Annotated in this window: 53 protein-coding genes, 1 tRNA gene, 1 pseudogene and 1 riboswitch (1 of these 56 running past the window's edge); of the genes and pseudogenes, 28 read left to right on the top strand and 27 right to left on the bottom strand. The window is 37.1% G+C overall.

Going from position 1 to position 57,671, the window contains the following annotated elements; genetic code table 11:
- The 6 genes from DWA31_RS01815 to ilvG form a co-directional block, all read right to left on the bottom strand.
- Window positions 1-838, bottom strand: the start of a protein-coding gene (locus tag DWA31_RS01815; RefSeq protein ID WP_245942435.1) for an adenosylcobalamin-dependent ribonucleoside-diphosphate reductase. 1,373 nt of this gene lie to the left of the window's left edge; only the first 838 of its 2,211 coding nucleotides appear in the window; it begins with the start codon at window positions 836-838; the stop codon falls past the left edge of the window.
- A gap of 602 nt (window positions 839-1,440) precedes the next feature.
- Window positions 1,441-3,009 carry a threonine ammonia-lyase, biosynthetic gene (gene ilvA / locus DWA31_RS01805; RefSeq protein ID WP_114324965.1) on the bottom strand — a complete coding sequence of 523 codons (1,569 nt, stop codon included), beginning with the start codon at window positions 3,007-3,009 and terminating at the stop codon, window positions 1,441-1,443.
- 105 nt (window positions 3,010-3,114) lie between these two features.
- Window positions 3,115-4,977, bottom strand: coding sequence for a dihydroxy-acid dehydratase (gene ilvD / locus DWA31_RS01800; RefSeq protein ID WP_114325023.1), 1,863 nt, complete (start codon window positions 4,975-4,977; stop codon window positions 3,115-3,117).
- A gap of 168 nt (window positions 4,978-5,145) precedes the next feature.
- On the bottom strand, window positions 5,146-6,072 hold the full coding sequence (locus DWA31_RS01795) for a branched-chain amino acid transaminase (RefSeq protein ID WP_114324964.1): 927 nt from the start codon (window positions 6,070-6,072) through the stop codon (window positions 5,146-5,148).
- A 104-nt stretch (window positions 6,073-6,176) separates the two neighbouring features.
- Complete coding sequence (gene ilvM / locus DWA31_RS01790; protein WP_114324963.1) at window positions 6,177-6,449, bottom strand: acetolactate synthase 2 small subunit; 273 nt, start codon at window positions 6,447-6,449, stop codon at window positions 6,177-6,179.
- A gap of 1 nt (window position 6,450) precedes the next feature.
- Window positions 6,451-8,115 carry an acetolactate synthase 2 catalytic subunit gene (ilvG, locus tag DWA31_RS01785; RefSeq protein WP_114324962.1) on the bottom strand — a complete coding sequence of 555 codons (1,665 nt, stop codon included), beginning with the start codon at window positions 8,113-8,115 and terminating at the stop codon, window positions 6,451-6,453.
- A gap of 451 nt (window positions 8,116-8,566) precedes the next feature.
- On the opposite strand from ilvG, the gene DWA31_RS01780 reads away from it, so the two are divergent.
- Window positions 8,567-10,090, top strand: a complete 1,524-nt coding sequence (locus tag DWA31_RS01780; RefSeq protein ID WP_114324961.1) for a YifB family Mg chelatase-like AAA ATPase — start codon at window positions 8,567-8,569, stop codon at window positions 10,088-10,090.
- An 89-nt stretch (window positions 10,091-10,179) separates the two neighbouring features.
- Here the strand turns inward: DWA31_RS01780 and ilvY are convergent, their stop codons facing one another.
- Window positions 10,180-11,058, bottom strand: coding sequence for an HTH-type transcriptional activator IlvY (gene ilvY / locus DWA31_RS01775; protein ID WP_114324960.1), 879 nt, complete (start codon window positions 11,056-11,058; stop codon window positions 10,180-10,182).
- Window positions 11,059-11,198: 140 nt separating this feature from the next.
- Here ilvY and ilvC point away from each other — a divergent pair, with 140 nt between their 5' ends.
- The 4 genes from ilvC to DWA31_RS01750 all read left to right on the top strand — a co-directional run bounded on the left by ilvC (window position 11,199) and on the right by DWA31_RS01750 (window position 15,021).
- The gene (ilvC, locus tag DWA31_RS01770) at window positions 11,199-12,677 is read left to right on the top strand and encodes a ketol-acid reductoisomerase (protein WP_114325022.1); all 1,479 of its coding nucleotides are present in this window, start codon (window positions 11,199-11,201) and stop codon (window positions 12,675-12,677) included.
- Window positions 12,678-12,807: 130 nt separating this feature from the next.
- Window positions 12,808-13,125, top strand: coding sequence for a pyrimidine/purine nucleoside phosphorylase (gene ppnP, locus DWA31_RS01765; protein WP_114324959.1), 318 nt, complete (start codon window positions 12,808-12,810; stop codon window positions 13,123-13,125).
- A gap of 413 nt (window positions 13,126-13,538) precedes the next feature.
- Window positions 13,539-14,516: an SPFH domain-containing protein gene (locus DWA31_RS01755; protein ID WP_114324958.1), complete on the top strand. Its 978-nt coding sequence runs from the start codon at window positions 13,539-13,541 to the stop codon at window positions 14,514-14,516.
- Window positions 14,517-14,562: 46 nt separating this feature from the next.
- Complete coding sequence (locus DWA31_RS01750; RefSeq protein ID WP_114324957.1) at window positions 14,563-15,021, top strand: NfeD family protein; 459 nt, start codon at window positions 14,563-14,565, stop codon at window positions 15,019-15,021.
- Between the two features lie 72 nt (window positions 15,022-15,093).
- Here DWA31_RS01750 and yegD read toward each other — a convergent pair whose 3' ends face one another.
- From yegD to proB, 3 genes are all read right to left on the bottom strand, one after another.
- The gene (yegD, locus tag DWA31_RS01745; RefSeq protein ID WP_114324956.1) at window positions 15,094-16,452 is read right to left on the bottom strand and encodes a molecular chaperone; all 1,359 of its coding nucleotides are present in this window, start codon (window positions 16,450-16,452) and stop codon (window positions 15,094-15,096) included.
- 205 nt (window positions 16,453-16,657) lie between these two features.
- Window positions 16,658-17,914 carry a glutamate-5-semialdehyde dehydrogenase gene (locus DWA31_RS01740; RefSeq protein WP_114324955.1) on the bottom strand — a complete coding sequence of 419 codons (1,257 nt, stop codon included), beginning with the start codon at window positions 17,912-17,914 and terminating at the stop codon, window positions 16,658-16,660.
- A gap of 42 nt (window positions 17,915-17,956) precedes the next feature.
- Window positions 17,957-19,054, bottom strand: a complete 1,098-nt coding sequence (proB, locus tag DWA31_RS01735; RefSeq protein WP_114324954.1) for a glutamate 5-kinase — start codon at window positions 19,052-19,054, stop codon at window positions 17,957-17,959.
- Window positions 19,055-19,279: 225 nt separating this feature from the next.
- Here proB and DWA31_RS01730 point away from each other — a divergent pair, with 225 nt between their 5' ends.
- Window positions 19,280-20,182: an acyltransferase gene (locus DWA31_RS01730; protein ID WP_114324953.1), complete on the top strand. Its 903-nt coding sequence runs from the start codon at window positions 19,280-19,282 to the stop codon at window positions 20,180-20,182.
- Window positions 20,183-20,199: 17 nt separating this feature from the next.
- The gene (locus DWA31_RS01725; protein ID WP_114324952.1) at window positions 20,200-21,459 is read left to right on the top strand and encodes a mechanosensitive ion channel family protein; all 1,260 of its coding nucleotides are present in this window, start codon (window positions 20,200-20,202) and stop codon (window positions 21,457-21,459) included.
- A gap of 76 nt (window positions 21,460-21,535) precedes the next feature.
- Here DWA31_RS01725 and tesB read toward each other — a convergent pair whose 3' ends face one another.
- Entirely contained in the window at window positions 21,536-22,393 is an 858-nt protein-coding gene (tesB, locus tag DWA31_RS01720) for an acyl-CoA thioesterase II (protein ID WP_114324951.1), read from the bottom strand.
- A gap of 230 nt (window positions 22,394-22,623) precedes the next feature.
- On the opposite strand from tesB, the gene DWA31_RS01715 reads away from it, so the two are divergent.
- Window positions 22,624-22,878, top strand: a complete 255-nt coding sequence (locus tag DWA31_RS01715) for a hypothetical protein (protein WP_114324950.1) — start codon at window positions 22,624-22,626, stop codon at window positions 22,876-22,878.
- Between the two features lie 346 nt (window positions 22,879-23,224).
- Here the strand turns inward: DWA31_RS01715 and DWA31_RS01710 are convergent, their stop codons facing one another.
- Window positions 23,225-25,060 carry a tetratricopeptide repeat protein gene (locus DWA31_RS01710; protein WP_114324949.1) on the bottom strand — a complete coding sequence of 612 codons (1,836 nt, stop codon included), beginning with the start codon at window positions 25,058-25,060 and terminating at the stop codon, window positions 23,225-23,227.
- A 182-nt stretch (window positions 25,061-25,242) separates the two neighbouring features.
- A riboswitch (cyclic di-GMP riboswitch) is annotated at window positions 25,243-25,325 on the top strand.
- Window positions 25,326-25,832: 507 nt separating this feature from the next.
- Here DWA31_RS01710 and DWA31_RS01705 point away from each other — a divergent pair.
- Window positions 25,833-26,843: a GGDEF domain-containing protein gene (locus DWA31_RS01705; protein WP_136037972.1), complete on the top strand. Its 1,011-nt coding sequence runs from the start codon at window positions 25,833-25,835 to the stop codon at window positions 26,841-26,843.
- On the opposite strand, the gene DWA31_RS01700 is transcribed toward DWA31_RS01705, so the two are convergent.
- Both DWA31_RS01700 and DWA31_RS01695 read right to left on the bottom strand, forming a co-directional pair.
- The gene (locus DWA31_RS01700; RefSeq protein ID WP_114324947.1) at window positions 26,833-27,303 is read right to left on the bottom strand and encodes a 2-thiouracil desulfurase family protein; all 471 of its coding nucleotides are present in this window, start codon (window positions 27,301-27,303) and stop codon (window positions 26,833-26,835) included. The genes DWA31_RS01705 and DWA31_RS01700 overlap by 11 nt on opposite strands.
- Window positions 27,296-27,613: a DUF3630 family protein gene (locus DWA31_RS01695; protein ID WP_114324946.1), complete on the bottom strand. Its 318-nt coding sequence runs from the start codon at window positions 27,611-27,613 to the stop codon at window positions 27,296-27,298. Before DWA31_RS01695 ends, DWA31_RS01700 begins: the two co-directional genes overlap by 8 nt.
- Window positions 27,614-27,818: 205 nt before the next feature.
- On the opposite strand from DWA31_RS01695, the gene DWA31_RS01690 reads away from it, so the two are divergent.
- Entirely contained in the window at window positions 27,819-28,118 is a 300-nt protein-coding gene (locus tag DWA31_RS01690) for a c-type cytochrome (protein WP_114324945.1), read from the top strand.
- Between the two features lie 61 nt (window positions 28,119-28,179).
- On the opposite strand, the gene recQ is transcribed toward DWA31_RS01690, so the two are convergent.
- Window positions 28,180-30,009 (bottom strand): DNA helicase RecQ, encoded by a 1,830-nt coding sequence (recQ, locus tag DWA31_RS01685; protein WP_245942434.1) that lies wholly within the window; start codon window positions 30,007-30,009, stop codon window positions 28,180-28,182.
- Between the two features lie 134 nt (window positions 30,010-30,143).
- Between recQ and DWA31_RS01680 the strand changes: the two genes are divergently transcribed.
- Window positions 30,144-30,599, top strand: a complete 456-nt coding sequence (locus tag DWA31_RS01680) for a thioesterase family protein (protein ID WP_114324943.1) — start codon at window positions 30,144-30,146, stop codon at window positions 30,597-30,599.
- Between the two features lie 166 nt (window positions 30,600-30,765).
- Here DWA31_RS01680 and DWA31_RS01675 read toward each other — a convergent pair whose 3' ends face one another.
- Window positions 30,766-31,950 carry an acetyl-CoA C-acyltransferase family protein gene (locus tag DWA31_RS01675; RefSeq protein ID WP_210725524.1) on the bottom strand — a complete coding sequence of 395 codons (1,185 nt, stop codon included), beginning with the start codon at window positions 31,948-31,950 and terminating at the stop codon, window positions 30,766-30,768.
- A gap of 659 nt (window positions 31,951-32,609) precedes the next feature.
- Window positions 32,610-33,788 (bottom strand): acetyl-CoA C-acetyltransferase, encoded by a 1,179-nt coding sequence (locus DWA31_RS01670; RefSeq protein WP_114324941.1) that lies wholly within the window; start codon window positions 33,786-33,788, stop codon window positions 32,610-32,612.
- Window positions 33,789-34,398: 610 nt separating this feature from the next.
- Here DWA31_RS01670 and DWA31_RS01665 point away from each other — a divergent pair.
- Entirely contained in the window at window positions 34,399-35,076 is a 678-nt protein-coding gene (locus tag DWA31_RS01665; RefSeq protein WP_114324940.1) for a single-stranded DNA-binding protein, read from the top strand.
- 197 nt (window positions 35,077-35,273) lie between these two features.
- Entirely contained in the window at window positions 35,274-37,472 is a 2,199-nt protein-coding gene (locus DWA31_RS01660) for an SHOCT domain-containing protein (RefSeq protein ID WP_114324939.1), read from the top strand.
- Between the two features lie 59 nt (window positions 37,473-37,531).
- On the opposite strand, the gene DWA31_RS01655 is transcribed toward DWA31_RS01660, so the two are convergent.
- The 3 genes from DWA31_RS01655 to ccoG form a co-directional block, all read right to left on the bottom strand.
- Entirely contained in the window at window positions 37,532-38,179 is a 648-nt protein-coding gene (locus DWA31_RS01655) for a thiol:disulfide interchange protein DsbA/DsbL (RefSeq protein WP_245942433.1), read from the bottom strand.
- 134 nt (window positions 38,180-38,313) lie between these two features.
- The gene (locus tag DWA31_RS01650; protein WP_114324938.1) at window positions 38,314-39,297 is read right to left on the bottom strand and encodes a serine/threonine protein kinase; all 984 of its coding nucleotides are present in this window, start codon (window positions 39,295-39,297) and stop codon (window positions 38,314-38,316) included.
- 10 nt (window positions 39,298-39,307) lie between these two features.
- A complete protein-coding gene (gene ccoG / locus DWA31_RS01645; protein ID WP_245942432.1) occupies window positions 39,308-40,747 on the bottom strand; it encodes a cytochrome c oxidase accessory protein CcoG in 1,440 nt (479 codons plus the stop codon).
- Window positions 40,748-40,853: 106 nt separating this feature from the next.
- Between ccoG and DWA31_RS01640 the strand changes: the two genes are divergently transcribed.
- Window positions 40,854-41,210 carry a hypothetical protein gene (locus DWA31_RS01640; RefSeq protein WP_114324936.1) on the top strand — a complete coding sequence of 119 codons (357 nt, stop codon included), beginning with the start codon at window positions 40,854-40,856 and terminating at the stop codon, window positions 41,208-41,210.
- Window positions 41,211-41,236: 26 nt separating this feature from the next.
- Here the strand turns inward: DWA31_RS01640 and DWA31_RS01635 are convergent, their stop codons facing one another.
- The 4 genes from DWA31_RS01635 to DWA31_RS01620 form a co-directional block, all read right to left on the bottom strand.
- Window positions 41,237-41,437, bottom strand: coding sequence for a hypothetical protein (locus DWA31_RS01635; protein WP_114324935.1), 201 nt, complete (start codon window positions 41,435-41,437; stop codon window positions 41,237-41,239).
- A gap of 20 nt (window positions 41,438-41,457) precedes the next feature.
- The gene (locus DWA31_RS01630; RefSeq protein ID WP_245942431.1) at window positions 41,458-41,628 is read right to left on the bottom strand and encodes a hypothetical protein; all 171 of its coding nucleotides are present in this window, start codon (window positions 41,626-41,628) and stop codon (window positions 41,458-41,460) included.
- 73 nt (window positions 41,629-41,701) lie between these two features.
- Window positions 41,702-41,968, bottom strand: coding sequence for a peroxiredoxin family protein (locus DWA31_RS01625; RefSeq protein WP_281268611.1), 267 nt, complete (start codon window positions 41,966-41,968; stop codon window positions 41,702-41,704).
- Between the two features lie 51 nt (window positions 41,969-42,019).
- Window positions 42,020-42,289, bottom strand: coding sequence for a hypothetical protein (locus tag DWA31_RS01620; protein ID WP_114324932.1), 270 nt, complete (start codon window positions 42,287-42,289; stop codon window positions 42,020-42,022).
- Window positions 42,290-42,410: 121 nt separating this feature from the next.
- On the opposite strand from DWA31_RS01620, the gene DWA31_RS01615 reads away from it, so the two are divergent.
- The 7 genes from DWA31_RS01615 to hemN all read left to right on the top strand — a co-directional run bounded on the left by DWA31_RS01615 (window position 42,411) and on the right by hemN (window position 48,279).
- The gene (locus tag DWA31_RS01615) at window positions 42,411-43,157 is read left to right on the top strand and encodes a glutathione peroxidase (protein ID WP_114324931.1); all 747 of its coding nucleotides are present in this window, start codon (window positions 42,411-42,413) and stop codon (window positions 43,155-43,157) included.
- Window positions 43,158-43,343: 186 nt separating this feature from the next.
- Window positions 43,344-43,595: a VF530 family protein gene (locus tag DWA31_RS01610; protein WP_114324930.1), complete on the top strand. Its 252-nt coding sequence runs from the start codon at window positions 43,344-43,346 to the stop codon at window positions 43,593-43,595.
- Window positions 43,596-43,764: 169 nt separating this feature from the next.
- On the top strand, window positions 43,765-44,625 hold the full coding sequence (gene purU / locus DWA31_RS01605) for a formyltetrahydrofolate deformylase (RefSeq protein ID WP_114324929.1): 861 nt from the start codon (window positions 43,765-43,767) through the stop codon (window positions 44,623-44,625).
- A gap of 326 nt (window positions 44,626-44,951) precedes the next feature.
- Window positions 44,952-45,560: a Der GTPase-activating protein YihI gene (gene yihI, locus DWA31_RS01595; RefSeq protein ID WP_114324928.1), complete on the top strand. Its 609-nt coding sequence runs from the start codon at window positions 44,952-44,954 to the stop codon at window positions 45,558-45,560.
- Window positions 45,561-45,571: 11 nt separating this feature from the next.
- A complete protein-coding gene (locus DWA31_RS01590) occupies window positions 45,572-46,060 on the top strand; it encodes a DUF2489 domain-containing protein (protein ID WP_114324927.1) in 489 nt (162 codons plus the stop codon).
- A gap of 374 nt (window positions 46,061-46,434) precedes the next feature.
- Complete coding sequence (locus DWA31_RS01585; protein WP_114324926.1) at window positions 46,435-46,746, top strand: TraR/DksA family transcriptional regulator; 312 nt, start codon at window positions 46,435-46,437, stop codon at window positions 46,744-46,746.
- A gap of 162 nt (window positions 46,747-46,908) precedes the next feature.
- The gene (hemN, locus tag DWA31_RS01580; protein WP_114324925.1) at window positions 46,909-48,279 is read left to right on the top strand and encodes an oxygen-independent coproporphyrinogen III oxidase; all 1,371 of its coding nucleotides are present in this window, start codon (window positions 46,909-46,911) and stop codon (window positions 48,277-48,279) included.
- Between the two features lie 28 nt (window positions 48,280-48,307).
- Here the strand turns inward: hemN and DWA31_RS01575 are convergent, their stop codons facing one another.
- Entirely contained in the window at window positions 48,308-48,850 is a 543-nt protein-coding gene (locus DWA31_RS01575) for a DUF1285 domain-containing protein (RefSeq protein ID WP_114324924.1), read from the bottom strand.
- Window positions 48,851-49,309: 459 nt separating this feature from the next.
- Window positions 49,310-50,596: an acetyl-CoA hydrolase/transferase family protein gene (locus tag DWA31_RS01565; protein WP_114324922.1), complete on the bottom strand. Its 1,287-nt coding sequence runs from the start codon at window positions 50,594-50,596 to the stop codon at window positions 49,310-49,312.
- A 663-nt stretch (window positions 50,597-51,259) separates the two neighbouring features.
- Between DWA31_RS01565 and DWA31_RS01555 the strand changes: the two genes are divergently transcribed.
- The 7 genes from DWA31_RS01555 (at window position 51,260) to DWA31_RS01525 (ending at window position 57,489) form a co-directional block, all read left to right on the top strand.
- The gene (locus tag DWA31_RS01555; protein WP_114324920.1) at window positions 51,260-52,375 is read left to right on the top strand and encodes a phosphoserine transaminase; all 1,116 of its coding nucleotides are present in this window, start codon (window positions 51,260-51,262) and stop codon (window positions 52,373-52,375) included.
- Between the two features lie 156 nt (window positions 52,376-52,531).
- Entirely contained in the window at window positions 52,532-53,701 is a 1,170-nt protein-coding gene (locus DWA31_RS01550) for a 3-phosphoglycerate dehydrogenase family protein (protein WP_114324919.1), read from the top strand.
- 213 nt (window positions 53,702-53,914) lie between these two features.
- Window positions 53,915-53,990, top strand: a tRNA-His gene (locus tag DWA31_RS01545).
- 391 nt (window positions 53,991-54,381) lie between these two features.
- On the top strand, window positions 54,382-55,215 hold the full coding sequence (locus DWA31_RS01540) for a DUF2971 domain-containing protein (RefSeq protein WP_114324918.1): 834 nt from the start codon (window positions 54,382-54,384) through the stop codon (window positions 55,213-55,215).
- The gene (locus DWA31_RS01535; protein WP_114324917.1) at window positions 55,212-56,132 is read left to right on the top strand and encodes a hypothetical protein; all 921 of its coding nucleotides are present in this window, start codon (window positions 55,212-55,214) and stop codon (window positions 56,130-56,132) included. The genes DWA31_RS01540 and DWA31_RS01535 overlap by 4 nt, the downstream gene beginning before the upstream one ends.
- Before the next feature lie 122 nt (window positions 56,133-56,254).
- On the top strand, window positions 56,255-56,809 hold the full coding sequence (locus DWA31_RS01530; protein ID WP_114324916.1) for a hypothetical protein: 555 nt from the start codon (window positions 56,255-56,257) through the stop codon (window positions 56,807-56,809).
- Window positions 56,810-56,916: 107 nt separating this feature from the next.
- Window positions 56,917-57,489 carry a hypothetical protein gene (locus DWA31_RS01525; protein ID WP_245942430.1) on the top strand — a complete coding sequence of 191 codons (573 nt, stop codon included), beginning with the start codon at window positions 56,917-56,919 and terminating at the stop codon, window positions 57,487-57,489.
- On the opposite strand, the pseudogene DWA31_RS01520 reads toward DWA31_RS01525, so the two are convergent.
- A pseudogene (locus DWA31_RS01520) lies at window positions 57,457-57,671 on the bottom strand (IS3 family transposase); the annotation flags it as partial. The gene DWA31_RS01525 and the pseudogene DWA31_RS01520 overlap by 33 nt on opposite strands.

Here is a 57,671-nt window from a genome sequence, read left to right as displayed (position 1 = left end):
TTTCACCAGCATCGTTTCCTAAGTATCCTTCCATAGATAACGGCCATTCTCGCCAGATCACATCTTCTGAATTATTTATCGGATCGTACTTCAATCCTTCGAGAGCAATTTCGTTTTGATTGGTAGGGAAAACCAACTGCCAATCGGTATCCGCTTTAACTGCTTCCATAAAAGGGTCGGTGATTAATATTGAGAGGTTAAATTGACGTAAGCGACCATCTTCACGTTTCGCTTTAATGAACGCCATGATATCTGGATGTTGACAATCAATTGTTCCCATCTGCGCCCCACGACGTCCACCAGAAGATGAAACGGTTTTACACATGGTGTCGAAAATATCCATGAAAGGTAAAGGGCCTGACGTCGTTGCGCCGGCACCCGCAACAAAACCACCATCAGGGCGGATCGTTGAAAAATCATAACCAATACCACAACCCGCTTTTAGGGTTAAACTCGCTTTACTTACCGCTTCACCGACGATGCCTTGCATAGAATCTTTAATCGTATCAGATACGGTACAATTAATTGTTGAGGCCGTAGGCTTCTGCTCACCAGCTCCTGCATTTGAAACAATACGGCCCGCAGGCACCGCACCATTCATCAGTGCCCACAAAAACTCTTCACTGTATTTTTTCTGTTTCACGGGGCTAGTTTCAACACTGGCAATAGCCTTTGCAATACGTTCAAAGGTATTGATGACAGTATGGTCGACAGCCTCTCCTGATGGTGTTTTTAATTGATACTTTGACCCCCAAATATCTTGTGAGGCTAACTGTAAATGATTTGGGTCAAAAACAGCGGCAGTTTCGGTAGTCTCTGCCATTATTTGTTCTTTCATTATTTTCCTTTGGATAAATTATTTTCTTTAATGTATTTTTTACAAATAAGTGATTAAGCTTTTCATCTGTCGCTAAATTGCGAAAGGTTTGGTTGGTAATTAGGCTTTCTAGGCCGACGCACTATGCACTCGGTTTTACAACCCGTTATGCTAAAATAAAGACTAATTTCATCGGGGACTTCTTGAAATACAATGCTAGGAGATAGGTAGTTAAATTTCATGATAAACCTATATGTTGTGTTGTTTTTATAATAGAACACAATATATAGTAACTTGCTTGGTTCGATAGTTGATCGAGATCAACTATTTATGTTATTGCCACAATATACTGTGTTGGATGTTATTAATTTGTCTATATATAGTGTTTTGATGGGGTACGGTTTATTGGTTTCTAACTGGTATAAGTTTTGTGTCGAAAGAAGGATGTGGGTATAAGGCAGAGCTGAAGCAAGCAGGAATACTTGAAATAAAGAGCAGCAAAAAGTCATTTCAATTACGTATGACTTCATAGTATTTTAGATCAGGGGGATTTCTTCAATGAGCTCAGGATGAACGGATACGGTCATCCTGAGCAATATCTAGCGCAATAACATAGGAACTAATTAGTTAAGGAATGCTTGATAAGCTTGATTATCAGTTGTTTCTTCAAATTGATAACCTAAAGCATTTAAGTGTTCAAAAAATTCATTTTCTTTATCTTTGTTTACATCAAATCCTGCGAGCACTTGCCCAAATGCCGCACCATGATTTCGGTAATGGAACAAGGTGATATTGAACAGTTCACCCATCGCATCAAGAAACTTCTCTAATGCGCCGGGATGTTCTGGAAATTCAAAACTGAATAGACGCTCATTTTGAGCGGTAGCACCACTTTTACCGCCAATCATATAACGAACATGTAATTTTGCTAGTTCATTGTCTGTAAAGTCGCTAACTTGATAGTTTGCGCTTGCTAACTCATCAAGCACTTGTTGACGCTCTTCTATGCCGCCACCTAAACGAACACCGACAAAAACATTTGCACTTGCTTCGCCAGTATAACGATAGTTAAACTCGGTGATCACTCTGTTGTCTAACGTTTGACAAAAACGTTTGAAACTGCCTTTTTCTTCGGGAATGGTAACCGCTAAAATTGCTTCTTTCTTTTCGCCTAACTCACAGCGCTCTGACACATAACGTAAACTATGAAAGTTCATGTTCGCACCTGATAATATAGCGACTAAAGATTGATTATTCAGTTCATTTTGAATGCAGTACTTTTGTAAGCCTGCTAATGATAAAGCGCCTGCTGGCTCAGCAATAACACGAGTTTGCTCAAAAATATCTTTAATCGAGGTACATATTTCATCGGTAGTTACGGTGATAACCTCATCACAGTAACGTTCAATAAGGCTAAACGTATGCTCGCCAATGCGCTTTACTGCAACACCATCAGCAAATAAACCTACTTGATCGAGATCAACTGGCTTACCTGCGGCTAGGGCTGCTTTCAAGCAAGCTGAGTCTTCAGCTTCAACACCAATTATTGTAGTCTTGGGGCTAAGCTGCTTTAAATAAACGGCCATACCTGCTAATAAACCACCACCACCAACGGGGATAAAAACGATATCAGCATTAGGTAGTTGTTGTAGTAACTCTTTAGCAACAGTGCCTTGCCCAGCAATAACATCGGTATCATCAAAGGGATGAATGATAGTTTTATTTTCAGCTTTTGCGTAGTTAATTGAGGCTGCTTGGGCTTCATTAAAACTATTACCCACTAAACGTACTTCACCGCCAAAACGCCTAACATTATCCACTTTAATATCAGGTGTGGTTTTAGGCATAACAATTGTTGCTTTAATGCCTAATTTATTTGCTGCTAACGCCAAGCCTTGCGCATGATTACCAGCTGAAGCGGCAATAACACCATGAATACATTCCGCTTCACTTAAACCTGATAACTTGTTGTAAGCACCACGCAGTTTGAACGAATGTACTGGTTGTTGATCTTCACGTTTTAAATAAATTTGATTATTTAAGCGCGCCGATAATTTAGTTAAATGCGTAAGCTCAGTTTCTACAGCAACATCATAAACAGGCGCAAGCAATATGCGCCTTAAATAATCAAGTTGCTCAGCTTGTTCTGTTAGCTCTTTGTTTAGTGATGCTTGGCTTTGTTTTTCGGTCATCTTATTTATACATCGATTGTTATAATAATCTTTAAATCAATAAAAAAGCGTCACAACAATCGTGTTGGACGCCCTTTAACATAAATGCTTAGCTTAAATTAGTTTTTATTTATCAACTAAACCATCTAAAAGAGCGCGATTACGTACCGCACCTTTGTCAGCACTGGTTGCTAACATAGCGTAATTTTTTAGTGCATAACTGATTGGGCGTACACGATCAGTAGGTTTCCAAGCATCTTTCCCTTTAGCTTCCATCGCAGCACGACGCGCATCAAGTTCAGCTTCAGGTACTTGTAATGTAATCTCTCGAGTAGGGATATCAATATGAATGATATCGCCTTGTTCAACTAAGGCAATTGTACCGCCGTCAGCTGCTTCAGGAGAAACATGACCAATGGATAAACCAGAAGTACCACCAGAAAAACGACCATCAGTTAATAAAGCACAGGCTTTACCTAAACCCATAGATTTTAGGTAAGTGGTTGGATAAAGCATTTCTTGCATACCTGGTCCACCTTTAGGACCTTCGTAACGAATAACAACGACTTCGCCAGCCACTACTTTTCCGTCTAAAACACCGGCTACTGCATCATCTTGGCTTTCAAAAATGTGTGCAGGACCAGTAAATACTAAGTTGTCGTCAGTTACACCGGCTGTTTTTACAACACAACCATCTACAGCAATATTACCTGAAAGTACGGCTAAGCCACCTTCTGTAGAAAAAGCATGTTCAAGGCTACGAATACAACCATTAGCTCTATCATCATCTAAGGTATCCCAACGACAGTCTTGGCTAAATGCTTTAGTGGTACGGATACCAGCAGGGCCTGCACGATAGAATTTTTTAACGTCTTCATCGTCAGTAACTTTAATGTCATATTTGGCAATTACATCAGCCAACGTAGTACCTAAAACATTTGGCACATCAGTTTTTAATAAGTTAGCGCGTGATAACTCACCTAAAATTGCAATTACACCGCCGGCGCGATGTACATCTTCCATATGATACTCAGGCGTTGATGGCGCAACTTTACATAACTGCGGCACAATGCGTGATAATTTATCCATATCTTCCATGGTGTAATCTATTTCAGCTTCTTGTGCTGTTGCGAGTAAATGCAATATGGTATTGGTTGAGCCGCCCATGGCAATATCTAAACACATGGCATTTGAAAAAGAGTCTTTGTTGGCAATATTGCGTGGTAGTGCAGATTCATCATTATCTTGGTAATAACGTTTTGTTAATTCAACAATTTGTTTACCAGCATCTAAAAACAACTTCTCTCTATCAGCATGAGTTGCCAACATTGAGCCGTTACCTGGTAAGGCTAAACCAAGTGCTTCAGCTAAACAGTTCATTGAGTTAGCTGTGAACATGCCAGAACATGAGCCACAGGTAGGACAGGCAGAACGTTCTACTTGGTCACTTTGCTCCTCACTTACATTAGGATCAACAGCTTGGAGCATGGCATCAACTAAATCTAATTTGATAATTTGGTCTGAAAGCTTAGTTTTACCCGCTTCCATTGGCCCGCCAGAAACAAAAATTACTGGAATGTTTAAGCGCATTGCTGCCATCAACATACCCGGAGTAATTTTGTCACAGTTTGATATACATACCATAGCATCAGCACAATGAGCGTTAACCATGTATTCAACAGAGTCAGCAATTAAATCACGTGATGGCAAGCTGTAAAGCATGCCAGCGTGACCCATGGCAATGCCATCATCAACAGCAATAGTATTAAATTCTTTGGCAACACCGCCCGCTTCTTCAATAGCACCGGCAACTAATTGTCCCATGTCTTTTAAATGCACATGACCGGGTACAAATTGAGTGAAAGAGTTCACCACCGCGATAATAGGTTTACCAAAATCGCCATCTGTCATGCCTGTTGCACGCCAAAGGGCACGAGCACCGGCCATATTACGGCCTTGGGTAGAAGTTGCAGATCTTAATTTAGGCATGACTTTGATATCCATGTGAAGTAGGGGAATTTTATTTTTAAAAGCATTTATAGTAAACTGTTTCGAAATGTTTTTAAAAATGAAATTTATTTCATTTAGTGTCTGCAACCCCATGTACCAACACAGAGATACCCATGAGGAAGCAGAAAATCATGTTAAAAAATTGCTTTATGCAACAGGATCCAACCAACCATCAGGTGTTGCTGTAGTGCCGTCAAAAATACCGAAGAAAGCGTCTTGTAACGCTTTAGTAATCGGGCCGCGAGAGCCTGATCCTACTTTCATACCATCAACAGTACTTACTGGCACAAGTTCAGTGGCAGTACCACACATGAAAAACTCGTCTGCAAGGTAAAGTGCTTCACGCGCGATTAACTCTTCACGTACTTCATAACCTAAGCTGTTGGCTAAAGTAATAACCGTATCACGCGTTAAACCAGGCAAAATAGAACAAGAACCTGGAGGTGTATAAATAATGCCTTTACGAATTAAGAATAAATTTTGTCCTGCACCTTCACTGACATAATTATGCACATCAAGGGCAATACCTTCGGTATAACCATGGCGATATGCTTCAGCTGAAATCAGTTGTGAAGATAAGTAATTACCACCCGCTTTTGCGGCAGTTGGAATAGTATTCGGAGCAATACGGTTCCAGCTTGATACACCAACATCAACGCCTTTTTCCATAGCATCAGCACCTAAGTATGCTTCCCAGCTAAAGGCGGCAATCATTAAATCGGCCTTAACATCGGCAGGTGCACGAAGCCCCATGCCAATATCACCTAAGAAAGCTAGCGGTCGTAAGTAAGCAGATTTTAAGTTATTGTTGGCAACCGAATCTTTACACGCTTGGACTACTTCGGCTTGTGTATAAGGGATATCCATACGATAAATTTTTGCAGAATTGAATAAACGTTCAATATGTTCCTCTAAACGAAAAATACATGTTCCTTTATGTGTTTCGTATGCACGTATACCTTCAAATACAGACGAACCGTAATGTAGAGCATGGCTCATTACATGAACGGTTGCATCTTTCCACGGCATAAGTTTACCGTTAAACCAAATTAAGTCTGCATTTACTTTTGCCATTTTATTTTCCTAAATTTATTACTGTTATTGGCTGGTATATTTATCATTTTTTGATGTAGCCAGCCTAGGTACGATATAATTTATTAAGCTACAGCACGTACGTTTTATGCGCTGCAACGCTGTGACGAGCTATTGTCTACTGCAACACTCTTGATGTCGACCAGTTTGTTGATTTGGTCAATTAAAAGTGAAATAGGACGATCGCTACTGACCAGTAGTTCAATTGTCGCAATATTATTTCCTGTGTTGACTTGCGCAGTCATGCCATTAATTAGAAAACCACGGTAACGAGTTACTTGTAAAATTCGTTCAAGTACTACTTGTTTATCATCCGTCATGATGATTAATTTATACTTATTCATAGTTATAGGGTTCATGCTACGCGCTCTCCATCATTTCATTGTTAGCACTATTAGGTGGCACTAATGGCCAAACGTTGTCTTTTGCATCTATTTTAACTTGTAATAGATAAGCACCATCATGATCTAACATTTCTTTGATCGCTGCTGTCACTTCACTTTTTTGAGTGATTTGCTTAGCTTTTATATCAAAAGAGGTTGCTAGCATAACAAAATCAGGGTTATCAGATAAGTCAGTTTCACTTAAGCGACCATCGAAAAACAAATCTTGCCATTGGCGAACCATACCCAGTTTAGCGTTATCTATTAGAATAATTTTAACGGGGATTTGATAGCGTTTAATCGTGGCTAATTCTTGCACATTCATCATGATAGAACCATCACCTGAGACCACAATAACGGTATCGTGAGGGCGGCTAATTTGTGCGCCTATGGCGGCAGGTAAACCGAAGCCCATCGTGCCCATACTACCACTGGTTAAGAAATTACTTGGGTCGTCAAAATTCATGTGTTGCGCAGCCCACATTTGATGTTGACCTACATCGGTGGTAACACAGGTGTTTTCAGGCATTAAATCGCTAACTTCTTTTAATACTGCTGGAGCAAAAATCCTTTCGCCTGGATGATCATATCGCCAAGCACAATTTTCTTTCATTTGTCGTACTTGTGTTTGCCAGTCTTGAATGTCTAATGACATAGTCAATAAAGGAAGATTTTCTTTTAAGTCACCTAAAATAGGCGCGTCAGCAATTCTACGTTTATTTATTTCAGCGGTATCAATATCAAAGTGAATTACTTTAGCATCGGGAGCAAATTGATCTAACTTACCCGTTACACGGTCATCAAAACGGGCACCAACGGCAATTAATAAGTCACAGTCATGTACAGCTAAATTAGCCACTTTAGTTCCATGCATGCCAAGCATACCTAGATAATTTTCGTCATCAGGGTTTAATGCCCCTAAACCTTTTAAGGTGGAAACAGATGGCAACCCTGTTGTTTCTGCAAAGCTTCTTACTTCATCAATGGCATTAGCCATACCTACACCACCACCAACATATAAAATAGGTTTTTTGGCATGCGTTAGTAAATCAAGCGCTTTAGTGATATCAGCTAGCGGCAATTTCACTTTATTTTTTAATGAGGCAACTTTTGTAAATGTTTGTTCAACAGCTGCAATTTGAATATCTTTTGGAATATCGACCAATACGGGTCCTTGACGTCCTTCAAGTGCAATGGCAAATGCTTTGTGTAACACTTTTTCTAAGTCAGCAATATCAGTTACTTGAAAAGAATGCTTGGTACAGGCTAAAGATAAACCAAAAATATCAGTTTCTTGAAAGGCATCACTACCCATGGCAGCCGTGGGTACTTGACCAGTAATCGCTACTACGGGAATGGAATCAGCAAGAGCATCAGCTAAGCCAGTGATTAAATTTGTTGCACCAGGACCTGACGTAGCCATGCAAACACCCACTTTTCCAGAAGCACGGGCATAACCGACAGCTGAAAATGAGGCGCCTTGTTCATGACGACATAAAAAATGTTGAACATTGCTGTCAACGAGAGCGTCGTAAATAGGCATGATGGCACCACCAGGGTAACCAAAAATGTGCTCTACACCATGCTGTTCTAGTATTTTAAATAGTAATCCACCGCCTGTTAAAGGCTTGCTATCGTTCATGATAATTCCAAAATCTGTTGTCTAAAAGTAATGTCAGTTTACTTCTGCTTTTTTACGCAATATTTGTTGCTAAAAAAACAGAAAACCCTCGGTTCTTTCGAAGCGAGGGTTGGTATTTCAGTTTTGCTTTTCTTTAGCCCAATGAAAACCCTCGAGGTAGTTTTATAACCACCACGACGAGAACTTTTCTAATAATCAAGTTAATAATTGAGTTAATGTTTAGCATTTTGTCTCATACGTTGTTTCTTTTGGCTGACTATTTATAATATCTAATATTAGTAGTACTTACGCCTTTTTTGAATTTATACCATAGCTCTAAGGTTTTGAACAAGCTTTTTTTTCCAATTTTTAGCTCTATCCAAATATGAAAAGTTATAAGAGGCAGTTATATTCGAAAAATAAGTAATATTTGGCTACACTCAAAACATGGAATTAAATAAATGGAATTATTATGTCTCTTGCCTGTGTTTATAGCCGCGCCCGTGTCGGTTTAGAATCCCCTTTGGTTACCGTTGAAGTCCATTTAGCTAATGGCTTGCCTGCTTTTCATATTGTTGGCTTGCCTGAAGCGTCGGTGAAAGAGTCTAAAGACAGAGTGCGCAGCGCCATCATTAATTGCGGCTATGAGTTTCCCGCTAAACGCATAACTATTAATTTAGCACCGGCAGATTTACCAAAAGAAGGTGGTCGCTTTGATTTACCAATCGCCGTTGGCATTCTGGCTGCTTCGCAACAGTTGCCGCAAGTTGATTTAGCTAAGTATGAATTTGCCGGCGAGTTAGCATTGTCAGGGGAGTTGAGAGCAATAGTTGGTGAAATCCCTATGGCGATGGCTTGTTGTGAAAGTAGTCGGACGCTGATATTACCAGCACAAAATAGTGAACAAGCGAGTTGGGTAAAACAAGCTAAAATTCATGCTATTGAACATTTAACACAGCTTTACCCTCACTTTGCGCGGCAAACATTATTGCCACTTGTGCTCGAAAAGCCCATTGAGAATTTCGAGACAAAAAATCATCTTGATATCAGTGATGTTATTGGGCAGCCTCTTGCCAAACGTGCTTTGGAGATTGCTGCTAGCGGAAATCATAATCTGCTTTTTATTGGCCCTCCAGGGACCGGGAAAACTATGCTAGCAAGCCGCTTAGCAGGGATACTACCTAAAATGACTGAAGCTGAGGCGTTGGAGGTTGCCGCTATTCAATCAATTAGCAATCAAAATACTAATGCTAAATCATGGCTGACACGGCCGTTTCGAGCTCCACACCATACTGCATCATCAGCTGCATTAGTTGGTGGTGGCAGTCAGCCTAAACCGGGAGAAATATCACTGGCACATCATGGTGTGTTGTTTTTAGATGAGCTGCCTGAATTTGAGCGTAAAGTTTTAGATGTTTTACGTGAGCCGATGGAGTCTGGGGAAGTTACCATTTCACGTGCTATGCACAAACAATCTTTTCCTGCGCGTTTTCAATTAATTGCCGCGATGAATCCAAGCCCTACGGGTTTTTTCAATGATAATCGTAGCACTCCTGAGCAAGTTCTTCGGTACCTGAATCGTTTATCCGGACCCTTCCTCGATAGAATTGATATTCAAATTGAAGTCGCTCGATTACCGCGGGGAACTTGGGCGAGTGATACCCAACTAAATGAAACCAGTGAAGCTGTACAGCAGCGAGTACAAGCTTGTAGGCTGCGCCAAATTAGTCGTCAAGGCGAAGCAAATGCCCACCTAGGGACAAGTGATTTGAAAAACTATTGTCATTTAACTCCCGATGATAATGAGTTTTTGGAACTGGCGGTGGAGAAATTAGGGCTATCTACTCGCGCTCATCATAAAATTTTAAAAATTGCGCGTACCTTAGCTGATATGGTGAACAGTGAACATATTTTACATGAACATCTCATCGAAGCACTTTCATATCGGGCGATGGATCGGTTACTAAGACACTTAACCAGTTCGGTAATTGCTTAACTCGAAGCAAGTTGCGAGCAATAAAAGTAGCGAGTTGCGAAGTACCTCACTCGCTGTCATTTTTGTTCGATACTCGATACTCGTAACTCTTAAGCAATAGCATTAAAAAATGCTTTGATTAGTGGTTGGCTTTTACTCTGGTTCAAACAACATACGCCTAGATCAAACGGCGCTATCTCGCCGACATTAGCCAAATATTGCACGCGATCTTTTACTGGGCTATTTTCTACTACCACTTGGGGCACTATGCCAACGCCACATCCTAAGGCTACCATACTCACTAGCGCTTCATGGCCTGAAACTGTCGCGTAAATATTGGCTTTACCCTGTTGTTTTTTGCGATACCAAAGTTCAAAACGTTTTCGCGCTGGACCATGCTCAGGCAAAATGAACGGGATCTCTGACCATGCTAGTATTCTTTCATTAAGTTGCTGCTGCACTATGCAATTCATTGTGGGTGCTATAACAGCTAATGGAATGGTAGCAAGGTGTTGAAAGTAAACACTGCGAGGTAAGTTTTCAGGGTTGGCAGCAATAGCAAAATCGACTGATTTACTTTGTACTTGTTCAAGGGCATCTGAAGCATCGCCAGTGGTTAGCATAATCTCTACTAGGGGATGTTGTTGACGAAAGCGTTCTAGTAAGGGCGGTAAGTGACTGTAGGCGGCAGTTACTGAGCAATAGATACTGAGTTTACCGGTTAGTACTTGTTGTGTTTCATCTAATGATTGTTTAAATAACTGCCATTGCTCAGCCTGCTGTTGTGCGTAATGTTGAAATTTTTTACCTGCTTCAGTCAGTACTACCGACCGATTGTCACGCAATAGTAATTCAATACTTACTTCTTGCTCAAGACGCTGAATAGCTCTACTTAACGTGGAGGGGCTCATATGAAAAGCTTGTGCGGTTTTGCCAAAGTGTAATGTCTGACTCAAGTGTACAAACATGGCTAATGATTTTTGATCCATAAGTTCCAACCCATCAGTGTTGCAAAAAACGCAACGTGAAAATGCAAATATATCACTTTTTGCAATGGGATTGCTAGCGTATGATGTTTTTATGGTCAGAAAAGCTGACTAAATTAATTACAGAAATTAGAGGGAATACCATGAGCAATTATTTTAATACTTTAAGCTTACGCGAAAAACTTGGCCAATTAGGCAAATGTCGTTTTATGAAACGTGAAGAATTCAGCGATGGCTGTAACTTCATTAAAGATTGGAACATTGTTATTGTTGGTTGTGGTGCTCAAGGTTTAAACCAAGGTTTAAACATGCGTGACTCAGGTTTAAATATTTCTTATACATTGCGTGATGCAGCGATTAGCGAAAAGCGTCAATCATGGCAGTGGGCTACTGAAAATGGCTTTACTGTAGGTAGCTACGAAGAGTTAATTCCTCAAGCAGATTTAGTTTTAAACTTAACGCCTGATAAACAACATACTTCAGCTGTAACAGCGGTAATGCCATTAATGAAGCAAGGCGCAACGCTAGCTTATTCACATGGTTTTAATATCGTAGAAGAAGGCATGCAAATTCGTTCTGATATCACGGTAGTTATGGTTGCTCCTAAGTGCCCAGGTACTGAAGTACGTGAAGAATACAAACGTGGTTTTGGTGTTCCAACTCTTATCGCTGTTCACCCAGAAAATGATCCCCAAGGTAACGGTTTAGCGATTGCTAAAGCTTACGCAAGTGCAACGGGTGGTGATAGAGCGGGTGTTCTTGAATCTTCTTTCATCGCAGAAGTTAAGTCTGACTTAATGGGCGAGCAAACTATTCTTTGTGGTATGTTGCAAACGGCTGCTGTTTTAGGCCATAAGCAATTAATCGCTCAAGGTATGGACGCAGCTTACGCGCGTAAATTATTACAATACGGTTTAGAGACTACAACTGAAGGACTTAAGCACGGCGGCATCACTAATATGATGGATCGCTTATCAAACCCAGCTAAAATTAAAGCGTTTGATATGTCTGAAGAGTTAAAAGTTATTTTACGTCCTTTATTCCAAAAGCACATGGATGACATCATTGAAGGTCGCTTCTCTGAAACAATGATGGCTGATTGGGCAAACGATGATGTTAACTTATTAACATGGCGCGCAGAAACAGCTGAAACCTCTTTTGAGAAAGCCGCTGATTGTGAAACTGAAATTACTGAGCAAGAATACTACGATAAAGGTATCTTTGTTGTTGCTATGATTAAAGCCGGTGTTGAGCTTGCTTTTGACGCAATGGTCGATTCAGGTATCATTGAAGCGTCTGCTTACTATGAGTCACTTCATGAAACACCATTAATTGCTAACTGTATCGCACGTAACAAGCTTTACGAAATGAACGTTGTTATTTCTGATACAGCAGAATATGGTAACTACTTATTTACTCATGCCGCAGTACCATTACTTGAAGAATACGCATCAAACTTAACATTAGAACAATTAGGTGAAGGCATTAAAGATAGCTCAAACAATGTTGATAATGCCCGTTTGATTGAAGTAAATGAAGCTATTCGCAGCCATGGTGTTGAAGTTATCGGTAAAGAACTTCGCGGTTACATGACAGACATGAAGCGTATTGCATCACAATAGTTTGTTTTGCTCCCTAGCAAACAAAGGTGCCTGCTGACTAGCTAGGTACCTTTTTTTATGCGCGAATATGTTCATCCTATATGGGCATAGTGTGAAAACAAGCAACTTTGTATATCTATGAGAAATAATAATGACTGAATATAGTAATGTAACAATTAACGCAGAAGCTAATATTTATTTTGACGGTAAAGTTACCAGTCGTAAAATAACTTTTAGCGATGGTAGTTTTAAAACGTTAGGTATTATGATGCCGGGCGATTATAAATTTGCCACAGACGAAAAAGAGTTAATGGAGATAACTGCGGGCGATTGTGAAATTCTTTTGCCTGAAGCTACGCAATGGCAAACGATTAAAGGTGGAGAATCTTTTTACGTGCCTGCCAACAGTGAGTTTGAGATTAAAGCTAAAACGCTTATCGACTATTGTTGTACTTATATTAGTGAATAATGTTACTTGCCTATACCCGTTCCACTTGAAGATGCATGATTCAGCTGGAATTAGAAACGACTTTGGGGAAGGCTGATCAAATCATACTCTGCGTTACATTTCTTTTTAAGGAGAATAACCCTTAATAAAAAAATGTGCCTTGATTATGAATCGCTCAGACTTCCTGAAACGAGTATCTTCAAGTGGAGCGGGTATAAATAAGGCTTGAATAACACGCTTATTAAACCCCAATGTTAAGTATTTAGCATTGGGGTTTTTTTGATACATAATTTGTATTGCTTTCAACTAAAGAGTCAATTACCTTAATCGATTGTAAGTAATTATGGTTAAGTAATTATGGTTAAGTAATTATGGTTAAGTAATTATGGTTAAGTAATTATGGTTAAGTAATTCTCATTAAGGAATATCACTATATGGAAAATATCGCAGAAAGCATACTCACTAGCCCAGTATTATGGCTAACCATCGTTATTTTGTACACCTTGAAAAAAGGTATCTATTTTGTCCCGCAAAACCGTGGGTATGTCATTTATACGTTAGGTAAATATAGTAAAACATTATCAGCGGGTTTAAATTTTATTATCCCTTACGTGCAGTCAGTGGCTGCTGATCGTAATTTGAAAGAACAATCACTAGAAATCATCTCGCAACCAGCCATTACCAAAGATAATATCACCTTAGATATTGATGGTATTTTATTTATGAAGGTGACTGATGCAGCAGCGGCAACTAACAATATAACTGATTATAAACTATCGGTAACACAGCTTGCTATGACGACTATGCGTAATGCCATCGGCTCAATGGAGTTAGATGAGTGTTTTCAAAATCGTGATGCCATTAATGCACAAATTTTAAATTCGATGACTGAAGCGACAGCGCCTTGGGGCGTGATGGTGACTCGTTACGAAATTAAAGATATTACGCCACCGCAAACTATTCGTGAAGACATGGAAAAGCAAATGACAGCCGAGCGTGAAAAACGCTCTGTTATCTTAACGGCAGAAGGCGTTAAAAGTGCTGCAATTACTGAAGCTGAAGGTCAAAAACGTGCACGTGTACTCGACGCAGAAGCGGCAAAGGCTGAACAAGTATTAGCAGCTGAGGCGTCAAAAGAATCACAAATTCTTGAAGCAACGGGTAAAGCAGAAGCTATTCGTTTAGTTGCTGAGGCAGATGCTAGCGCACTAGAGGTAGTGGGTAATGTCGCTAATACTGAAAGTGGTCAATCAGCGGTAATGTTAACGCTAGCTCAAAATGCAATTACAGCGCATCAAGCTATTGCTAATGATAGTACTGTGGTACTTACTGATGGTAAAACCGGTGATAATATTGCGAACACTGTCGCGCAAGCCATTGCAGTATCGAGTAGCTTAAAATTATCGAGCTAAAATTTAGGATTTACATTTTACTCTTTTATTTTATCAATGAGGCTTTATGGATTATTTTTTAGAGAACCCAGATCACTTATGGTACTTAATTGCGGGTATTAGTTTTGTGATTGAATTGAGCATAATGGGGTTGAGTGGCCCGTTATTGTTTTTTGCTATTGCCAGTTTGATTACCGGTGCTTTAGTCAGTATTGGTGCTATTGATGGTTGGCAAAGTGAAATATTGACGGTTGGTTTATTAACCGCTTTAGTTGCTACTATTTTATGGAAGCCATTGAAGTCACTGCAAAACTCAAAAGAAAAAACCGACAATTCCAGTGATATGATTGGTTTGCAAGTACTGGTAAGTACAAAAGTTACAACGACAACGGGCAGTATTCGTTATTCAGGGATAAATTGGCAAGCACGTTTAGCTGATGATGCTAATGTGACATCAATAAATGAGCAAAGTCAGTGCCAAATTGTGGCGATAACGGGCAATATTATGTTGGTTAAACAGGTATAGTTTCTGTGAAATTTAAGAGCGGTATTTCCATATAATGGTAATACCGTTTTTATTACTTCTATCGATATGTTCTTATTGATATATTTTTTGCGCCCAACGGGCTAAACCAGCAGTAACACTACCAAAGTGATCACCTACTACAACAGGAATGTTAGGCATTTGTTGCTGTAAAAATTCACTTAATACTGGGGATTTTGCCGTTCCGCCAGTAACAAAAATCACTTCAGGTTGGCACTGAGCTTGTGCAACAGCTGATGGCATCAATTCACCAATACTTGCTAGTGTGCGTTTATTGGCTATGCGCAATGTTTCTCTATTCACTTCAACATTAAGTTGTTTGTAGACATCATGTAAATCAATCGTTTGTTGGTTGTGTTCAGACAAGCCAATTTTTGCTTGCTCTGCAGCATTCACTAATTGATAGCTTAATTTATGATCATGTACGGTTACTAAACGCTCTACTATATTACCTTCTTTAGCATCTCGTGATAATTGTATTAAGTCCCGTCTATTTTTGGCGCTGTAGAATTCGGTTTGCTCATTGATATTATTAATGGCTAAAGCTTGAAAGAAACTGCTCATAGGCAGTGGCTTACCTGTTTTCGATAAGCCATTCATACCTAGGCTTGGCATTATGCCTTGTAAAGCTAATTGAATATCGAAGTCATTGCCAGCGATACGAACACCGCTATGCCCTAATAGATGTGCTAGTCGGCAGTCATTGTCTTTAAGGTTTGGCCCCATCAGTAACATTGAACAATCACTGGTGCCGCCACCAATATCAACCACTAAAACTTTCGTTTCTTTCGTTAAACTAGCTTCAAACTCAAAGCCTGCCGCTACGGGTTCAAATTGAAACTCAACGTCTTTAAAGCCAACTCGTTTGGCAGCATTGGTTAACACTTCAATGGCTTGACGATTACTTTCTTCACCGTGTAATCCTTGAAAGTTAATAGGTCGTCCGATGACAGTCTGCTCGACTTGGTGGCCTAATTTAGCTTCCGTTAGCGTTTTTACATTGCACATCATGGCGGCAACCATGTCTTCAAAGAGTTGAATTTGCATTGGTGCTAAACCACTGGCACCTAGAAACGATTTTGGCGACTTTATGTAGTAGCCTTCTTCAGGATCTTCTAAATACTTATCAAGCGCGGCTTTACCAAACACTAATTCACTGTCAATGCCGTCAAAGGCTAATTCACGTAATGCTCTTTGGCTTTTTTGTAATTGTGGAGCACGTACACTTTTGAATGCTTTTTGTTGGTCGCTGGCAAGCTGTTGGCATAACCAATGACAGATAACGTCACGATCAGGCGCATATAAATTAGATGCTATGGTTTTACTTCCATTAACGAGGGGTAGTATTTCGGGTTGACCATTATGCATTTTGGCCACACTACAGTTTGATGTGCCGTAATCAAAACCTATCATTGACTCTTTTATTACTCGTACATTGAAAATGGTCGCGTAGCATAAAAGAAAAAACTCATCAAAGCGATAACAAAGATGAGTTTTTTAGTATTTAGTCTTTAAAGGTTAGTGCTACTCTCTAATTTGCCCATCACCATAAACGACAAATTTCTCTGTTGTCAGTGCTTCTAATCCCTATGTGAGTTCCATAAGCATACTGCTTATATTAGTTTCGCACTTGCCCATCACCATAAACGACAAATTTTTCTGTTGTCAGTGCTTCTAATCCCATTGGGCCATAGGCATGTAATTTACTGGTAGAAATACCAATTTCAGAGCCTAGCCCTAATTGATTGCCATCAGAAAAACGAGAAGAGGCGTTCACCATGACAACCGATGAGTTTATTTGACGGATAAATGTTTGGCTACGTGAGATATCTTGGGTAACGATAACCTCTGTGTGATCTGACGTATATTCATTAATATGGCTAACCGCATCATCAAAACTGTTTACCACTCTAACGGCTATTTCTTGCGCTAGATATTCTGCATGATAATCTTCTGTTGTGGCTAGTTGTCCACCGTCAAAGTAATTAATACTGTTTTCACAAGCATGTACTTTTACTTGTGCTGCCTCGGCAAGTGCTTTCGCGGCTAATGGTAAGAATTGTGAACTGATATCTTGATGTACCAATAGTGTTTCAAAAGCATTACAAGCACTTGGTTTTTGGGTTTTACCATTAACTAAAATGTTAACGGCTTTTGTTAAATCGGCTGATTTATCAATAAACAAGTGACACACACCTTTAAAGTGTTGAATAACTGGAATTTGGCTATTTTCAGTCACATAGCGAATTAAACCTTCGCCGCCACGAGGAATAACTAAATCAATAGTCTCTTTTTGTTTTAATAACTCTTCGATAACGCCACGACTTGTATCAGGAATAACACTAACAACATTTTTATCAAACCCTTGCTGTTCAATCACTTGATGTAAGCAGTTTGCTAACGCTAAGTTAGAATGAATAGCCTCAGAGCCGCCACGTAAAATAACTGCGTTGCCTGATTTAATACATAACGCTGCTGATTCAGCCGTTACGTTTGGGCGAGCTTCGTAAATCATCGCAATCACGCCTAAAGGAATACGCATCTTTCCAACTTGCATGCCGTTAGGGCGTAATGACAAGTTGGCTATATTGCCGACAGGGTCGGCGAGTGCAATTATTTCTCTAATGGCAGCGCTGATATCTTTTACGCGCTGCGTGGTAAGTAATAACCTATCAAGCATGGCGTCACTTAATCCCTTGGCGCGACCAGCATCAATATCTTTACTATTTTCACTGATGATTAACGCACTGTTTTCTTCAATAGAATTAGCGATAGCGTGCAGTAAAGTGTTTTTTTCACTCGTTGTTAATTGAGCGGCAACTCGGCTCGCTATTTTTGCTTGAGCAGCCATTGCTGCCATATTAAATACGGACATTTTATTTACTCTTCAAGTGGAGCGGTTATAGGTAAGGGCACTTTATAAAATAACCATTTCATCACGATGCACTACGACATCGCCTTCGTCATGGCCCAAAATACTAGCAATTTCATCACTATGCTTACCCATGATACGTTTTAAATCATTGTGGTTATATAAACTGATACCTTTAGCGATTAGTTTCTTGCTTTTAACGTCGATTAAATCAACCGAATCGCCAGCTTCAAATTTATTATTAACAGATGTAATACCCGAAGGTAATAATGATGCACCCTTATTTATCAAAGCATTTACAGCACCGGCATCTAAGTAAATTTTACCGTGGCTTCTCAGGCTATGTTTAAGCCAGTGTTTTTTCGCCGTAATTATATCTTTATCAGCAGAAAAACGGGTGCCGGGATTTATTTCTTGTAATAAAGAGGCAAAGACTTCACTACGAGTACCATTGATAATATAAGTATTTATACCATTTTCAACGGCTTTTTCTGCCGCTTGAATTTTGGTTTTCATACCGCCAGTGGCAAGATGATTTCTACTCACGCCGGCCATAGCATAAATTTCGTCAGTAATTTTATCAATTTCAGGGATCAGAACAGCGTCGTCATGAACGTTAGGATCTTTGGTGAAAACACCATCAATATCACTTAAAATAAAGAAGCAGTCAGCCTCACACACTTGTGCGACTAAAGCGGCAAGATTGTCGTTATCACCTACGGATGAACTTGCGCTAGCTATGGTGTCATTTTCATTTACTATGGGTAAAATGCCATTGTCTAACTGAATTCTTATGGTGTGTTTAATACTAATAAAACGCCGTCTGTCGGCTAAATCTTCTTGGGTGATTAAAATTTGACTACAAGGAATATCAAAAAAACGCTGCCAGTTAGCCATCATTTGCATTTGTCCAACAGAAGACATGGCTTTTTTAGTAGAGAGTGATAAATTGGGAGAACCATGTTGTATCAAACTACGACCAGCGGCAACTCCCCCCGAAGAAACTAAAATTATTTCTTTACCTTGCTGTTGGCACTTAGTAATAAACTGCGCTATCGCTAAGGTATACTTTCCGCTACAACCTTCTTGAGTTGGCGCAACTAAGGCACTACCCACTTTGATTACAGCTCGATTAAAATTCATTATTACTCCTATTACAAGACTTAGTTAGCATGCGGTATTGGAGGCATAATTACAACCAAACTGCCAATTTAACAGGCTAAAACGGTAGATAAAATTGTGCTTTTTAATAGCTTTATTGCATAGTTATCTTAAAAACAGTGAAATCACTCAATTGAAGTAGTTTGAGTCTCAACTTAAAGCATGATTAAATAAGGTCATTATCGCAATTGCAGTTAAAAGTTATCCATGCTTTATTTTCTCCCAGCAAAAATTATTGGCTTTTTGTCGCTGATACTATATACCCTGAATACTATTTTCTGGTTGATGCCTATTGTGATTTTTTCTTTACTTAAAGCACTAATACCAATAAATTTTTCTCAGAAAACTTTTAGCCATCTGTTAGATTTAATGGCAAGTAGCTGGGTTGCAGTGAATACCCTCAACCAGAAGTTATTTACTAAAGTTCAAATTCAGATAACAGGATTAGAAGAATTAAATAGAAAAGATTGGTATTTAGTATTAGCAAATCATCAGAGTTGGGTTGATATTGTGGTATTACAGCGTGCTTTGCATGGTGAAATTCCATTTTTAAAATTCTTTTTAAAAAAAGAGCTAATTTACGTTCCTTTTTTAGGCTTGGCTTGGTGGGCGCTAGATTTTCCTTTTATGAAGCGTTATAGCCAATCATTCTTAAGGAAAAATCCTCATTTAAAAGGTAAAGATTTAGAAACTACTCGCAAAGCCTGTGCTAAGTTTAAACATAAGCCAGTAAGTGTGATGAGTTTCATTGAAGGTACACGTTACACTCAAGAAAAGCATGATAAGCAAAACTCACCTTTTAATCATTTACTTAAGCCTAAAGCGGGCGGTATCGCTTTTGTTCTCGATGCCATGGGAGAACATTTAAATACTATTGTGGATGTCACCATATATTATCCGGATGGTATCCCAACGTTTGTTGATTTTTTATGTGGACGTGTTAAAAACGTGCAGGTGGAAGTACATACCATTGAAATTACAAAAGAATTAACGGGTGATTATTTTAACGATCGAAGTTTTAAAATTTATTTTCAAAAATGGTTAACACAATTTTGGCATGATAAAGATGTTAGGCTTAATAACATGAAACAAAAATCATCGGGTAAATAAGGTTAAAAGGACTGTAAATGAATGAGCTAATAAAAACATGGTTGATAGAGCAGGGCGTAAATTCTAACTATATTGAAATAAGCGCTATTAGTATTGGTTTATTTCTCATCTTGTTTATTTCTTTCATTAGTTATTATATAGCAAAAAATTATCTGCTTAATATGGTAACTAAGATTATTTTAAAAACGAAGAATACATGGGATAATGCCTTAATTGAACATAAAGTATTAAGCCGCATAACCTTACTGTTACCTTTTATTTTAGTGTTGTTTTTAACGCCATTAATTTTACCTGATGGTATTTTACTCGCTCGTTTACTAGTACTTATTGCGAAAGTTCTGTTAGTTTTTCAAATAGCGCAATCGATTAGTGCTGTGCTTAATGTAAGTAAGAGTTTGTACCGTGAAAGTGCTAAGCAGCGTTACCTCCCACTTAACTCTATTATTCAGGTTATTAAATTAGTCGTCTATTTAGTAACTGCTATTATTGTCGTTGCGCTTATTCTTGACCGTTCCCCAATCTATTTACTAAGTGGTTTAGGGGCATTGACTGCTGTTTTACTTTTAATCTTTCAAGATACGATTAAAGGTTTAGTTGCTAGCATTCAAATTTCAGCTAATAAAATGGTTGTTGCTGGAGATTGGATTGAATTACCAAAGTATGGTGCTGATGGTGATGTAATTGAAATTGGCTTAAGTACCGTAAAGGTCCAAAACTTTGATAAAACCATTACCACAATTCCTACTTATGCATTGATCAGCGATTCTTTTAAAAACTGGCGTAATATGTATCATACTGGGGCAAGACGTATTAAACGCACGTTAATTGTTGATATTGCTAGTATCGATTTTTATAGCTTGGAGAAAATAGATTTTTTAGTAAATACTAATTTATTAAAAAGCTATTTAACAGATAAAAAGCAGCAACTTGCAGTTGATCATGAATCTGTTGATTCGAGTGTCGTTCAGGATGATTCATTAACCAAAATTAATATGCGTCAATTGACAAATATTGGTACTTTTCGTGCTTATATTGAAATGTATTTAAATCAAAATAATAATATACGTAATGATTTAACTTGTATGGTGAGACAATTACCAGCTACCGCGAGTGGATTACCTTTAGAAATATATTGCTTTGCTAACACGACTGATTGGATTGCGTATGAAGCGATACAAGCAGATCTATTCGATCATCTTTTTGCTATAGCACCACATTTTGACATTCGCGTATTTCAACACCCGAGCGGTTTTGACTGGAAGCATTCAGTGTCTTGATAATAGTTACTAGTGATTAAGATATGAAGTGACGAGCCATGAAGTGTTATATTGCTAGTTTAGCATTAGACACAGATTATCTTTGTCTTATTACACCTTCTTGCATGGTTGATGCAACTAATTCACCCTGGCGGTTGAATATTTGTCCTCGAACTAGACCTCGCCCATTACTCGCAGATGGACTATCCATACAATATAATAACCAATCATCAAAGCGAAATGGGCGATGAAACCACATGGCATGGTCAACGGTCGCAATTTGAAAATTTGGCAGTAAATGACTAGCTCCGTGTGGCAATAATGCTGTAGGCAAAAATTGAAAGTCTGATGCATAAGCAAGCATACAGCTATGAATGCGCAAGTCATCAGGTAAATTGCCATTAGTATTTAACCAAATTTGGTATTTAGAATTGGTTTTTTCTGGCTTAAGCCAATTATATTGTTGAACGGGGCGAATTTGGATGGGTTTTTCAGCTAAAAATTTTTCACGCATACTTTTTGGTAACGCATTTTTATTCTCTAAAATAAAATCACAGTATGAAGGAACATCATCAGGGTTAGGTACAGTTGGCATGACATCTTGATGATTATAACCCTCTTCAGGGCACTGAAATGAGACTGTCATGTAAAATATGGTTTGACCATTTTGTATCGCTTTTATTCTACGAGTACTAAAACTAGTACCGTTGCGAATGTCTTCTACTTCATAAACTACAGGCTTTGATGCATCACCAGCACGTAAAAAATAAGAATGCAGTGAATGTACAAAACGATCAGAACCAACAGTTTCTTGGGCTGCGGATAATGCTTGTCCCATTACTTGACCACCGAATAAGGCCTTAAACCCTAAATCTTGACTTTGTCCCCTATAAATACCTTTTTCAATAACTTCTAATTTTAATAAAGCCAATAATTCATCTAACACAATACTCATAGTTCACTTCTCAGTTTTACTGTTGGTTTTGATATTATACCAATATGATTTACAATTTTTATACAAATACCTAGTAATCAGGTATTACCAGTAATAATAATAGAATTATTCGCTATATAATTATTGATGCATAGGGCAAAGTAAGATATTTTATGAAAAACCCGCTTAAATTTTCTAAGCTTAGTGATAGTTTGAATGCATCTTAAGTATTTAAACTCTAGAGGTTCGGCATGCAGGCAACAGCCAGAAGAGACGTTTTATTAGAAAGACGACAGCAGAATGTCATCGTAGACACTTTGTGGGGAAAGCTTTCATTAGCGCAAAAATTTGCCGCCAGCAGCTTGAGTCAGTTTGGTTATGACCTTACCTATATTCGAAATAGCAACGCTGGTAATATAGCCATACTATTATGTAATGGTATGGCTGCAACTATTTCTAGTGAAGGTGATATAGATACTTCTCCAGATATTATAATTCGAAATTAAATGATAATGCTTTTTAATTTTTCAGTACTCTAAGATCTTCTTTTAAGTTGATGCTTTTTGACTTGAAGCACTACTTGCTTCGACTGCATCATATTCCATTTAAAGTACTTCCATTAACACTAAATTCTTCAAACAGCTGATAATAAGTAATGGCTCTGTTTCAGACTATTGTTGTTACTTTACGAAAGCCTTAAATATAAAGGGATAGAAAGAAATTTAACATTTAAGTCTAAATCCTTTGTATGCCAATACCAGTAAGGGGTAATACCAACTTGAATTGAGACGACAACAGCTTTCTACAACAGAGCCTAAGTAATATAGATAACATTAATTTACCTGAATTTTTTTAGGCTAGTTTTATGGAGTTACTTAATTGTGATAGAAAAATATAGGGGTCAATATCTTGAAAATCTGGACTTTCTATTGAATAGGCTATTAGAACGGAAAATTCTCCTAAATTGGCAAAATACCGTAATTTTAATGTGGAAACTAGTTTTTCTATCGTTTTTGTCACATCTTCCTTATTTTGGTGAGGAAAAAACAGTAAATATTCACCATTATTAATTATCCCTGAATTTTCAAATTCATTCAGTTGCTCATTTATTAAACGGGCTATACCTCTGCTAACTTCTAAGACCGTTTTTTTATTAAATTGAAATGTTAGCTCTTGCCAGTTGGTAATTGAAATGTAACCTAGTGTTAATGGGTAGTTATATTTCCTAGCCATATTAAAATTTGCTTGGTATGACTGTTTAGTTTGTACGGGGTTAGCTAATATATAACTTGGTTTCTCTAGGGCATCATATTCTGATAGTAACCTTTGTCTACGCTGTTTAACCCGTAAAATAACAATAAAAATCAATAATAGAGCGGTGATGATAGTTGATATTAAAATAAATAGTTGCTGCTTACGAAATTTATCAGAAAAAGTGGAAGTTAACTCGCTTTGTTCAGCTAACTTTATTGCTAATTCTCGTGCTTTTTTGCTAGCGGGTATGTTTTTATTTTTGTGAGGTTTACCTATTTCGCTACTTACAGGGTAGTTATTAAATTCGATTGTTTTTTTGATAAATAAGATGTTTTCTAATAAAGCATCACTATATTTTTTTTTCCATAAATAAGCTTTATTTAGATCTTGTTTAACTAAGTACATATCTGCGAGATATTTATAAAAAATAATATAGTCAGCTGATAATTTGATATTTATTACTAATTTTTCCGCTTTTAATAATAAACTAAAACTCTGTTCCTCTTGTTTTATTGCATGGTATATTTGAATTAAAATAATCATACTTTCTAAATACGGAGTTGGTAAATTATGTTGATAAAACAATTTGTTAGCTTTTAAAGCTTCAGTTTTTGCTGCATCATATTGTTTTTGTCGCAACAATGTCAGTGAAAGACCTTGACTAGCATAACCCACATAGATTGGTGCCTCTTTCTTTATTGCATAATTTTTAGATTCCCAGTAAGTAGTGTATGCATCGTTAAATCTATTTAAACGGTAGTATGTATTAGCTAAATGGAAATATGTTTGGTCAATATTATTTAATATATTTAAATTAAATCGTAGTTTTAATATTCTCAACTGTACCGTAAGAGCTGTTCGATAATCACCTAAATGATAATAAGCATTTGCTAAAATAGCTAATAAGGATATATATTCAGAAAAAGCAGGGTTTTGTGAGATAACGATCTCAACTTGTTGAAGGTCAACTAGTGCTTTCGCATGCTGGCCCAACATTGCAAAAGCAACACTTCTATAACCTAAAGCAATTAAAAAAGAGGCGGTATATTTTTTATTTTGTGGAGTATTTATTGCTTTTTGCACAGTAGTTAATAATTGTTGATATTGCTTTTTAGCTGAAAATATTTTGGCTAAATTTATTTGTAAACGTAATCTAGTCGCTTGATTTTGAGTAGCGATTGCTAAACCATCATTGGTAAATTGTATGGCTGTTTCTAATTCACCTTTATTGCTAGCAACATTGGCGAGTAATAGGTATGTTTTAGCGACAATTTCACTGGGATAATTAATGCGCTGATTGATGATTTTTTTACTGATCTCAATAACTTTGTGATAATTCAATGTTTCAGCATTTTGTTTAAATAAATGTTCAACCTGAATAATAAGTTTTTCTTGAGGGAGTAAATTATTGTTAGCTAAGGTACTAAAGCTCACGCTAAGTAATGAAAGTACAAGTAAAGTGTAGAAATAACACAATGTCTTTTTTATTATTAACATGAGAAAAAACACAGTGTTAGATAAAATAGTTGTCTCATTTTAACGTGATATAGCATCATAGTGTTAGTTTTTTGTTTACAAATATAAAGCATGGCTTATAATGGCTTTGAGCTTCTAAAGCTCGACAAGGGCAAATCTAGTGAAAGCTAGATACGCAAAGTTACCGGTCTAACGGGAAACCTATGACAGCGGGACTGCCAAATTTAGATGTAGTGGGGGCTCTTCTATTTTAAACAGTTTTCTGTCTGTTTCTCCGGTGTACTTTGCGTGGCTTCCTTTGCCTGTTCCAATCTTATCAATCTTACCTACTTTGAAACTTTATATTTGAACGTAAAATTCACGATTAAATTGTGGACTAATGCTTTTCTGCATCTATAGTGTAGTTGCTTAAGAGCGAACTCTTCTATTCTATACGTTAAGGCTTAATCTAGACATGACGTGTAGCTATCTGTTTTTTGAATATTATGAAATGACAACACTGTACTATTTCAGGGTAACTAATTGATTGTTGCAACTGTTGATGATTTGTACTTACGGTTAATTATTCTATAAATATAATTAATGTGGCTACAGATTCGTAAAATAATCTAACGTATAGCCTTTGAAAATAACAGTAAATTTAGTAGATCTTTCTCTATATATACTAGAGAATAAAGTTTATAAGTGCCAAAGAGCACTATTATAGTGAAATTATTATAGGGGTGAATCGGTGAAGTATCACGATTCCATAAAACAAGCAAACAAAACAATGACATTGGCAGTTGCCCAACTGAATCAGTGGCGCTTGCCAGTGAATCCAATAAACTATGCTGTGAGTTATGAATATTGTAAAAATAAAAAGCCAATTTTAACGGCAAGTATTAAACGTTTATTATTGTCAGGTAAAAATATAGACGGTTTCTTTATGGAGCAATTATATAAAGATCACCTACTTGAACAAAGTCAATTTCGAGATGATATTATTACTGATCTGTCACAGTTATTTGCTCAAATTCAAGATAACTGCCAACAATCAACTTTTGGTGCTCAAAACTTTATCGATCAATTAGATGATAATATCCCCGCATTAATGTCTCATGAAAAAACTGAAGTAAAAAAAGCAATTGCTAAGCTTCATCGTGCTTCTACAGCCTTTAAAAAGCAGCAGCAACAACTAGTAGAACAATTACAACAGTCTCAAATACAAACAAAAGCACTGGAAGAGGAATTAGAAGAAGTCCGCCAAGAAATTTATTTAGACCCAGTAACTGGCTTATATAATCGCAAAGCCATGTCGAAGCATGTGGACACTTGGCTTAGTGAAGATGCTGAAAGAGGTATTGCTGCCATTGTGATAAATGTTGACCATTTTGCCCAATTCAACGAGCGTTTTGGTGTCTTGATTGGCGATGTTATTTTGTCAAAAATAGCAAAAAAAGTAGCCAGTTATGTTGATGATAGTGGCTTGCCAGTTCGCTCAGCTAACGATGAGTTTATTGTTTTGTTCCCGGATGTTGATAATGATATAGCGAGTGAAATTGCTGAAAAAATAAAACAAGGAGTTGATAAAATTCGTTTTGTTAGTGTTAAATCAGGCGTTCGATTACCTAAAATGAGCATTTCATGTGGTACGAGTGAAATACAACGTAAAGAATCGCTAAATCAACTTATTAACAGAACACGAAAAATAATGCAGGATAAAGAAAACTTAAAAGAGAAAGGGTTTAGCTTTAACAAATAGCTTTATCAAGTAGTTTTTCTAGCCTCTCTATTGTGTTTTCAGAAAAAACTTTAATCTTGTGTTGTGTTAGCAGTTGACTTGTTATGCCTTCTCCTAAAACTTTATTATTGCTAAATGAACCATCATAAATAAGCGTGCTGCCGCACGAAGGGCTTGATTCTTTTAATAAAGCGAAACGAATATTGTGTTGCTGACATAAAGTTAACGCCTGCTGCGCTCCAAATTTGAATTGAGCACTGACATTAATACCTGATTTAGTTCTTACTTCTTTGGTTTTTTGTTGTATCTCTGCAGGCTCTCTTGGTACAGATAATCCGCCTGATATTTCTGGACAAATAGTTATAAAACGCTTTTGTTGCTGCCATAATTCTATCAACGGATGTACATATGTTAATACGATATTATTATATCGAACATTATCACCAAGAAAGCACCGACTAATAAGTATCTTATCAAACATAATGCTCGTTATTTTGAGTTAGTAAAGTAAATAAAGTGAGGGTTTCCGCCAAGCTATGAGGATCTTGCGCTTCAAACCAACAGGATTGACTGTAGTAATCAAAATTTAGAATAAACTCTGTATCTAGCCACTGAAAACGAACACTTTCTAAGTCAGCACCGATAACAACTTCTTTAATGTTAAGACTTGATATATCACTGAGTAACAATGTACGCAATGTTGTTATATTTTCTTGGAACCAAATTTTATCAAAAAGCACGGTAATTTGATTTTCAATAAGATCAATTGACTGTATTGCTATAGATGACATTTATATTCCAATGATAAAAAAGAGATGTTTAAATAATGGCAAGTTATTAAAAAATAAACAATATTTAAAAGCGAAATGATCAATATTTAATGTTAATCATATATTAAATCAAAAAAGCCACGACAGCAGAAATTATTTTACTTATACTGGATTTAGTCAATTTAACAATAAATAGTTCTGATAAATAAAGAGAGAGATAATTACTATGAAAAAACTTACTCTTGCAGTTGCTGCAACCGTATTAATGGCATCTCCTGTTTTCGCTGGTGATGCTGCTGCTGGTAAAGGAAAATCAATGATGTGTGCTGCATGTCACGGTATGGCGGGAATTTCTGCAGTTCCAACTTACCCTAACCTTGCTGGTCAAAAAGAAGCTTACCTTGTAAAGCAACTTAAAGACTTTAAATCAGGCAAACGTAATGATCCAACAATGAAAGGTATGGTTGCTTCATTACAAGATGCTGATATGGCTGATTTAGCGGCTTATTACGCTAGCTTAAAGTAAGATCTACAGTAATTAGCTACGAGTTATGAGTAGCAAGAAAAAAGCGCCTTTGGGCGCTTTTTTAGTTTTTAATATGTTGTTTAATTAGTTGCAAAAAAGGTTGCCCATAACGCGCTAGTTTCACATCCCCAATACCACTAACCGCTAACATTTGTCGTGAAGTTTGTGGTAATACTCGCGCTAGCTCTGAGAGGGTGGCATCATTAAAAACGATAAATGGCGCAATATCCTCACCATCGGCGATACTTTTTCGCAGCTCTCGTAACTTGGCAAATAAAGCTCTATCGTAGTTTTTTTGTTGTTTTTTATTTTGCCAATAACTGGCTTTTTGTAAGCGTGGGCTTGCCAACATAAGTGGCTCTGTTGCTTTAAGTACACTTCTTGAAGCGGTAGTTAAGCAAAGAGTGGATTGCTGTTCAATATCTTGTTGTAAGTAGCCTAAATGAATTAGTTGCCCGATAATAGCAAACCAATAGCCAGGCGTTTTGCCAGAGCCAATACCAAAGGTAGATACCTTATCATGATCTTGTTGTAATACCTTGGTCGTTTTCTCACCACGCAGTACATCAATAATATGGTTAATATCGCCTTGTTGTTTAATACGAAAAACGCAAGACAATACTTTTTGTGCTGCTTCAGTTGCATCAAATTGGCTAGGGGGATCTAAGCAAATATCGCAGTTACCACAGCGTTGCTCGGTATACTCGGCAAAATAGTTCAGTACCACTTGTCGTCGACAAGTTTGGGCATCTATAAAGGCACTCATCGCAGCAAAGCGCTGCATTTCAACATTGACTCGTTGTGGATTATCACCTTCACTGATACGTTTTTTAATACGTGCCGTATCTTTATCAGCGACTAAAAACAATGCTTCAGCAGGTAAACCATCACGACCCGCTCTTCCTATTTCTTGATAATAAGATTCTAACGTTCTAGGTGGTTCAAAGTGAATGACATAGCGAACATTCGGCTTGTTAATTCCTAAGCCAAAAGCCACTGTCGCAATGACAACTTGAACATTATCTTTGGTAAAACCTTCTTGCACTATAGCGCGAATATCATTTTCTAAACCAGCATGATAAGCCGCGCAGTTAATGCCGCAAGCCGCTAGATATTTGGTTAACTTTTCTACTTGCCAGCGACTATTACAATAAATAATGCCAGAATCATCACCTTGTTTTCGCACATAACCTAGCACTTGCTTTTCACCGTTGTATTTTGGTGCCAAAGTAAAGCGTATGTTAGCTCTGTCAAAGCTATCTAATTGAATGTAAGGGTTATTGAGAGCTAATTGCGTAAGGATATCTTTGCGTGTTGTTACATCCGCTGTGGCGGTTAATGCCATGACGGGTACTTGTGGAAAATACTGTTTTAAATAGTGTAATTGTGTATAAGCAGGGCGGAAATCATGACCCCACTGAGAGATACAATGGGCCTCGTCTATAGCAAATAAACTTAAAGACAGTTCGCTTAAGCTTTGTAAAAAGTAACGATTGGTTAAACGCTCAGGCGCGACATATAAGAGTTTAATTTCCCCCTGCGATAGTTTAACAAAAATATCCTTAATAGTTTGGGCGTCTAAAGAAGAATTAATAAATGCGGCGGCAATACCTTGGCGAGTTAAGCTATCAACTTGATCTTTCATTAACGCAATGAGTGGAGACACGACAATTGTGATGCCGGGCAGTAATATTGCAGGCAATTGATAACATAAAGATTTTCCACCGCCAGTGGGCATTAATACCAAAGAATCTCTACCTTGCATTAAGCTTGCTACGATCTCAATTTGACCGGAGCGGAAACTGTCGTAACCAAAGTAATGCTTTAAAGTATCAAGCAATAAGGTTTTGTCATCATCTGAGAGGGCTAAAGTGCTTGTAGCTGAATTCAACAGGTTATCTTCAATAAGGTTTTAAAGGGGTATTTTACCTTAGACTTGTCATTAGTGTGATGATTTTTTAATTCTATTTACCGTAAAAAGTGCTAATGTAGTCTGTTTTTCAGATCAGACTAGAAGGCGGTTAAATGAATAAAGAAGCAATGTTTCAGCAGGTGATTGATCATTGGAATAATAATATGCCATTTAATCAGTTGCTTGGGTTGGAAATAACCCGGTTTAATGCTCAGCAATCAGAGGTTCGATTTGATTGGCAAGATAAACTTATAGGTAACCCAACGCAGAAAATTTTACATGGGGGTGTAACAGCCTCGGCACTTGATTTAGCTGGGGGAGTGGTTGCCGCTGCAAATATTATTGAACAGTTAACGGATATGACTCCTGAGACACTGCAACGTAGTTTGAGCAAAATTGGCACTATTGATTTACGTACTGACTTTTTGCGCCCCGGTAGAGGTGAAGAATTTATTGTAACCGCACACATTATTCGTAGTGGTAGTAAAGTCGCAGTGGCTCGGATGGAAATGCATAATGAACGTGGTGAGCATATTGCTTTTGGTACAGGCACTTATATGGTTGGTTAGCTTTAAGTAATTTTAAATAGCAGTTATCACAACTTTATAAATATAACCCCACTAAATATAAGTTAGATTATAAAAAAGTAAAATAAAAAAGCGATCTAAGAAGATCGCTTTTTTGGTTTTATTTAAAATTACAAACAGCGTAATTTCAATATATATTTTTTACAATTTATACACGTTCAATTAAAGCAGCAATGCCTTGACCACCACCAATACACATAGTGATAACCGCATATTTACCTTGAACACGTTGTAGCTCATGAATTGCTTTAACTGAAATTAAAGCACCTGTTGCGCCAATTGGGTGACCTAAAGAGATACCAGAGCCATTAGGGTTCACTTTTTCCATGTCTAATTCTAGATCGCGACATACGGCTAAAGCTTGAGAAGCAAAGGCTTCATTGACTTCCCAAACATCAATATCATCTTTATTAATGCCGGTTTTTTCAAGTAATTTTTTAACAGCAGGTGTGGGTCCAATGCCCATAATTTCTGGTGCTACACCAGCAAAAGCATAACCTACTAACTTAGCAAGAGGCTTTAAACCATTAGCTTTGGCATATTCACTATCAGCCATAACAACAACAGCTGCAGCATCATTAATACCAGAAGCGTTACCTGCAGTTACAGAGCCATCTTTTTTAAATGCAGGGCGAAGTTTTGCCATATCAGCTATAGTACAATCAAAACGAACATGCTCATCGGTAGTGTATTGAACTACGCCTTTACGAGATTTTAATTCAACCGGTACGATTTGATCAGTGAAACGGCCTTCTTCAGTAGCACGCTGTGCTCTATTGTGTGACTCTACTGCTGCTGCATCTTGTTCTTCGCGAGTTATTCCCCACTTTTCTGCAACATTTTCTGCAGTAATACCCATATGAGTATCTGTAATTGGGCATGTTAATGCGCCAACCATAGGATCAACCATTTGTGTATCACCCATTTTGCTACCAAAACGTGCTGATGGACTCCAATAAGGTGCGCGTGTCATAGACTCAGCACCACCAGCGACTACCAGGTCACAATCGTCAAGTAAGACTAATTGCGCAGCAGAAATGATGGCTTGTAAGCCTGAACCACATAAGCGATTTACCGTTAAAGCAGGAGTAGACTCTGGTAATCCACCTTTTAAAGCAGCAGCTCTACTCATATACATATCGCGACGGTCTGTATGAACTACATTACCAATAACACAATGCCCAACGTCTTCACTGTTTGCTCCTGAACGTTTAACCGCCTCTGCAACCATTTGACCAGCAAGATCTGTTGGTGCTATTCCTTTTAATGAACCACCAAAGTCTGCAATTGCAGAACGAACACCACTTAAAAATACAACTTCACGTTTTGACATATTTATCTTCCATTTTATTTTGTCTAAGTTAACTTAGACGAAGGATTATTATAATTTAAATCAGATTTTTCAGGTACGGCAACTATAGTAAAATAGTATTTAGATATCAGATTCAAGTACATAAATTCAGCAAATTTTGCAAAAATAAATTCCGACAATAATATTTATCGAAACGCTGATTTTATGGAGAATACAGTTAAATTCATATGCCGCTTTAGTCTATATTTTCATCAAATATCACTTATATTCTGCGTTATTAATACAGTAAACTTAAATGTGGTTATAAAAAAGGCCAACCTAGTGAAAGGTTGGCCTTTAAAAATCTAATGTTATATATACCCAAACCACCTCAAGATGCAGGGTTCAGCGAGAATTAAAAGGCTTATAGGCACAGGTTCATAGTTCCAGACTGAACCTAAGTACCTACATCCATGTACGCAAGGCATTGATTGAAGAGAATAGTTATTCTATTGTCAAAATCAATAATGCGGCATATACGCCTTTTAAACTCGCCCTGCGGGGCTACATAGTAAATCATGCTCATCGTTGCATCTATTATTAAGGGAACAACCATTAATAAAAGATGCGCCTTGATCAAGAATTCCTCTGTAGTCCTGAAACTCGCATCTTGAGGAGGTATGGGTATAAAAATATTACGCTTAACGTTCTACCGCTAAAGCAACACCCATACCACCACCAATACACAAAGTGGCGACACCTTTTTTAGCATCGCGTTTAATCATCTCGTGAACCAAAGTCACAAGAACACGTGCGCCTGATGCACCAATTGGATGACCAAGTGCAATTGCACCACCATTAACATTTACTTTGTTGGTATCCCAAGCTAAATCACGATTCACTGAAATAGCTTGCGCTGCGAAGGCTTCATTAGCTTCAATCAAGTCAAGATCGTCAACTGTCCAACCTGCTTTTTTAAGGCAACGTTTAACCGCTGGAATCGGACCTGTGCCCATAATGGCAGGATCTACACCAGAATTAGCATAAGCTTTAATTTTAACGAGAACTTCAAGACCAAGCTCAGCTGCTTTTGTTGCACTCATCATGATTACACCAGCTGCTCCATCATTAATACCTGATGAAGTACCTGCGGTTACAGTACCGTCTCTTTTAAATGCAGGGCGAAGTTTTGCTAGACCTTCAGCTGTAACACCGTGCTTAGGGAACTCATCTGTGTCGAAAACAACTGGGTCGCCACGACGCTGCGGAATGACAACAGGGATAATCTCATCTTCAAAACGTCCAGACTTTTGCGCTGCCTCGGCTTTATTTTGTGAAGCAGCAGCAAAAGCATCTTGCTCTTCACGAGAAATATCATATTTAGCGGCTATATTTTCAGTGGTAATACCCATATGATAGCCTTCGAATGCATCGGTAAGACCATCGCTAAGCATAGTGTCTACTGCTTTCCAGTCACCCATTTTTACGCCATTACGACTGCCTGGTAAAACGTGAGCTGATTGGCTCATGCTTTCTTGACCACCGGCAATAACAATATCGGCATCACCACATGCTATTGATTGGGCTGCTAAATGCAAGGCTTTAAGACCAGAGCCACAAACTTTGCTAATACCCATTGCTGGCGTTGTATGAGGTAAACCAGCATTAACTGAAGCTTTACGTGCTGGGTTTTGTCCCATACCCGCCGTTAATACTTGGCCTAAAATAACTTCATCAACTAGCTCCGGAGCAATACCAGTTTGTTCTAACAAGCCTTTAATAACGGTTGTACCAAGAACATCTGCAGGTACTTTCGCCAAAGAGCCGCTAAAATTGCCAATTGCCGTTCTTCCGGCTGCGACGATTACTACATCTTCCATATCTCTACCTCAATCGATTTGAGCGCAAAATTGCACCGTTTTATAATTTGTAGATAACTTAAAATACTTCAAAGAAATCTACGAGTTTTGTGAAAATTCAATAATAAAAAAGCTATCAGACCAAACTTATGTGACAGGGCTCTTGTGTAACGAGGTCGCTTTGTATATTTAAAAATTACGGGGACTAGACTAAGCAATATTTTCAACAATACAATAACCTACAAAACCAACAACTTCGCCGTTTGTCACTTTAAACTTTTCGTATTTCGTCTTCTTAACTCAAGTTAGAGTTATAATAAATTGAATTTGTAACTCTAATGCAGATACTATAGTACGTAGCGAGTTTTTTTAAAACTGCATTTATGGAACTAATTTAGAAATTTCAAGTTCACCAGCGGTTAATTTCTTTAAAAGCAAGGTCTGTTAATATTTTCCAACGCTTATTCGGGATTAATTCCTTGCTAAGGGGGTATTCAAAACCAGTACATATTTTTATATAAATACTCAGATAAATCCTGTTATTGAACTCGCTTGAGTATAAGTGTAAAAAGCAATAAAATATTATCTCAGTAATAAACTTACCCGAAAATCCTCATCAGAGCTATTTTTTATGCACCAAGCAAACACTTCTGTTCAACATCCGCAATTATGTACGGTAACTTTATTAGGTAATTTGGTCGCTAAGCCGGATATTCGCTACCGAACTAACCCTGTCTCAGCAGTCACTGAAATTATTCTAGCAACAAGTACTAAATGGTTAGATAAAAAAAGTAATCAGTATAAAGAATGGACAAGTTATCACCCTATTAAAGTAGAGGGCGATTTAGTTGAGCAAGCACTGTTGACGGCAGATAAAGGGGATATTATTTTGGTTCATGGTTACCTGAGCAATATAAAGCCAAGTAATACTGAACTACAAAGTCATTCTGCTATTGTACATGCCAATTATATTCAAAAATTTAAGAAAGGTTATACCCAAACCGTTAATCAAATTTATTGTAGTGGTCAAATAGCATCAACTCCGCAGTTAATTAAAACACAAAATAATAAAAGTTTGGCTCAGGTAAATATTACAATTAATCAGCGAGTTTATTCTATTGATAAACAATGTTGGCAAAATATTTTAATTGAGCGGGAAATGCATGTTTGGGGTAAACAGGCTGAATATATGGTAGACCATGCTTTAGTTGGCGATAGTGTTATGGTTGAAGGTAAATTGAGTTATTTGACTTCGGCGAATAAGGTGCAATTTATTGACGCTAAAACATTGCATTGGCTTAAAAGTTAGAGCTTTTTACTTGTTTGAAAATAACCCCTTGATGTTGCAAAATTATCAAGTATTATTTATTTTATACGATTATGTCGTTTACTCAGGTGATTACTAATATTTGTCATGGTTGATGCTTCAGCTCAACGCTCCTGTTTAGTCGGCATAGTCATATTATTACCTACTTCTGATAATGAACACGGCGCTAAGGGATGAGAATGAGCTCTAAACGGTATTTATGTAATTTAAATCACTTTATCACTCGCGCTTTTGTGCTCGTTGTTAGTCTTTTTACTATGATGCAGCCTTTTGATGCTTATAGTAATGAGGATGGTTACCAGTTAACTAAAGTAGCACAACTAGAACATCAATTAATTTCCCAACCTAACTGGCAACAATTGATTGCTAATCCGAGTAATAAACAACAGCACTTTATTATTAGAGAGTCAGGGCAAGTTTACCTCATTGATGGTGATGAGGTTAATCCTAAAGCCATTTTAGATATGAGTGTTTTTCAGCAAAAAGATTCATCATTATTTAAACTGACGGCTATTGAATTACACCCCAACTTTTCTTTACGAGATCAAGCCGGTTATGGCACTTTTTATACTGCTCATATAGAAACGGTTAATAAAAATAGTAAAACTAAACGCTTACAAGAGCGGGCTGATGATCTACAACTTAGTTTTGATACCGTGATTACTGAATGGCAATTTAGCGCTGTTAATCATCAAAAGGTTGATGTTAATACCAAACGAGAAGTGTTGCGAATTGGCGTGCCTGATAATTTAATGGTTATTAAACAGATGTCATTTAACCCTTATATTAAATCATGGAATGATGATTTTGGTTTACTTTATGTGGCGCTAACTGGAAATGAAAAATGGCAACAACCGCTTTACTCTGGAGTGATTTTACGAATAAATCCTGCAAAATTTGGTTTGAGAAGCTTTAGGGTACCCGCTAACAATCCTTATATGAAAAACAGTAAAGTTAATGATGCGATTTATCTTTTGGGAGGGCAGCAAATTGAGCAATTTATTTGGCCGGGGAAAAATAGTGATCATATTTTAGTTTCACATCAGTATGAAAATAAATATCTACTGTCATTAACTGATGGTCGAAATGATTGGCGAAGCTCAGCGGTGAAACATATACTTTATCAAAGTGATGATGCTATTCATCATGTGTTGATGTATCAAGGTCGACAGCTGCCTTTATTACGTTCTAAATTATTATTGTTGAGCCAAAAAGAGCAACACTGGTTTGTTGATTCTTTAGCTTTTAATCTTTCGGATAATAAAAAAAGTCGTGATGAGAAAAAGCCACAACTAGTATGGCCAATCACTTCACAGCAATTACCAACTAAGAGTCAAATAATATTAAGTAGTAATCACGATGGCGAAATATTTTTATTGGAAAAAACTATAAATGTTTTATTTCGTTTAACTCAACAAGCGTTGGCTAATGATAATGTTGTTGTAGACAGTGATATTAATAGCACCATAGAAACCAATTCATCCGATAATAGTCTTTTTATACTGCTCCTTATACTCGTATTACTTGGTACTGTTTATTATTGGTTTAAGCGTAAAGGCAATTCAGTTAAGGCGATAGTGAGGGAACAGTTTGCTTCTCTTGAGTTAAGTGAGTCATGCCAGCAAATAGGCTTGTATCACAGGCATCAAAGCAATGCTGAGACTATTATTGATATTGTTAATATCGTCAGTAGTGAAATTAAACTTAATGAACAGTGCGTAAGTGTTGTTAACGGCGAGATTGATCATGGTTTTAATAATGAGAAGGAACAAGACTTACGGGCTATTTTTGGTCATGAAAAAACCGATAAGATGGTTGATGGTAAGGTCAGACAAATAAGTTTGTTATTGACCGATAATCGAAAGAACACTTATACCGTGTGTTTATATATGCGTAAGGGTAGTAACCGTATAACCAAAAAACCTTATGTTAAGGTGATTAATGAGTTAATTGACTGGTGTTGGCTTATTGGGGAGAAAATTAATGCTGATAACACTGATAAAAGAAAAGTGAAATCAATAGTATTACCGAAAGAAAAAGCAGGCATTAAGTCGGATAAGAAGAGCACAACCCCATTACATCATCAGGCTGCAGATATTAGATCAGAAACTCCTAAAATGGATAATACCAGCGAGGCTCTAGTAACGGATGAGATTTCCTCAACGTTGAAAATTGTAAATGAGAATAAGCACTCTGCTGAGCAATCAGGTGAAGAAAGCAGCGAAGCGCATAGCAAGGTTTATCAAAATAAGGTTATAAATACAGAATTAGTTAATGCTTTGGAAAAGTTGGTGAATTTGAAACAACAAGGTTTTTTAACAACGGATGAATTCTCAAAAGCAAAAGAGAAGTTGCTAAAGGATTTATTTGAAAAATAATATATAAGTTACGAGTTACGAAAATTCCTTCGCCACTCGTAACCTTTCTTGCTATATCACTACTTCAGTGTTAATAAATGCGTAATTAAATTTTGGTAATCTTGCTCAAAATTATTTTTATCTAGCGCTTGTGTATTAATACGATATTTGCCATTAATAATAATAGTTGGCACACCTTTTAAAGCACCTTTTTTGGCCATAATATCTTGATTCTTTTTCATTGATTTAGCTTTACTGTTAACGCTAAAACTTTTCATTAATTTATCAAATTTATCTCCGTCAACACCATTTAACACAAATATATTACGGATATCTTTTTCTGAGGTGATAACCGCTTTTTGTATTTGAATATAGTTAAATATTGCGCCGACTAATTTATCATCCAACCCTAACTGCTCAGCAACAACGACTGATTTAGTTAGCATGGCTTGTATTTTAGGTGATGCGGCACGTAGAAAATCAACGTGATTACGCTCAAATTTTACGCCTTCAGGTAAGCCCTTCTTAACGGTTTCCATAAAAGGTTCAAAGCGTAGGCAGTGCGGACAGTAAAATGAAAAATACTCTCGTACTTCAACTTTAGCCGAAACGGTTTCATTTACTTTAGTGTATTGTTTACCTTCTGTATATTTTTCCGCACAAGCGGAGATTGATAAGGCAAAAAATGGTATTAACAATACCATCAATAGTTGCTGCATTTTCTTCATTATTATTTTCCTAAGTTAATAAATTTGAGCTCGGTATCTTACTTACAGATAAGTACCTGTAGGTTAGCATTCAGTCTAACAAAGTATTATATACCCGTGTTACTTCAAAATGCTGAAACACGCATTTTGAGGTATCACGGGTATAGGGGTAATAAACTCAATGGTGGTTCTTGTAAGGCGAACAACTGCTCTTTTAGCATTAATATTTGTTCTTCCCAATATTTTTCGGTGTTAAACCAAGGGAAATTGTGGGGAAACGCAGGATCTTGCCAGCGCTTACACAACCAAGCCATATAATTAACTACGCGCATAGTTCGTAATGATTCTATCAAAAGAAGCTGCTTAGATTCAAATGAAAAGAACTCTTCATAGCCCATTAATAGCGTATCGATTTGTAACAATTGTTGTTGTCTATCGCCTGAAAGCATCATCCATAAATCTTGAATGGCAGGCCCTGTGCGACAATCATCTAAATCAACAAAGTGTGGTCCTTCATCACGCCATAATATATTACCGGAGTGACAATCGCCATGTAAACGTATTTGATGTCCCGGTTGGTATTGTTCAGCTGCTATTTCAATAACTTGTTCTAAAATAGTAAAAAAAGGTATTTGTAAAGGCTTCGGAACAAAGCCGCTTTTACTAATGATATTACGTGCTTGGTAAAGCATTTCGTCGATGTTAAAGCTTGGTCTGTGTTGAAATGACTCCAGTGAAGATACCGCGTGGATACGACCAATAAAGCGTCCCATCCATTCAAGTTGATCTAAATTGTCCACTTCAAATATGCGACCGCCGCGACATGGAAATACCGCAAAATGATAACCTTGATGCTCAAATAAGCTTCTTCCATCTATTTTCAATGGTGCGACTATTGGCAACTCGCGATCATCGAGTTCAAAGGAAAAATCATGCTCTTCCTGAATTTGCGCTAATTTCCAACGTTGTGGACGATAAAATTTTGTAACATATTTAGTCAGATTCTCATCATGAAATTGATAAACACGATTTTCATAACTATTCAGTGGTAATAACCCGCTATCAACAATAAAACCAGCACTTTCTAAGCCGTCAATAATAGTGTCAGGTGATAACGATTTAAAATCAAATTGTGCCATTAGGGTTCACTTAACGTTTATTGAAAAAACGGCTTTCATGTTCAATACTAACATCATCTTGTGGTGATACTTGCTCAACACTAAAAGTGATATCAGTCATATAGCCCTTGAGCTCATAGGGATCAACAGAAATACTAATGGGTAAAGTGTATACTGTTGCTGCTTTTACAGTAACTTCTTGTTTACCATGCCATTGAGGGCTGTCTAGGCCTTTTATTGATAACTTATAAGTATTATCAGTTTGCGACATGTTTAGAATTTTTAAGGTATATACGTTTTCAATATTGCCATTGAAGTTTTCTTTCGCTAGCTCAGTTCTATCGCGAATAATGTCTAATGAGAGGGGAACCCGGTTAACAACTTCTAATACCAACATAGTGCTCATTATCATTAGTACGATAGCATAACCTATTAATTTAGCGCGAACGAAATGGATTTTTTTCCCGTTAAGCTCGTGCTCTGTAGTGTAGCGAATTAAGCCTTGATCGTATTTCATTTTGGTCATTACGCCAGCACAGGCATCCACACAAGAGCCACAATTAATACATTCGTATTGCAAGCCATTTCTAATATCTATACCGGTAGGGCATACTTCAACACATAAATTACAATCGATACAATCGCCTAAATTCATGGCTTTATGGTCTTGTTTACGACCACGAGCGCCACGGTTTTCACCTCTGTCAGTGTCATAGGCAACCGTTAAAGTGTCTTTATCAAACATGGCTGACTGAAAACGTGCATAAGGGCACATATGTAAACATACAATTTCACGCATCCAGCCAGCGTTGCCATAGGTGGCAAAAGTAAAGAATGCTAAAATGATCGCCATCGTAACCGAGGTGTTTAAGGTAACTATATTGACAAATAGTTCACTCATGGGTGAAAAGTAGCCAGCAAAAGTCATGGCGGTAAATAATGAGAAAAGCAACCAACTGGCATGTTTAAGTGTCTTCTTCCATAATTTTTTTCCATTAATTTTCTGTTGATCTAGCTTTCTACGCTGATTGGCTGTGCCTTCAATTTTTTCCTCAAACCAAATGAAGATAAATGTCCATACAGTTTGTGGGCACATGTAACCACACCAAACACGGCCCAAAAAGGTGGTAACAAAAAACAATAAAAAGGCACCAAAGATAAAAATCCATGCCAATAACGTTAAATCTTGTGGCCATAAAGTTAAGTTCCACAAGGTAAAGCGTTGTTCGCTAATATCAAATAATACGGCCTGATGACCGTTAAATTGTAACCAAGGGAGAAAGGCAAAAAAGGCAAAATAAACTAAGTTCATGCGTTGTCTTAGTTTTTGAAAAAATCCTGAATTTTTTCGCACATATATTTGATCGCCGGGTTTGTAGCGTTCATTGCTATTTTTTGCAGGATGTATCTTTACATTTTTAACCGGTATTTTAACTGCACTTTTTGGCGATGGTTTTTCGTTAGCGCTCACGATGAATCCTTAGAAGACAGAAGATGCTAATTAGTATTGAAAAAAACATTATGTTATTGTTGTAAAATACAATAACATATTAGCGCATACTAATGTACGAGATTTTATGAAAAATTTATTGATCTTAATCGTCGCAACGGCATTATTTTTACATTTTTATCCTCAGCCAGAGGTAACTAAATTCTATAACGATCAAAAAAAAATGTTGTTAGATGGTTTTTCAGAATTTAGCGATACTAAAGTTCGTTTGAAAGCAGATAAAATATTTGTTGATTTAAAAGCCAAGTTAAGCCAATTTTCTGCTGAAGAAGTGGAGTATTTAAAAGAAGTTACTTCGTCCAGAGCTAATGTTAAAAGCTTTTTTGAAGAGTATTGTAAGAGTGAAAAACGTAGTGCTATTTTTCACTCTGATAACCAAATAGAAGTCTGTCAAACTATTAGTCAATACGAATCAATGTTATAAAAAATATTTTAGCGAAAGGCTATTTTTTACTTCACTAGCGATGCAGCTTTCAGTAGTAACTCTTCATGTAATCGTACCTTGTAATTAGGGTTTACATAACTAAATTGAACTAAACCCGAACTATCAATAACGTAAATTGCTGGTACAGGTAATACTAAGCGTTTATTTCCTGTTTTATTTTTTTGCAGTGGGTTCTTTAAATCCATTGCTGCAATATATATACCCATGTTACTTCAATATGTCGGATTCAGCTGGAGTTAGAAACGTCTTTAGGCAAGGCTTTGATTGAAGATAATGGTTGTTCAGGATAATGTGCTCCCGCATTCTCTAATAAGCTACATCCATGTAGCGCCATTGTCGAAATCAATAACGTAGCATAAAGCGTTTCTAAACCAGCCTTACAGGGGCCCCTGATCAAATCATGTTCTTCGTTGCATCTCTTTTTAAGGGAACGACCCTTAATAAAAAGATGCGCCTTGATCATGAATCGTTCAGCTGCCCTGAAACGCACATCTTGAAGTATCATGGGTATAGGTCAGTAGTTTTTTACTTGCATAATAAGCTAAGCCAAATGCCTTACTCGTTACAGAGTTAATGTCAGATAAGAACTGATAGTTTAGTTGATGTTTACCAATACTTTTTTGTAAATCTTGTTCATTATCGGTGGAAATACCAATAAGTTGAAAGCCCAATTTAGCCAGTTTTCTTTCTGTTTTTTTGAGCTGTCCCATTTGTGTTTCAAAATGGACACCAACCACCGCGGTAAAAAAATAAAATTGTTTTTTTATTATTTAACGCTTCCCCTAATGTTATTTTTCCCCGCCAATAGTAGTGACTCTTATAGCGCTAGGTATTTGCTGACCATTCAGTAATGGACTTATTTGTTCGGTTGTTTTCGCGATAACTTTATCTACTTGGCTATCATTTGCAAACTTACAAATAAAATAAATAGACTTGTTAGCAAGGTGGGTTTGGCTGTGATCACAGCGTTTCCTCAAATTCAGTGTAATAGATACTAATGAAAGACCAGATAAGTAGAAAAGAATTTCAACAAGACATAGAAATAGTTTTATCAACATAAATCTATTTTTTCGATTAAGATAATTACTTTTAATCACTTTAAGTGCAATGTGTTTTAATGAATAATAACCTCATTGAAATTGAACAACATCAGTCACTTTTATAAATTAAGGAAATGATATGTCTACAAACAATAGTAAATTTGAAAATAAAGAAGGTCAAAACGTTCCGGCAGTAACATTCCCTATTCGTGCAAATGACGATTGGATCAGCCGCGATACTCAGGACATTTTTGCAGGAAAAACGGTGGTGGTTTTTTCTCTACCAGGTGCTTTTACACCGACTTGTTCTTCATCACACTTACCTCGTTATAATGAATTAGCAAGTAAATTTGCTGCGAATGGCATTGACGAAATAGTATGTGTTTCGGTTAATGATACTTTTGTTATGAACGCATGGGCAGCTGATCAAGACGCTGAAAATATTAGTTTTATTCCTGATGGAAACGGCGACTTTACTGATGGAATGGGCTTATTAGTAGAAAAAAATGACATTGGATTTGGTAAGCGTAGTTGGCGCTATTCCATGTTAGTGAAAGACGGTGTCATTGAAAAAATGTTCATTGAACCTGATTTACCAGGCGACCCATTTGAAGTGTCTGATGCTGATACTATGCTTAACTTCATAAACCCAGAAGCGGTCCAAACAACACAAGTTAGTTTATTTACTAAACCAGGTTGCCCACATTGTGCCAGAGCAAAAGATCTACTTACGCAACAAGGCTTGCAATATGAAGAGCTGACTTTGGGAAATGAAATTAGTATTTCAGCTATGCGAGCTATCACTAATGCTGATAAGGTTCCGCAAATTTTCATTGATGGCAAGCACATTGGTGGCGCTGAGGAGTTAGCTAAACATTTTGCGTAAAAGCGAACTCGTAAATTACCTTTAATGCGTTATCGGCACCTATTTTCATCGTTTATTTTTGAAGATAAGGTGCCTTTTAGTTTGTAGGCCTATTAATACTTAATGGCTATTTTAATTTCCTAACCTTCGCATCTTGAAGTGGTTTGGGTATAATCTAATTACTCTCTTTCAGTGTAGAATTCTTTTATGGACAACCAGCCTTACAACTCACTACATGGCATCACTTTAAAAGCTATAGTTACTGAGCTTGAAGCATATTACGGTTTTGAAACTTTAGGAAAACAAATTAACATTAATTGTTTTACCAAAGATCCTAGTATTAAATCTAGTTTGAAATTTCTTAGAAAAACCCCTTGGGCGCGTGAAAAAGTAGAACAGCTTTATATAAAAAATAAGCATCGTTTATCTAATATACCCGTTCCACTTCAAGATGCATGATTCAGTGGGAATTTAAAAGACTTTAGGCAAGGTATTCATTGTAAAGAATGGGTATAAACCCTCATAAAATAGAAACATAGTGATAAATAAGCGATTAAATACTGGAATTAATTAGAAAAATAACCAATGATATTGCCTATATTCTTATTTATAACGCTAGTAAAACATCATGACCTCTCCAAACCACTATATTCTTACATGGCAATGTCCAGATAACTCTGGCGTATTAGCAAAAGTATCGCAAAGTTTATTTAAGCATGGCGCTTTTATTACCGAAACATCACAATATAGTGATCCCTATACAGAAACCTTTTTTTCTCGTATTGCTTTTGATGACCGTAATTTAACCGTGTCTGCTAGCGAATTTATCGAAGCGCTAGATGCGTTAGCTAAACCGTTATCTATGGAATATAAATTACGCAATAAGGCCGATGTACCCAATGTTGTTATTGCCGTATCAAAAGACGACCATTGCTTAGTGTCATTGTTAACTAAATGGAAGTCAGGTGCTTTGCCAATAAATATTGTTGCTGTGATGTCAAATCATCAAGATTGTAAGTCTTTAGTTGATTGGCATGGTGTACCCTTTCACCATTTTCCTGTAACAGTTGAAAGTAAAGCAGAACAAGAAGCAAAAATACTAACACTAATGAAAGAAACAAAAACAGATTTGTTAGTGTTAGCGCGTTATATGCAAATTTTATCAGATAATTTATGCCAGCAATTGTCAGGGCGTGCTATTAATATTCATCATTCTTTTTTGCCTAGTTTTAAAGGTGCTCGTCCTTATCATCAAGCGCATGCTCGAGGCGTCAAAGTTATTGGTGCAACGGCGCATTATGTAACTGCCAATTTAGATGAAGGCCCCATTATTGCCCAGGAAGTAAAGCCAATAAATCATACCTTCACCATTAAGCAAATGGTGCATATGGGACACGATTTGGAAGCAACGGCATTAAGCCACGCGGTAAGAATTCATGCTGAGCAACGCGTGTGTTTAAATGGTGATAAAACTGTCATACTTGCTTGATACATACCCCTGAAATTTGAGAAAAAACTTTCTTTAAAGTTTCCATAAAGCAAAGGTCTCAATGTTTTAGGGCCAGTAAATCACAATATCTTTAACTCTATTTGTTTCTTTGATTCAAATGGTCGAAAACTAAACGCGCGCCTCGTCATGCTAAATAGTTACATTTAAAAGATTAACCTATTAGCGATAAGTACTTAATTCACTGTTTAAGAAACTATTTTATTCACTTCGTGTAGTGCCTCTTTGATAACTTGAAACTATCCATTACTTTTTCACTATTAATGACGTAAAATAGCGCCATTAATAGTTAAAAAAGCATCAAGTTCATGGCTCGTACCAAAAAATCTAGAAAACCTGGTGGTGCACCCACCGCTAAACCTAAGTTAAGTAAAGTTGAATTAGCGAATGTTGAAAAAAGGCTGCGTAAAAAAAACGGTAACAAACCAGGAAACCGTCAACAAGAAGCTAAGTTGATTAAAAACCCTGATCAACAGTCTGATAAGAATAAAGATCCTCGTATTGGCAGTAAAACGCCGATAGATCTGGGAAGGACGGTGGCTCCTACTAAGAAGAAAGCAGTTAAAATCACCAAAGCTAAGCAAGATCCTATTGCGGCGATACGTGTAGTGAATGCAGAGGAAGAACAAAGCGCTGCTCAAGAAATGGTAAGTTTTGCTCAGGAATTGGACAATATTGAAGCTGACGAGCGTCTACAAGCTATTTTAGCTAAGCAAGAGGAAGCGCTAGCCTTAAGCGAACAAGAAGTCGATTACTTTAATGAGATGATGGAGCGTCATCAGCAATTAACTGAAAAGTTAGCTGAAAACGAAGAGCCTAAAGATGAATCAACTAACGTGGATGCTAACTCAGAAGAAGACTTATGGGATAAATTAGATAATTCATCTTTGCCCAGTGACGTTGATAAATTTGAATAAGGCTCGCTAATATGGATACTTACTGGCTTTTCGCCATTATATTAGCAGTGGTTATTATTGCCGCCTTATCTTTTTATGCGGGTAAATTATTACGACAACTGGCCAAGCAAAAACATTTGCAGCAGGAAGCGGAATTAGCTCGTCAGCAAGGACTTGCCTCCCATGATCATAAAGTGTTTGCTAGTGTGCTGATTATTACCCGAGCGATGAAAGAAGAACAATGTGATTTTAGTGAAGGTTGTTGGCGATTATCTGTTTTATTGACTTCGTTGAAAATGAGCAGCGATCTAGCACTGCAATTTCCTACTATATTTAAGCTATATAACGAAATCAAGCATCTTTCTATACTTGATGATCGAAAGCAGTTAACTAAGCCGTTACGTATGAAGCAGGATTATCAACGGATGACCATAGAAGCGGAATTGCACAGCGAAATTGTCAAAGATCTTGATCTACTTCAACAATACACCGTTGAAAGAATGAGTATACTAAATACATAGCTTTATCTTTCATTCTGGTGTTCACTAATCAGGAATATATACCCGTGTTACTTTAAAATGCAGGATTCAGCTGGAATTAGAAACGTCTTTAGGCAAGGCATTGATTGAAGATAATAGTTGTTCTATTGTCGAAATAAATAACGCTGCTTAAAACGTTTCTAAATCAGCCCTACGGGGATGTCTGAGTAAATCATGCTCTTCGTTGCATCTGTTTTTAAGGGAATAACCCTTAATAAAAAGATGCGCCTTGATCATGAATCGCTCAAGCATCCTGAAACACGCATTTTGAGGTATCACGGGTATAGAATAATTAAGCTTTAGATTCTCGATTGAAGTATTTCGGGAATACCCCTTCATTTTTTGAGATATGTATTATGACTGAACAATTAAAAGTACAATTTACTAAGCGGATTATTGAATTACAACAACGCATTAGTGCAATTCATCGCGACTTTGCTGATGGACGAGATACTGATTGGTCAGAGCAGGCGGGTGAACGTGAAAACGAAGAAGTGCTCAACGCACTTGAGTCTGAAGCTAAAGTAGAAATTCAGCATTTATCTAATGCGATCACGCGTATGGAAAACGGTAGTTATGGAATTTGCGAAACTTGCGGTGATGACATTGCAAAGCCACGACTACAAGTACAGCCAGCAGCAACAAACTGTATTAAATGTGCGGAGTAAGCCGTATACTCTCATTAAACCGTGTAACATTAACTAATTTAAATGGAATTATTCAGCTATTAAAAATTGAAAGACTTGCGCTTAATCAATACTGTTAAATGTTCGCTGTGTATAATACCCACTAGTTATTTAAATGGTGCCTGAACTTAAGGTGTGAACAAGATGCAAGTTAGTCAATTTTTCGATCCTCAATTACTTAGTAAATATAATACTAGTGGTCCAAGGTATACTTCTTATCCCACAGCATTAGAGTTTCATGATGACTTTAAGCATGGCGACTTTGTACAAGCAATAAAGGATTCACCAAATCGTGAATTATCTTTGTATGTACATATCCCTTTTTGTCACACACTTTGTTACTACTGTGGTTGTAATAAAGTTATCACCCGTCATCGTGACAAAGCGGATACTTATCTTGAATATTTAGCGCAAGAAATTGCGTTGCAAGCGCCTTTATTTACAGAATATACAGTAAAGCAATTACACTGGGGTGGTGGCACACCAAGCTTTTTAACACATAAACAAATCACTACATTAGTTAATTTATTGAAAGAAAAATTTAGCTTTTCTGATGATTTAGAGATGAGTATTGAAATAGATCCGCGCGAAATTGAAATGGACTTGGCTGAACATTTGTTTTCATTAGGTTTTAATCGTTTAAGCTTGGGTGTACAAGATTTAGATTTAAAAGTACAAGAAGCTATTAACCGTGTGCAATCAACGCAGTTTATTGGCGATTTTATCGGTCATGCTAAAGCCGTTGGTTTTAAGTCGATTAATATTGATTTAATTTATGGTTTACCTCACCAAACGTTAGAAAACTTTGCTAAAACCTTAGACAAAGCTCACGAGTGGGATGTCGATAGAATTTCACTCTTTAGTTATGCACATATACCTAGTCGGTTTGCTGCTCAACGTAAATTGCGTGATGAATGGTTACCTAATACCGAAGAAAAATTTGCACTAATGAAACTTGCCATTGAAACGTTATGTGATTATGGCTATGACTTTATTGGTATGGATCATTTTGCTAAACCTAATGATGAATTGTCAATTGCTCAAGGTAATGGCACATTACATCGAAACTTCCAAGGATACACAACCAAAGGTGGTTGTGACTTGCTTGGTCTTGGCGTGTCATCAATTAGCGCTATTGGTAATAGTTTTAGCCAAAACATTAAAGATCTTAAAACCTATTATCAAGCGATTGAAACACAGCAACATGCGCAAGTAAAAGGCGTAAGTTTGTCACAAGATGATATTATTCGTGGAGAAGTTATTCGTGAATTAATGTGTAATTTATTTCTAGATAAAAATAAAATCAGTGAAAAATATAATATTGATTTTGATAGCTATTTTAGTGATGATTTACCCTTGCTTGATACCTTTATCGCTGATGATCTTGTTGTGAATACTCCTGATAGTATTCAAGTCGCGCAAAAAGCTCGCTTACTTATCCGTATTGTTTGCATGAGTTTTGATGCTTATATGAAAAAGCATATTAATCAGCAACGCTTTTCTCGGGTAATATAATTTTTATATTTGAATAGTAAAATTGCTATTAAACAACCCCTAAACTAAATTCACATCCGGCACTGATAAATACCAATTCAGTGCCGTTTTTCGTTTGCACTTCTTTCGCTATATCAATCCATTGATAATAAATATTACGATGTATCTTAGCTAATAGGTTTCGACGAACAATAACGTATAACTCCCCTACCTCGTTAGCCGATATTGGATGCTGTGCATCTAAAACAAACTCATCCCCAACATTGTTTTTAACGCACATGGTCGTTTGCGATTCATCATGCCAATACCATTCAGTTAGCACAAAAGGCGCATCCTCAACGGTAATTTTTATTTTCTCTACGGGCGTTACTAAATAGTATTCATCACCTTCCATTTTCAGCACAGAAGCGAGTAATTTAACTAACTTGGCTCGTTTGAATATAGTACCCGTATAGAACCAGTCACCATTGCTTTTAATTTGAAGATCCATTTCACCACAGTACTCAGGGTTCCAATCTTCTACAGGAGGAATTTTACTTTTTGATGAAATACCTTTAGAGGAAAGTTGATTGGTAATTGCTTCTAGAGACATAAAAGGCAGCCTAAGTTATAAATAAGGGTCTATACCCATGTTACTTCAATATGTCGGATTCAGCACATCTTGAAGTATCATAGGTATATATATTAATCTTAGTTTAACCTTATACCTATACTCATGTTACCTCGAAATACTCGTTTCAGCGAGAATTTAAAGGCTTATAGGCAAGGCATTGACTGAAGATAATGGTTATTCCCTTGTCAAAATCAATAACGCCGTATATAAGCCTTTAAAACTCGCCCTTCGGGGACTCCTGAGTAAATCATGCTCGTCATTGCTCCTTTTTTTAAGGGAACAACCATTAATAAAAATAAGCACCTTGATCATGAATTGCTCAGGCATCCTGAAACAGACATTTTGAAGTATCATGAGTATAAAGACAAGCTTTGCATTAGGTGGTATGGCTTATGTTAATCAGTACGGTATTTGGATTGTTAAGTCTTAGATAAAAAATCAGAGATGAATACCCCATATTTTATGGCAACTCTTTGTTAGTTCATCACGAAAATCAGGATGTGAGATTTCAATTAACGCTTTAGCACGCTCTCTTAGGCTTTTATTGCGTAAGTTAGCAATACCATACTCGGTTACTATATATTGAACATGAGCTCTGGTGGTTACTACGCCAGCACCTTTATCTAATGTTGTCACAATACGCGACAATTGGCCATGTTTAGCTGTTGAAGGTAATGCTATTATAGCTTTGCCTCCTTTTGATAAACTTGCGCCTTGAATAAAGTCCATTTGTCCACCAACGCCTGAATAAATAGAAGTTCCTATTGAGTCAGCACAAACTTGACCGGACAAATCGACTTGCAATGCACTGTTAATCGCCGCGACATTATCGTTACGTCTGATGATTGATGTATCGTTAACATATTCTATGTCTAAAAATACCACTTGTGGATTATCGTCAACAAAGTCATATAATCTTTGTGTGCCAACGGCAAACCCTGTGACTATTTTTCCAGGGTGAATTTTTTTTAGCCGGTTTGTAATGACACCGGTATCAACTAAATCAAGCAAACCATCAGAAAACATTTCGGTATGTACACCCAAATCTTTTCTATTGGTTAAACAAGCTAATACTGCATCTGGAATAGCACCTATACCCACTTGTAGACAATCACCATCATTTATTAATTGGGCAACGTTTCTACCAATGGCTTGAGTTACTTCATCAAATTTCTCTTGAGGGTGTAAAGGTAACTCATCTTCTTGCCAATAGACACTATGAAAACTATCGTAAGAAATAAAACCATCACCATGTGTTTTAGGCATATTAGGATTAATATGAGCAATAATTTTTTTTGCTACTAGGCAAGCCGAATTTGTTGCTTCAACAGAAATCCCCATGGTACACATTCCGTGTTGGTCTGGCGGAGATACCTGAATAATTGCTGTATCTATTGGCTGCTCACCAGATCTAAATAGCTTAGGGAGCGCTGAAAGAAACATTGGTACATAATCCGCTTCGCCTATTGCCATAAGAGGTCGTGTTGAAGTACTGCTAAAATAACAACGGTGACGTAAATGACCGAATAATTCTGGTGATGCTAAAGAATCGGCTCTTTCAGTATGAAGCTGTAGTAATGTTAAATTCTGCCGCGTTTTAGCATGTATAGCTAATGCGTCGATAAGAATTCTTGGAGTGGCAGCCATTGAATGAGTCCAAATAAACTCATTATCTTCAATGACAGATATTGCTTCTAGCGCGGTATCACAAATTCTCACCGACATTTTTTCCTAATAATTAATTAATATATACCCATGATACTTCAAGATGTGCGTTTCAGGGCAGCTGAACGATTCATGATCAAGGCGCATCTTTTTATTAAGGGTCGTTCCCTTAAAAAGAGATGCAACGAAGAACATGATTTGATCAGGGGCCCCTGTATGGCTGGTTTAGAAACGCTTTATGCTACGTTATTGATTTCGACAATGGAACAACCATTATCTTCAATCAAAGCCTTGCCTAAAGACGTTTCTAACTCCAGCTGAATCCGACATATTAAAGTAACATGGGTATAGAGTTAACAGAAAACTATTTATGCTGTTAATAGAAAGATCATATCAGTTAATCTATACAATTAGTTAATCATCACATAACCGTATGGAGAATTTTATATTTTGAGTACTTAATTGTGATGTTATTTTTTAATGATATTTACTATCTTGTGCGCTTAATCTATTGAAAATTTTCCCTGTAATTTTAGATAATAGATAAATATGTGATCTCAATCTTGATATTGCTTAATTAGCCACCGGTACTGTTGAATATTCATGCTAATTAAGGCAGTATTTATCCAATTTTATCGAATTAACTTTTGCTCAACTTATTTAGTGACAAAAAAGTCAAATAATATAGAGCAACAACAATGACCCAATAGTCAAGGAACCTTAATGAAACCGAATACTAAACCTGCTAATCCTAACTTTTCTTCAGGCCCATGTACAAAACGTCCAGGTTATGATCTTGCTGCGCTTAATACCGACAGCTTGGGGCGTTCACATCGTAGTGCTATTGGTAAAGAACGTTTACAAAAAGCAATTACTGAAACTTCACGGTTATTAAATTTACCTGAAGGCTATAAAGTAGGTATTGTGCCGGGTTCTGATACTGGCGCTATGGAAATGGCCATGTGGTCACTGTTAGGTCAGCGCCCCGTTGATGTATTTGCATGGGAGTCTTTTGGCTCTGGTTGGGGCTCAGACGTTGCTAAACAATTGAAATTAGACAATGCTCGTACATTTACTGGGGAATATGGTGAGCTACCTGATTTTTCACAGGCCAATGCCGATCACGACATTATCTTCACTTGGAATGGCACAACCTCGGGCGTTAAAGTTGAAAATGTAGATTGGATCAGCGATCAACGTACGGGTTTAACTATTTGTGACGCTACTAGTGCAGTTTTTGCCATGGACATTGATTGGGACAAAATTGATGTTGCTACCTTTAGCTGGCAAAAAGTACTTGGCGGCGAAGGTGCTCACGGTATGTTAATTTTAAGTCCAAGAGCCATAGAACGATTAGAGTCTTATACGCCATCTTGGCCGATACCTAAAGTATTCGGTTTAACCAAAAAAGGTAAATTAATTGATGGTATTTTCAAAGGTGCCACTATCAATACACCGTCAATGTTATGTGTTGAAGATTATCTTGATGCGCTTAACTGGGTTGAAGAAATTGGCGGTTTATCTGCGGCCATAGAAAAGAGCCAAGCAAACTTAACGGTATTAGCCGAATTTGTCGCCCAAAATGACTGGATAAGCTTTTTAGCAAAAACACCTGAAACTTGTTCAAATACCAGCGTATGTTTTGAATTAAAAGCTAATGCTGATCAAGTAAAAGCAATTGTGAAATTACTCGATAATGAAGGTGTTGCCTATGATATAGGCGCCTATCGCGACGCCCCTGCGGGTTTACGAATTTGGTGTGGTGCAACGGTTGAAAAGTCAGATTTAGTCGCTTTACTCCCTTGGTTAACTTGGGCATATCAACAAGCTACCGCATAGTATCTATACCCGTTCCCTTCAATATGCACCTTGAAGTAGAGCGGGTATATACCCCGCTATTTAATTTTAATAGCGGGTTTTTTTATGCTCATAACGTTAAATAGGCAAGTTTCTCATTCTATTTAATTTCAGCGAATAACTACTAAAGAGTCTTATATGAAAAAGATTAGAACTTATAATAATATTGCAGCCAAAGGATTAAATAAATTTCCAGCAGACAGCTACCTTGTTGATGCTACTTGTGAAACGCCAGACGCGCTTTTATTACGCAGTCATAAACTACACAACGAAGAACTACCAGAGTCAGTTCTCGCTATTGCACGTGCTGGCGCAGGTGTTAATAACATTCCTGTAGCCGATTATACGCCTAAAGGCATTGTTGTTTTTAATACCCCTGGTGCAAACGCCAATGCAGTAAAAGAATTAGTGCTAGCGAGTTTATTACTAGGCTCTCGCGGTATTACCCAAAGCATGAACTACGTTGACTCTTTAGCGTCAGAAACCGATGCAGCAGAATTACATAAAAAAGTAGAAGCGGGTAAGAAAAAATATGGTGGTTCGGAGCTTAAGGGAAGAACCTTAGGGGTTGTTGGGTTAGGCGCTATAGGGGCTAAAATTGCCAACCTTGCTTTAAGCTTAGGGATGAAAGTTATTGGCTATGATCCAAAACTCAGTGTTGAGGCAGCATGGCAGTTATCTTCCAATGTGACCCGAGCAGCTAATTTAAACTCATTATTAGCCCGTTCTGATTATGTTACTTTGCATGTACCTATGTTTGAAGCAACACGAGGTTTGATGAACGACGACGCATTTTCTGCTATTAAAGAAGGGGCTAAACTGATTAATTTAGCTCGTGGTGAATTAGTTGAAGAAGCCGCAGTAATATCGGCTTTAGACTCAGGAAAATTAGGTGCTTACATTGCTGACTTCCCAAGTGAAGCATTAATCGCTCACGAAAAAGCAATTTTATTCCCACATTTAGGTGCGAGTACGGTTGAAGCCGAAGAAAACTGTGCCGAAATGGGTGCTACTCAATTAATAGACTTTTTAGATAATGGCAACATTGTTAATTCTGTTAATTTCCCTGCCGTTTCTATGGAGCGTACCACGGGATATCGCGTAACATTTGCGAATGACAATATACCTAAGGTATTAGGTACTGTTTTAAACTTATTGGCTGATTTGAATATTAACGTGCTTGATATAGTGAATAAAAGTCGCGACGAGATAGCCTATACCATTCTAGATATAGAGCAAGAGCCTACACCAGCGTTGCTAGATCAGCTCTCTAATGTAGAACATATTTTTCATGTAAGAAGTGTTTAGAGCAAACTAAATAATACAAGATGAGTCGAACAAAGCGCTTATCCTGTGTTCTTTAACCTTAAACAGATTAAAAATTGAGTATTATCTGCATAAAAACATTGTATGCATTAAAAAGGTAATACTTTTTCCATTTTTGCTTGCACAAATTGTGATAACTCATTAAAATCCGCGCATTGTTTCAAACCTAGAAACAATGCAAGCAACACCTCAGTGGTGGCTATAGCTCAGTTGGTAGAGCCCCGGATTGTGATTCCGGTTGTCGAGGGTTCAAATCCCTTTAGCCACCCCATTTTTATTCCTCTGTAGACCTTTAAAAACAATACCTGTAGATAATATTACAAATATGAAATTGGTTTTTCATCGCCTGCTCCTGTGCATATTCTGTGAGTATTTGAAGCTAATTAGGTCTAATTACTTACACATATATCTAACTACCAGCTCATATCCTCAACATCGACCGGAACTGATTAACTTTGCCTGATTAGGGAATTTACTGTCCAGTTCCTGTGCTTTTTCCCTAAAAGTACAATTATCAATCAAGAAAGAAAACGTCAAAAAAGTGCGCAGATATCAAGAGTTACATTTTTGCTATATATATTCTAATGAATTATTTGTGTCATATTACTGAAAAGTCTCCATAATAAGCAGTTAGCCTGTAAATTAATCACTGGTAGTATTCCATGACATCAATTTATAAATATACGCAATATAGACCAGATTTTTTTGAAAATTTCTTCCTGAAAATCTCTAGGTTTGGTGAGTTTAATGATCCATTTGAGATGGTAATGGGTAACTACCTCAGTTCAGTTTCACAAGAAGAGCATGATGAAATAATGTCTCTTTCTCACCGGTTGTCAGATGGTGCGTCATATAACTATGCGGCTTGGGATGCTGAATGCGGTGTACGAGCAAGTGTTGGTGTTCTATGTTTTGCATCTAAAAAGGACAACCTATTAATGTGGTCTCATTATGCTAATGATCATGCAGGAATTTGTATAGAACTTGATGCAAATGCTGAGTTTTTTAATGGGGAGTATACAGATGCCCCATCAAAAATATTTGATGATTTCTCACCTGACTATTCTCATAAAGATTGCTACGAAAATATTGGGGTTATTAAACCTGTTGATTATACAATTGAACGACCTAAATATATTGAGCCACAAGAACTCGAATATAATACTGAGTCATGGTTTGTAAAATCTCCAGAGTGGAGTTATGAAGAAGAGCAGAGATTACTGCTACCAATCGATCATGCTGAAATGGTAGAGACGCAAGATTCAACCTTGTTTTTTTATCCAATAGAGCCGAGTATTATTAAATCGGTAATTGTTGGATGCCAGATGCCCACTAATATAAAAAAAGAAGTGTATATAAAGTGTAAAGCTCTCGGTATTCAAGTGAAAGAGGCTTTTGTGCACTCTCATCAGTTTAAATTAGATATCATAGATTATGATGAAAGTAATCATAGTAGCTACAGAAATATGTATAATTTAAATAGGATAACTAATTGATAACCAGGAGCAAGCCTCTAGTATATTTAGATCAAAATATTATTGGTTTAATCGTTAATAAAGAAATAAATATTAAGCCATCGGATGAATTTATATTTGCATATTCCAAAGAGCACTTTAGAGAAATCCATAGATCTAACAACCCTCAATTATATTTAAATGCATTACATCAAATAGACGCGAAGCTATTGGATTTAGAATTAGACCAAAATTGGAAAATAACAGGAAAAGCCATAATTAAAGAGTCAGGTACACCAACAGAGCTTTATTCTGAATATCTTGATGCCATATCTGATGTAGATTTATCAGAAGATATTTTTGACTCTTTCCTTGCTTGGGTTAATGGTGGTGGGGATAAAGAATCTCTAGAGTGTTTACCCGACATTATTTCAGAACAAATATTTGAAATTACAAAAGATCTAACAAACAGTCATGCAGAGTTGAACGATGAATTAGCACACATAACACCAGACTTTAAAGGTGTTATAAATGACCTTATCGAAAATGGCAATGATATTATCAAAACACGGTCAGCTTTAGGTAATGACAAAGGTGAAGTTGGTAGTGTTTTAGGTGAAAACATAATAGAAAAAATTTGGTGTATCATTCAACCTAGTTCAGGAGGGTTAACTTGCGATGAGTTTTTTGGCTTTAATCCTAAAGATAAACAAGGTTATGATACTTGGCCGATGTATTTAGGTATTGTTGGGTCATGTGCAGTTATGGATATTATCGGATATCAGGCTGAGAAAAAGTGCCGTAAAATCGATAAATTGCCAAATGTACGTAGTGATTCTGGTCATATTGGTATGGGAGCATTTTGTTCGTTGGTAGTATCAAAAGACAAAAGATTGGTAAAAAGAGCTAACGCTATTTACAAGTACAAAGGAATTAACTCATCTGCTACAGTATTGTAATTGCAGGCTAACAAACTAATTAATAAGGATAAAAAAAGTTGGCTGTTTTCGTTCCTCAACATTTAGTAAACTATTTTTAGCCCATTATTTGGGAGTTATATTGCTAAAGGATTATTTCGAATATGGATGTAGATTTAATAGTAAAAATATCAATGCCAATAGTAACGTTGTTTCTTGGCATATTAATAAACAGATTCATTGAAAATCGTGAAAAATTAATAGTTCACTTAGGTTATATCGCATCCCATAAGCTAGCTCCCAAAGAAGATGGGCGAGATCCTACAACTGTGAATACTCATTCTGTTATTCTGCGTAACAGCGGAAATAAAGCTGCAAAAAATGTTCGTGTTGGTCACAATTATTTACCTGACTTTAACGTATATCCAGACATAGAATATTCAGTTAATGAATTACCAGCGGGCGGTAAAGAATTACTTTTCCCAACACTCACTCCTAAAAAAGAAATTACTATTTCATATTTGTATTTTCCTCCAAATACTTGGGAAGGTATTAATACGCATATAGAATCAGATGAAGGTAAAGCAAAAGTAGTACAAGTACTATTACAAGCTCAACCAAAGCCGATAGTTCTTAAAGTAATTTGGTTTTTTATTATTGTTGGTTTAGTTGGGACTATTTATAGTGTTATAGAATTGATTAAGTGGTTCGCAATATAAGAAAATAAACAAGGACACGTAACAGTCGGCTACATTTCGCTTCGCTGCACATTTTAGCAAACTATTTTCAGTCCCTTAAGTGGGCTTACTTTCAACATGGATCTGTGATGACTACAATATTTTTTCCTGAACGGTTTGATAGAGATACTCTTGCTCCATTTTTTGAACAACTGGAACTTCACCAAGATACACCAGATGTCTGTATTGATTGCTCGACATTAAGGTACTCATTTCCTACGGCTATGCTTGTTGCTGGATCTAAGCTAAGAAAATGGATAATTAATCGTAAACAAAAAAAGCTAAACACAAAAAAGTCAGGTCACAATAGCCAAAATAAGGTGCACTCGTATCTTATGCATTTAGGTTTTTTTGATTTCATAATGATGGGTGGAGGAAATCAAGTAGGTCAAGCTAGAGGATCATCTGCATATTTACCTATCACTAGAATCGTAAAGCCAGCATATGATGCTAATTCACAAGAACTTCAAATTTGGTACGACAAAATAATGTCTAGTGTAAGAGGTCTCGCTAGAGTTGTTTCAGGTACAGTGGAAGATACTGAAGAAAATAGACTTTATAATTATGCACTTCGTGAAATTATTCGTAATGTATTTCGGCGTTTTTCAAGGCAGTTGTCGCCTAAATTGTTAAGCAGCTTCTTTGTGCTGCTCTGGATTTAACTCCACAGCGCCTATTGGCTGCCAGTTTCTCTCTTTTTTTGACCATCGCTCAGGATGTTCATTTCTTTTTGTCTGATATAACACTTTTCGCTTCGCTAGTATTTCAACATCAAGACCATCGTGTCTTTGGCTCGGAGTAACAAACTTGATCCTGCTATGCCTATGCTCATTGTTGTACCAAT

Source organism: Candidatus Colwellia aromaticivorans (assembly GCF_003333305.1).
In the GTDB taxonomy this organism is placed as follows: domain Bacteria; phylum Pseudomonadota; class Gammaproteobacteria; order Enterobacterales; family Alteromonadaceae; genus Colwellia; species Colwellia aromaticivorans.
This window is presented reverse-complemented; position numbering and strand designations above follow the sequence as displayed.

Excerpts from the sequence above, each read along its gene's own strand:
- DWA31_RS01665 (WP_114324940.1), top strand. The coding sequence starts at position 34,399 with ATGCACCAAGCAAACACTTCTGTTCAACATCCGCAATTATGTACGGTA.
- DWA31_RS01650 (WP_114324938.1), bottom strand. The coding sequence starts at position 39,297 with ATGGCACAATTTGATTTTAAATCGTTATCACCTGACACTATTATTGAC.
- DWA31_RS01620 (WP_114324932.1), bottom strand. The coding sequence starts at position 42,289 with ATGTTGATAAAACTATTTCTATGTCTTGTTGAAATTCTTTTCTACTTA.
- DWA31_RS01675 (WP_210725524.1), bottom strand. The coding sequence starts at position 31,950 with ATGTCAAAACGTGAAGTTGTATTTTTAAGTGGTGTTCGTTCTGCAATT.
- DWA31_RS01610 (WP_114324930.1), top strand. The coding sequence starts at position 43,344 with ATGGACAACCAGCCTTACAACTCACTACATGGCATCACTTTAAAAGCT.
- DWA31_RS01730 (WP_114324953.1), top strand. The coding sequence starts at position 19,280 with ATGCTTTATTTTCTCCCAGCAAAAATTATTGGCTTTTTGTCGCTGATA.
- tesB (WP_114324951.1), bottom strand. The coding sequence starts at position 22,393 with ATGAGTATTGTGTTAGATGAATTATTGGCTTTATTAAAATTAGAAGTT.
- DWA31_RS01700 (WP_114324947.1), bottom strand. The coding sequence starts at position 27,303 with ATGTTTGATAAGATACTTATTAGTCGGTGCTTTCTTGGTGATAATGTT.
- DWA31_RS01750 (WP_114324957.1), top strand. The coding sequence starts at position 14,563 with ATGGATTATTTTTTAGAGAACCCAGATCACTTATGGTACTTAATTGCG.
- DWA31_RS01530 (WP_114324916.1), top strand. The coding sequence starts at position 56,255 with ATGGATGTAGATTTAATAGTAAAAATATCAATGCCAATAGTAACGTTG.
- ilvM (WP_114324963.1), bottom strand. The coding sequence starts at position 6,449 with ATGAACCCTATAACTATGAATAAGTATAAATTAATCATCATGACGGAT.
- DWA31_RS01660 (WP_114324939.1), top strand. The coding sequence starts at position 35,274 with ATGAGCTCTAAACGGTATTTATGTAATTTAAATCACTTTATCACTCGC.
- purU (WP_114324929.1), top strand. The coding sequence starts at position 43,765 with ATGACCTCTCCAAACCACTATATTCTTACATGGCAATGTCCAGATAAC.
- DWA31_RS01780 (WP_114324961.1), top strand. The coding sequence starts at position 8,567 with ATGTCTCTTGCCTGTGTTTATAGCCGCGCCCGTGTCGGTTTAGAATCC.
- proB (WP_114324954.1), bottom strand. The coding sequence starts at position 19,054 with ATGAATTTTAATCGAGCTGTAATCAAAGTGGGTAGTGCCTTAGTTGCG.
- DWA31_RS01635 (WP_114324935.1), bottom strand. The coding sequence starts at position 41,437 with ATGGGTATATATATTGCAGCAATGGATTTAAAGAACCCACTGCAAAAA.
- DWA31_RS01525 (WP_245942430.1), top strand. The coding sequence starts at position 56,917 with ATGACTACAATATTTTTTCCTGAACGGTTTGATAGAGATACTCTTGCT.
- DWA31_RS01565 (WP_114324922.1), bottom strand. The coding sequence starts at position 50,596 with ATGTCGGTGAGAATTTGTGATACCGCGCTAGAAGCAATATCTGTCATT.
- ilvD (WP_114325023.1), bottom strand. The coding sequence starts at position 4,977 with ATGCCTAAATTAAGATCTGCAACTTCTACCCAAGGCCGTAATATGGCC.
- DWA31_RS01585 (WP_114324926.1), top strand. The coding sequence starts at position 46,435 with ATGACTGAACAATTAAAAGTACAATTTACTAAGCGGATTATTGAATTA.
- DWA31_RS01695 (WP_114324946.1), bottom strand. The coding sequence starts at position 27,613 with ATGTCATCTATAGCAATACAGTCAATTGATCTTATTGAAAATCAAATT.
- ilvC (WP_114325022.1), top strand. The coding sequence starts at position 11,199 with ATGAGCAATTATTTTAATACTTTAAGCTTACGCGAAAAACTTGGCCAA.
- DWA31_RS01540 (WP_114324918.1), top strand. The coding sequence starts at position 54,382 with ATGACATCAATTTATAAATATACGCAATATAGACCAGATTTTTTTGAA.
- DWA31_RS01755 (WP_114324958.1), top strand. The coding sequence starts at position 13,539 with ATGGAAAATATCGCAGAAAGCATACTCACTAGCCCAGTATTATGGCTA.
- DWA31_RS01655 (WP_245942433.1), bottom strand. The coding sequence starts at position 38,179 with ATGAAGAAAATGCAGCAACTATTGATGGTATTGTTAATACCATTTTTT.
- yihI (WP_114324928.1), top strand. The coding sequence starts at position 44,952 with ATGGCTCGTACCAAAAAATCTAGAAAACCTGGTGGTGCACCCACCGCT.
- DWA31_RS01550 (WP_114324919.1), top strand. The coding sequence starts at position 52,532 with ATGAAAAAGATTAGAACTTATAATAATATTGCAGCCAAAGGATTAAAT.
- DWA31_RS01725 (WP_114324952.1), top strand. The coding sequence starts at position 20,200 with ATGAATGAGCTAATAAAAACATGGTTGATAGAGCAGGGCGTAAATTCT.
- ppnP (WP_114324959.1), top strand. The coding sequence starts at position 12,808 with ATGACTGAATATAGTAATGTAACAATTAACGCAGAAGCTAATATTTAT.
- DWA31_RS01590 (WP_114324927.1), top strand. The coding sequence starts at position 45,572 with ATGGATACTTACTGGCTTTTCGCCATTATATTAGCAGTGGTTATTATT.
- DWA31_RS01680 (WP_114324943.1), top strand. The coding sequence starts at position 30,144 with ATGAATAAAGAAGCAATGTTTCAGCAGGTGATTGATCATTGGAATAAT.
- DWA31_RS01795 (WP_114324964.1), bottom strand. The coding sequence starts at position 6,072 with ATGGCAAAAGTAAATGCAGACTTAATTTGGTTTAACGGTAAACTTATG.
- DWA31_RS01670 (WP_114324941.1), bottom strand. The coding sequence starts at position 33,788 with ATGGAAGATGTAGTAATCGTCGCAGCCGGAAGAACGGCAATTGGCAAT.
- hemN (WP_114324925.1), top strand. The coding sequence starts at position 46,909 with ATGCAAGTTAGTCAATTTTTCGATCCTCAATTACTTAGTAAATATAAT.
- DWA31_RS01690 (WP_114324945.1), top strand. The coding sequence starts at position 27,819 with ATGAAAAAACTTACTCTTGCAGTTGCTGCAACCGTATTAATGGCATCT.
- ilvA (WP_114324965.1), bottom strand. The coding sequence starts at position 3,009 with ATGACCGAAAAACAAAGCCAAGCATCACTAAACAAAGAGCTAACAGAA.
- DWA31_RS01575 (WP_114324924.1), bottom strand. The coding sequence starts at position 48,850 with ATGTCTCTAGAAGCAATTACCAATCAACTTTCCTCTAAAGGTATTTCA.
- yegD (WP_114324956.1), bottom strand. The coding sequence starts at position 16,452 with ATGATAGGTTTTGATTACGGCACATCAAACTGTAGTGTGGCCAAAATG.
- DWA31_RS01715 (WP_114324950.1), top strand. The coding sequence starts at position 22,624 with ATGCAGGCAACAGCCAGAAGAGACGTTTTATTAGAAAGACGACAGCAG.
- DWA31_RS01640 (WP_114324936.1), top strand. The coding sequence starts at position 40,854 with ATGAAAAATTTATTGATCTTAATCGTCGCAACGGCATTATTTTTACAT.
- DWA31_RS01555 (WP_114324920.1), top strand. The coding sequence starts at position 51,260 with ATGAAACCGAATACTAAACCTGCTAATCCTAACTTTTCTTCAGGCCCA.
- ilvY (WP_114324960.1), bottom strand. The coding sequence starts at position 11,058 with ATGGATCAAAAATCATTAGCCATGTTTGTACACTTGAGTCAGACATTA.
- DWA31_RS01615 (WP_114324931.1), top strand. The coding sequence starts at position 42,411 with ATGTCTACAAACAATAGTAAATTTGAAAATAAAGAAGGTCAAAACGTT.
- DWA31_RS01740 (WP_114324955.1), bottom strand. The coding sequence starts at position 17,914 with ATGTCCGTATTTAATATGGCAGCAATGGCTGCTCAAGCAAAAATAGCG.
- ilvG (WP_114324962.1), bottom strand. The coding sequence starts at position 8,115 with ATGAACGATAGCAAGCCTTTAACAGGCGGTGGATTACTATTTAAAATA.